The organism is Kitasatospora sp. NPDC094016 (assembly GCF_040304045.1).
In the GTDB taxonomy this organism is placed as follows: Bacteria; Actinomycetota; Actinomycetes; order Streptomycetales; family Streptomycetaceae; genus Kitasatospora.
Map to the genome: position 1 here is coordinate 1 of NZ_JBEOUK010000039.1, position 57,671 is coordinate 57,671.

35 protein-coding genes (1 of these 35 running past the window's edge) are annotated in these 57,671 nt (G+C 72.9%); 21 read left to right on the plus strand and 14 right to left on the minus strand.

All coding sequences use genetic code 11. The features are described 5' to 3' along the window. Positions 1-378 (plus strand): amidohydrolase family protein (locus ABT015_RS28580; protein ID WP_350884054.1); only part of this gene is annotated, 378 nt, incomplete at its 5' end. Positions 379-447: 69 nt separating this feature from the next. On the opposite strand, the gene ABT015_RS28585 is transcribed toward ABT015_RS28580, so the two are convergent. Continuing rightward, complete coding sequence (locus tag ABT015_RS28585) at positions 448-1,092, minus strand: MarR family winged helix-turn-helix transcriptional regulator (RefSeq protein ID WP_350884056.1); 645 nt, start codon at positions 1,090-1,092, stop codon at positions 448-450. A gap of 685 nt (positions 1,093-1,777) precedes the next feature. Between ABT015_RS28585 and ABT015_RS28590 the strand changes: the two genes are divergently transcribed. Genes ABT015_RS28590 through ABT015_RS28610 form a run of 5 tightly spaced genes read left to right on the plus strand, consistent with a single transcriptional unit; the run spans position 1,778 to position 25,212 of the window. After that, positions 1,778-2,719: a LysR family transcriptional regulator gene (locus ABT015_RS28590; RefSeq protein WP_350884058.1), complete on the plus strand. Its 942-nt coding sequence runs from the start codon at positions 1,778-1,780 to the stop codon at positions 2,717-2,719. A 52-nt stretch (positions 2,720-2,771) separates the two neighbouring features. Further along, on the plus strand, positions 2,772-3,617 hold the full coding sequence (locus ABT015_RS28595; RefSeq protein WP_350884060.1) for an ACP S-malonyltransferase: 846 nt from the start codon (positions 2,772-2,774) through the stop codon (positions 3,615-3,617). Between the two features lie 3 nt (positions 3,618-3,620). Beyond that, positions 3,621-3,872 carry a phosphopantetheine-binding protein gene (locus tag ABT015_RS28600; protein ID WP_350884062.1) on the plus strand — a complete coding sequence of 84 codons (252 nt, stop codon included), beginning with the start codon at positions 3,621-3,623 and terminating at the stop codon, positions 3,870-3,872. An 11-nt stretch (positions 3,873-3,883) separates the two neighbouring features. Beyond that, positions 3,884-5,878: an asparagine synthase (glutamine-hydrolyzing) gene (gene asnB / locus ABT015_RS28605; protein ID WP_350884064.1), complete on the plus strand. Its 1,995-nt coding sequence runs from the start codon at positions 3,884-3,886 to the stop codon at positions 5,876-5,878. Beyond that, a complete protein-coding gene (locus ABT015_RS28610; protein ID WP_350884066.1) occupies positions 5,875-25,212 on the plus strand; it encodes an SDR family NAD(P)-dependent oxidoreductase in 19,338 nt (6,445 codons plus the stop codon). Before asnB ends, ABT015_RS28610 begins: the two co-directional genes overlap by 4 nt. A 91-nt stretch (positions 25,213-25,303) precedes the next feature. Here the strand turns inward: ABT015_RS28610 and ABT015_RS28615 are convergent, their stop codons facing one another. Then, the gene (locus ABT015_RS28615; RefSeq protein WP_350884068.1) at positions 25,304-26,392 is read right to left on the minus strand and encodes an NADH:flavin oxidoreductase; all 1,089 of its coding nucleotides are present in this window, start codon (positions 26,390-26,392) and stop codon (positions 25,304-25,306) included. 354 nt (positions 26,393-26,746) lie between these two features. Between ABT015_RS28615 and ABT015_RS28620 the strand changes: the two genes are divergently transcribed. The 4 genes from ABT015_RS28620 to ABT015_RS28635 all read left to right on the plus strand — a co-directional run bounded on the left by ABT015_RS28620 (position 26,747) and on the right by ABT015_RS28635 (position 32,847). Next, the gene (locus ABT015_RS28620) at positions 26,747-27,523 is read left to right on the plus strand and encodes an SDR family oxidoreductase (RefSeq protein ID WP_350884070.1); all 777 of its coding nucleotides are present in this window, start codon (positions 26,747-26,749) and stop codon (positions 27,521-27,523) included. Between the two features lie 30 nt (positions 27,524-27,553). After that, entirely contained in the window at positions 27,554-28,750 is a 1,197-nt protein-coding gene (locus ABT015_RS28625) for a cytochrome P450 (protein WP_350884072.1), read from the plus strand. Positions 28,751-28,910: 160 nt separating this feature from the next. Further along, entirely contained in the window at positions 28,911-32,396 is a 3,486-nt protein-coding gene (gene car, locus ABT015_RS28630) for a carboxylic acid reductase (RefSeq protein WP_350884074.1), read from the plus strand. Between the two features lie 79 nt (positions 32,397-32,475). After that, positions 32,476-32,847 (plus strand): nuclear transport factor 2 family protein, encoded by a 372-nt coding sequence (locus ABT015_RS28635; RefSeq protein WP_350884076.1) that lies wholly within the window; start codon positions 32,476-32,478, stop codon positions 32,845-32,847. Positions 32,848-32,873: 26 nt separating this feature from the next. Here ABT015_RS28635 and ABT015_RS28640 read toward each other — a convergent pair whose 3' ends face one another. From ABT015_RS28640 to ABT015_RS28655, 5 genes are all read right to left on the minus strand, one after another. Further along, complete coding sequence (locus ABT015_RS28640; RefSeq protein ID WP_350884078.1) at positions 32,874-33,578, minus strand: hypothetical protein; 705 nt, start codon at positions 33,576-33,578, stop codon at positions 32,874-32,876. Then, on the minus strand, positions 33,542-35,212 hold the full coding sequence (locus ABT015_RS28645; protein ID WP_350884080.1) for a Na+/H+ antiporter: 1,671 nt from the start codon (positions 35,210-35,212) through the stop codon (positions 33,542-33,544). Before ABT015_RS28645 ends, ABT015_RS28640 begins: the two co-directional genes overlap by 37 nt. Before the next feature lie 150 nt (positions 35,213-35,362). Then, positions 35,363-35,785 (minus strand): DUF8730 family Cys-rich protein, encoded by a 423-nt coding sequence (locus ABT015_RS38025; RefSeq protein WP_502897416.1) that lies wholly within the window; start codon positions 35,783-35,785, stop codon positions 35,363-35,365. Positions 35,786-35,953: 168 nt separating this feature from the next. After that, positions 35,954-37,033, minus strand: a complete 1,080-nt coding sequence (locus tag ABT015_RS28650) for a helix-turn-helix transcriptional regulator (RefSeq protein ID WP_350884082.1) — start codon at positions 37,031-37,033, stop codon at positions 35,954-35,956. Between the two features lie 136 nt (positions 37,034-37,169). Next, entirely contained in the window at positions 37,170-38,495 is a 1,326-nt protein-coding gene (locus ABT015_RS28655; RefSeq protein ID WP_350884084.1) for a radical SAM protein, read from the minus strand. A gap of 372 nt (positions 38,496-38,867) precedes the next feature. Here ABT015_RS28655 and ABT015_RS28660 point away from each other — a divergent pair, with 372 nt between their 5' ends. Next, positions 38,868-40,016, plus strand: coding sequence for a family 2 encapsulin nanocompartment cargo protein terpene cyclase (locus ABT015_RS28660; RefSeq protein ID WP_502897419.1), 1,149 nt, complete (start codon positions 38,868-38,870; stop codon positions 40,014-40,016). A gap of 55 nt (positions 40,017-40,071) precedes the next feature. Next, on the plus strand, positions 40,072-40,956 hold the full coding sequence (locus ABT015_RS28665; RefSeq protein ID WP_350884086.1) for a geranyl diphosphate 2-C-methyltransferase: 885 nt from the start codon (positions 40,072-40,074) through the stop codon (positions 40,954-40,956). Between the two features lie 75 nt (positions 40,957-41,031). On the opposite strand, the gene ABT015_RS28670 is transcribed toward ABT015_RS28665, so the two are convergent. Beyond that, positions 41,032-41,685, minus strand: coding sequence for a dihydrofolate reductase family protein (locus ABT015_RS28670; protein ID WP_350884088.1), 654 nt, complete (start codon positions 41,683-41,685; stop codon positions 41,032-41,034). A gap of 210 nt (positions 41,686-41,895) precedes the next feature. Between ABT015_RS28670 and ABT015_RS28675 the strand changes: the two genes are divergently transcribed. From ABT015_RS28675 to ABT015_RS28690, 4 genes are all read left to right on the plus strand, one after another. Continuing rightward, on the plus strand, positions 41,896-42,975 hold the full coding sequence (locus ABT015_RS28675) for a phosphatidylinositol-specific phospholipase C domain-containing protein (protein WP_350884090.1): 1,080 nt from the start codon (positions 41,896-41,898) through the stop codon (positions 42,973-42,975). Between the two features lie 247 nt (positions 42,976-43,222). Continuing rightward, positions 43,223-43,555 carry a ribonuclease gene (locus ABT015_RS28680; protein WP_350884154.1) on the plus strand — a complete coding sequence of 111 codons (333 nt, stop codon included), beginning with the start codon at positions 43,223-43,225 and terminating at the stop codon, positions 43,553-43,555. A 193-nt stretch (positions 43,556-43,748) separates the two neighbouring features. Beyond that, entirely contained in the window at positions 43,749-45,107 is a 1,359-nt protein-coding gene (locus tag ABT015_RS28685; RefSeq protein ID WP_350884092.1) for an MFS transporter, read from the plus strand. Positions 45,108-45,165: 58 nt separating this feature from the next. Continuing rightward, positions 45,166-46,014, plus strand: coding sequence for an SAM-dependent methyltransferase (locus ABT015_RS28690; RefSeq protein ID WP_350884095.1), 849 nt, complete (start codon positions 45,166-45,168; stop codon positions 46,012-46,014). Between the two features lie 69 nt (positions 46,015-46,083). Here the strand turns inward: ABT015_RS28690 and ABT015_RS28695 are convergent, their stop codons facing one another. After that, positions 46,084-47,253, minus strand: a complete 1,170-nt coding sequence (locus tag ABT015_RS28695) for a CapA family protein (protein WP_350884097.1) — start codon at positions 47,251-47,253, stop codon at positions 46,084-46,086. A 271-nt stretch (positions 47,254-47,524) separates the two neighbouring features. Between ABT015_RS28695 and ABT015_RS28700 the strand changes: the two genes are divergently transcribed. Next, on the plus strand, positions 47,525-48,163 hold the full coding sequence (locus ABT015_RS28700; protein WP_350884099.1) for a DUF4360 domain-containing protein: 639 nt from the start codon (positions 47,525-47,527) through the stop codon (positions 48,161-48,163). A 218-nt stretch (positions 48,164-48,381) separates the two neighbouring features. Here ABT015_RS28700 and ABT015_RS28705 read toward each other — a convergent pair whose 3' ends face one another. From ABT015_RS28705 to ABT015_RS28725, 5 genes are all read right to left on the minus strand, one after another. Then, entirely contained in the window at positions 48,382-49,866 is a 1,485-nt protein-coding gene (locus tag ABT015_RS28705; protein WP_350884101.1) for a cytochrome P450 family protein, read from the minus strand. A 109-nt stretch (positions 49,867-49,975) separates the two neighbouring features. Then, the gene (locus ABT015_RS28710) at positions 49,976-50,593 is read right to left on the minus strand and encodes a GTP-binding protein (RefSeq protein ID WP_350884103.1); all 618 of its coding nucleotides are present in this window, start codon (positions 50,591-50,593) and stop codon (positions 49,976-49,978) included. Then, entirely contained in the window at positions 50,574-50,936 is a 363-nt protein-coding gene (locus ABT015_RS28715) for a DUF742 domain-containing protein (protein WP_063345928.1), read from the minus strand. The genes ABT015_RS28710 and ABT015_RS28715 overlap by 20 nt, the downstream gene beginning before the upstream one ends. A gap of 132 nt (positions 50,937-51,068) precedes the next feature. Further along, on the minus strand, positions 51,069-51,455 hold the full coding sequence (locus ABT015_RS28720; RefSeq protein ID WP_208869028.1) for a roadblock/LC7 domain-containing protein: 387 nt from the start codon (positions 51,453-51,455) through the stop codon (positions 51,069-51,071). 17 nt (positions 51,456-51,472) lie between these two features. Then, positions 51,473-53,104, minus strand: coding sequence for an ATP-binding protein (locus tag ABT015_RS28725; RefSeq protein WP_350884106.1), 1,632 nt, complete (start codon positions 53,102-53,104; stop codon positions 51,473-51,475). Between the two features lie 410 nt (positions 53,105-53,514). On the opposite strand from ABT015_RS28725, the gene ABT015_RS28730 reads away from it, so the two are divergent. The 4 genes from ABT015_RS28730 to ABT015_RS28745 all read left to right on the plus strand — a co-directional run. Next, positions 53,515-54,210, plus strand: coding sequence for a Crp/Fnr family transcriptional regulator (locus ABT015_RS28730; protein ID WP_350884108.1), 696 nt, complete (start codon positions 53,515-53,517; stop codon positions 54,208-54,210). Positions 54,211-54,373: 163 nt separating this feature from the next. Beyond that, complete coding sequence (locus ABT015_RS28735) at positions 54,374-55,387, plus strand: hypothetical protein (protein WP_350884110.1); 1,014 nt, start codon at positions 54,374-54,376, stop codon at positions 55,385-55,387. After that, positions 55,384-57,633 carry a hypothetical protein gene (locus ABT015_RS28740; protein WP_350884112.1) on the plus strand — a complete coding sequence of 750 codons (2,250 nt, stop codon included), beginning with the start codon at positions 55,384-55,386 and terminating at the stop codon, positions 57,631-57,633. Before ABT015_RS28735 ends, ABT015_RS28740 begins: the two co-directional genes overlap by 4 nt. Beyond that, positions 57,630-57,671, plus strand: the 5' end (the start) of a protein-coding gene (locus ABT015_RS28745) for a hypothetical protein (protein ID WP_350884114.1). Its footprint extends 918 nt past the window's final position; 42 of the gene's 960 nt are visible here — the first part of the coding sequence; it begins with the start codon at positions 57,630-57,632; its stop codon lies beyond the right edge, outside the window. The genes ABT015_RS28740 and ABT015_RS28745 overlap by 4 nt, the downstream gene beginning before the upstream one ends.

The following is a 57,671-nucleotide window of genomic DNA, read 5'->3' on the forward strand; positions in this document are numbered from 1 at the left end:
GTCGCCCTGATCACCGACGCGATGGGCGCGGCCGGCATGGGCGACGGCCTCTACCCGCTCGGCCCGCTCCAGGTCGAGGTCAAGGACGGCGTCGCGATGCTCCCGGACGGCAGCTCCATCGCCGGCTCCACCCTCACCCTGGACGTCGCGTTCAAGCGCTCGCTCACCGTCAACGGCCTGACGCTGAACCAGACCGTCGAGTCGCTGTCCGCCACCCCGGCCCGCCTGCTGGGCCTCGCCGACTCGATCGGCTCGCTGGAGACGGGCAAGCGGGCCGACCTGGTCGTGCTCGACTCCGAGGGCTACGACCTGGTCGCCGTCATGCGCCGCGGCCGCTGGATCGCCGGAGCGCCGCCGCTGGCGCCCCGGGTCGGTTGACCGGCCGGGGTGGTGAGGCCCGAAGTCCACGTGTCGTCGACCGAGTCGAGTCGCCGGTGGCGGCGCCGCTCACAGCTCCGTGGGGTAGCCGCTCCGGGGAGGCTTGGCGTTGGCGAGCTGTCGCCGGGGCGCCCGCGGCGGGCGGGACGGGGACTCGCGGGACGGCGAACGCGGCGGAGTCCAGGCCGGGGCGGTGGCGGGGGTCTCCGGTTCGGCGGGCCGGCCGCGCAGGGCCTGGGCCTCGACGGCTTCGGAGAGACATCTCAGGGCGGTCCGGACCTGTGCGCTCTGTTCCTCGCTGAGGGCCCCGAGGACCTGCTGCTCGATGGCCAGGCGCTTGGGCATGACGTCGTCGACGGCGGCCGCGCCCGCGTCGGTGATGTAGACCAGCGCCGCGCGCCGGTCCGCGGGGTTGACCGTCCGGACCACGAGGGCGCGCCGTTCCAGCTTGGCCAGCGCCTTGCTCAGCGCGGCCGGCGACCGCCCCATCGAGGCGGCGAGGCGGCGTGCGATCGTCGGCTCGGTCGAGTGGCGGAGGTGGTAGAGGACGTCGAACTCCGAGGAGCTGACGGCCGCTGCTTCGAACACCGGTTCCAGGAGGAACTCCAGCATCGCGTGGGCGTGTCGGAGGCCGCCGATGATCTCCATCGACGAGAGGTCGAGGTCAGGACGGCTCTGTACCCACAGCTGCCATACCGCCTGAGTTTCATCCATTCGTGCACATGCTCCAACTTGTTAACCGGTAACCTTTCAGTTACCGTATGACACGTGGCCCGCTTCCAGCTGGGCAACCTGGGCACGCTCATCGGAGGCTTGTCCGCTTTTGTGCTCTCTGTATAGTTGATCTGCTCATGTCACATGAACCTGGACTGCGACAATCCGACCGATAGCTTCCCGTCTCCGACGGAGCTGAGGAAAGTGTCACCATGGTCATCACACATGTCCCCGCCGCCCCGTTCCCTGGAACGCTTCCGGGATTGGGGAACCTCCGGCAGATAATACTGGACCGGAATGGCTTGGTGTCTAGCCGTTTGCGCGCGTCGGCGTCAAGGAGATCGGACCGGCAGCTTGCCGAGCCCGTATCGCCCGGCGGTGCGACGAGAAAATCGAGTTGACACTGCGGCGGGTATGAACTCGCCCTGCTGTCCGAACACTTCGAACGGCCCGAAGCGGAACGCGCCGGCGTGACCGGCTCCGCACGGGCGGCCCGCCGCGGTCGCCACGGGCCACCTTCACCCTGCGTGCCGAGGCCGGTCACCGCGCCCCGGCTCGCCTTTCACGGAGCCGCCGCGGGCTGACCGCCCGTGGCTCGTCACCGAATTCAGAATTTCTCCGGCGGTCGCACCGCCGACCCCGAAAATCCGCATGGCCAGATTCCGGGAAAAGGATTCCGCGCGCTATGACCGATCGCTTGGGATTCAGTCTCACTCAATTGCGTTACTTCGTCGTCTCCGCAGAGATCGGCAACATCTCGGAGGCGGCGGAGAAGCTGTGCGCCTCGCAGTCGACGGTCTCGTCGGCGATCATGCGGCTGGAACGTCAGCTCGGTGTTCAGCTGTTACTCCGTCACCACGCCCGTGGGGTCTCCCTGACGCCGAGCGGTCGCCATCTGCTGCGGGAGGCGCGCGCGTTGCTGGGGCAGGCCAGAAGCCTCAAGGCGCAGGGCGACGCCCTGGCGGGTGACACCGCCGGCCGGCTCGACGTCGGGTTCTTCTTCCCGATCGCCCCGTTCCTGCTGCCGCTGGTCCACCGTCTGGCCCGGGAGCGGCACGGGGCGCTGGAACTGAACCTCCACGAGGAGTCCGCCGACCGGTTGCTGGAGTTCCTCCGGGACGGCCGGTGCGAACTGGCGGTGACGTACGACTTCCTGGCGGGCGACGCCAGGTTCCACCCGCTGGTCGATCTGCCGGTGCACGCCCTGCTGGCGGATGACGACCCGTCGGGCCTGGCCGGTCCGCTCACCCTGGACGAGCTGGCCGGCCGGCCGCTGGTCGCCCTGAACGTCCCGAGCGTGCTCCGCCACGCCGAGCGGATGTTCTCCCGCGCGGGCGTCCGCATGCCGCGGGTGGTGACGACGACGAGCATCGAGACGCTGCGCGGCCTGGTGGCCGCCGGTGCCGGGTTCGCCTTGATGTATCAACGCGGCCTGACCGCGACGACGTTGGACGGCGGCAGGGTCCGCGAGGTCGAGCTGGTCGGAGACCTGCCGCCCGCGACCCTGGGCGCGGCCGTGATGCCCGAGCTGGCCATGAGCAGCCGCGGCAGGGCCTTCCTGGACGTACTCGGATCCGCGGTCGCGGTCGGGGCGGGCCGGGGGCGGGTCGGGGCGGCTCGGGCGTAGATCAGTGCAGGTCAGTGCAGGTCAGCAGGTAGTCATGGGTTGAGGGAGTGTCGTGCTGGCAGTCATCTTCGCTGGTCAGGGAAGTCAGGAAAAGGGAATGGGGGCAGAGGTCTTCGAACGGTACCCGGGGCTGGTCCAGTACGCCTCGGACGTGCTGGGGTACGACCTGGTCTCCTTGTGCACGGAGGATCCGGACGGCCTGCTGGGCCGCACGGAGTACACCCAGCCGGCGCTGTTCGTCGTCAACGCGCTGCGGACCTTCGAGCGGGTCCACCGCGGGGACCGGGAGGCGGACGTCTACCTGGGGCACAGCCTCGGCGAGTACAACGCGCTGCTCGCGGCCGGGTCCTTCGCCTTCGAGACGGGGCTGCGGCTGGTCGCCAAGCGCGGCGAGCTGATGGCGGCGGCCTCCGAGGGCGGCATGACCGCCGTCATGAACACACCGCCCGCGCGACTGCTGGAGCTCCTCGCGGAGGACGGCGTCGACGGCGTCGACATCGCCGGCCTCAACACCGGCTCGCAGGTGGTCATCGCGGGCACCCCGCCGGTCCTGGAGGCGGCGCACGCCTGCCTGGAGCGCCGGGAGATCCGCTTCGTACGGCTCAAGGTGAGCGCGCCCTTCCACTCCCGGTACATGGAGTCGGCCAGGGTGCGGTTCGCCGAGTTCCTGACGGAGTTCGAGTTCGCCGACCCCGACACCCCCGTCATCTCCAACGTCACGGGCCGGCCGTACGAGCCGGGACAGGTGACGCACATGCTCACGGAGCAGTTGGTCGCCCCGGTGCGCTGGACCGACAGCGTCCGCGGGCTGCTCGACGGCGACGCCGGGCTGGAATTCACCGAAATCGGGGGCCTGGCCCTCACTCACATGGTGTTCAAAATCAGGGCTGGAGTCTGACACATGGCAACCACGACGGACACGATCCGGTTGTACCTGGAAGACCGTTTCCTCTTCGAGTTCGACGACGTGATCACCCCGGACACCGACCTGTTCAAGGCGGGGGTCATCGACTCGTTCGGCTACGTCAGGATGATGAAGTTCCTGGAGTCCGAGTTCTCCGTCGAGATCTCCCCGGAGGACATCCTCGTGAACGTCTTCGTCTCGCTCACCGCGATCGACGAATTCGTCACCAAGAAGATCTCCGCGAAGTAGAAGGACGGATCATGTGCGGGCTGGCTGGTTTCCTCTCGACCTCGCTGCACCCCGGTGCCACCGCCGAGGTCATCACCTCGATGCTGTCGAACATCCACCACCGCGGGCCGGACGAGGCGGGCTACTACCTCGATGACGGCATGGCCATGGGGACGGTGCGGCTGGCCATCGTCGACCTCGCCGGTGGCTCGCAACCCATGTCCGACCCCTCCGGGCGCTACTGGATCTGCTTCAACGGCGAGATCTACAACCACATCGAACTCCGCGCGGAACTGGAGCGCCTCGGCCGCCCGTTCCGCACCGACCACTCCGACACCGAGGTCGTGCTCCAGGCCTGGATCCAGTGGGGGTCGGACTGCTTCACCCGGTTCAACGGCGCCTTCGCGGTCGCCATCAGGGACGCGGCGACCGGTGACCTGGTCCTGGCCCGCGACCGCTACGGCAAGCGCCCGCTGTTCTACGCCGACGCGGGCGGGGACTTCCTGTTCGCGTCCGAGATGAAGGCGTTCCGCGCCTTCCCCGGCTTCCGCTTCGAGTTCGACCCGAGGGAGCTGGCCACCACCTACGCCGCGTGGACGCCGCTGCCCGACCGCACGCCCTTCCGGGGCGTGCGCCAGCTGCCGATGGGCTCCGTGCTGACCATCAGCGGGGGCCGCCGCTCGCTGCGCCCCTACGAGGACCTCGACTTCGACGTGCCCGGCTTCGACGGCACCGAGGCCGAGGCGATCGACATGCTCCGGCAGACCCTGCGCACCAGCGTGGACCTGCGGCTGCGCTCCGACGTCGAGGTCGGCGTCTACCTCAGCGGCGGCCTGGACTCCTCGATCGTGACGAGGCTGGCCACCCAGCTCTCCCCGTACGAGGTCCGCACCTTCTCGGTGGCGTTCCAGGACAAGTCCTTCGACGAGTCCGACAGCCAACGCCTGGTCGCCGAGCACCTGGGCACCCTGCACACCGCCGTCCCGATCACCAGCGAGGACATCACCGAGCACTTCCCGGCCGCCGTGTACCACGCGGAGGTTCCGACCTTCCGCACCTCGTTCGTGCCGATGTTCCTGCTGTCCCGGCACGTCCGCGACGCCGGGATCAAGACCATCCTCAGCGGCGAGGGCGCCGACGAGGCCTTCCTCGGCTACTCGCTGTTCCGCGAGACCCTGCTGCGCGCGCGGTGGAACGAGCTGACCGACGGCGAGCGCCGCACCCGGCTGGCCGGCCTGCACCCGGAGCTGGAGCACTTCGGCTCCGCCCACCAGGCCCATCTGCTCGGCCTGTACCAGCAGTTCTCGGTGGAACGGCTGCCGGGCCTGTTCTCCCACGAGATGCGGTACCAGAACGGGAGGTTCGCGGCCCGGCTGCTCGCCGACCGGATGGACCCGTTCGCCGACCTGCTCGACCTCGTCGCCGGGACACCCGGCTACCCGGACATGCCCGCGATGCACAAGGCGCAGTGGCTGGAGTACAAGACGCTGCTGCCCGGATTCCTGCTGTCCACCCAGGGGGAGCGGGCCGCGCTGGCGCACAGCGTGGAGAACCGCTGCCCGTTCCTCGACCCCGCGGTGGTGCGCGCGGCCGCTTCGGTGAACCTGCGCTACGACGACGGCCAGGTCGAGAAGGCCATCCTGAAGAAGGCGTTCCGCGCCGAGCTCCCGGAGTGGACCACCAGCCGCCCCAAGCAGCCCTACCGCGCGCCGGGCAGCGCCGCCTTCAAGGACAGCCGCCCGGACTACCTGGAACTGCTGCTGTCCGACCGCGAGTTGGCCGGGATCGGCTGCCTGGACGCGAAGTTCGCCCGGCGCCTGGTCGACAAGGTCATGACCTCGCCGGTGGAGGAGGTCAGCACCAAGGAGGACCAGACGTTCCTCTACCTGCTGACGACCGCGGTGCTCCACCAGCAGTTCGTGCGGGACGGCGGTACGGCGCCGGCCGGAGCGTCGGGCGCCGCGCTGAACCTGCGGACGACCGTGGACAACCGCCGTGCCGTGCAGCGAGTGGGGGAGAGCCGATGAGCACCGACGACATCGCGATCATCGGTCTGGCCCTGCGGTTCCCCGGCTCCGACACCCTGGTCGAACTGTTCGACCACCTCGCGGCCGGGCGCTCGCTGATCACCGAGGTGCCCGCCGAACGCTGGTCCAAGGAACGCTACTTCGGCGATCCGCGCAGCGGCGAGGAGAAGACGTACAGCGTCTGGGCCGGGTTCGTCGAGGACGCCGACCGCTTCGACGCCGCCTTCTTCAACATCTCCCCGCGCGAGGCGGAGACGATGGACCCGCAGCAGCGGTTCGCGCTGGAACTGGCCTGGAAGGCCATCGAGGACGCGGGCTACCGGGCGGGCGAGCTCGCGGGCAGCCGCACGGGCGTCTTCATGGGCCTGTGCCACGGCGACTACGCCGAGCTGATCGAACGCGACGACGTGCCGACCGACGCCTACTTCCCCACCGGCACGGCCTACTCGATCGTCGCCAACCGGCTGTCCTACTACTTCGACTTCCACGGCCCCAGCATCGCCAACGACACCGCCTGCTCCAGCTCCCTGGTCTCGCTCTACGAGGCCGTCGCCGCCCTGAACAACGGCGACTGCGACCTGGCGCTGGCCGGCGGCGTGAACCTGTGCTGGTCGCCGAAGCTGTTCGTGGCGTTCAGCAAGGCGAGCATGCTCTCGCCCACCGGCCGCTCGCACGCCTTCGACCAGGACGCGGACGGCTTCGTCCGGGGCGAGGGCGGCGCCGTCCTGCTGCTCAAGCCGCTGGCCAGGGCGCTGGCGGACGGCGACCCCGTGCACGCGGTGATCAAGGGCGTCGGCACCAACCACGGCGGCAAGACCAACTCGCTGACCGTCACCAACCCCGTCGCCCAGGCCGCGCTGATCGAGGACGTCTACACCCGCGCGGGTGTGACGCCCGAGACGGTGAGCTACATCGAGGCCCACGGGCCCGGTACGCCGGTCGGCGACCCGATCGAGATCGTCGGCCTCAAGCGCGCCTTCCAGAGCCTGCACGACGCCCACGGGACGTCACCGCGGCCGGACAGCACCGGCATCGGCTCCATCAAGACCAACATCGGCCACCTGGAATCGGCCGCGGGCGTGGCCGGCGTGGTCAAGGTGATCGGCGCGATGGCCGCCGGGGTCCTCCCGGCGACGGTCAACTTCCGGACCAGGAACCAGCTGATCGACCTGGACGACAGCCCGTTCTACATCGTCGGCGACACCCGGCCGTGGCCGGGCGGCGACGGGGTGCCGCGCCGGGCGGGCGTCAGCTCGTTCGGGTTCGGCGGGACGAACGCCCACGTCCTGCTGGAGGAGCCCGCCGGCGGGCCGGTCGACCGCGCCACCGAGCCCGCAGGGCCGTACGCCGTCCCGCTGTCGGCGAAGAACCTGGAGCGGCTGCGGGTGCTCGCGAGCGGCCTGCGGGACCACCTGCTGGCGCCGGAGACCGCGCTGCGGCCGCGCCAGTCGCTGGCCGACATCGCCCACACGCTCCAGGTCGGCCGCGAAGCGATGCGGGTCAGGACCGTGCTCCTGGTCTCGGACCGGGAACAGCTCGCGGCCGCGCTGGAGGCCGTCGCGGACGGCGAGGTGCGCAACCCCGCCGGAGCCGGGGCCGAACCGGTCGCGGCGGCGCAGGACTGGGCGAACGGGGGCGGCGCCGACTGGCCCGGGCATCCCGGGGCGCGTCGCGTGCGGCTGCCGACCTACCCGTTCGCCCGGGACCGGCACTGGTACGTCACGCCGCCCGCCGAGGCGCCCGGCGCCGCGCTCCTGCACCCGCTCGTCCACCGCAACACCTCCGACCTGGCGCAGCAGCGCTACACCTCCACGTTCACCGGGGCCGAGCCCTTCCTGGCCTCGCACCTGGTCCGCGGCCGGCGGGTGCTGCCCGCGGTCGCGTACCTGGAGATGGCGAGGGCCGCGGTGGAGCGCGCGGCGGCCCGGGAGGGCGCCGTCCGGCTGCGCGACCTCGCGTGGCTGCGGCCGATCGTCGTCGGCGAACCGGTCGACGTCGACCTCGCGCTGACGCCGCGCGCGGACGCGATCGCGTTCGAGTTCCGGCAGGGTGAGACGCTCCACAGCACCGGCACCGCCGAACTGGTCACCCTGCCGGACCCGTCACCGCTGGACCTGGACGCCCTGCGCGCCGCCTGCCGCACCACCCGCAGCACCGACGAGGTCTACGCCGCCTTCCGCGCCCAGGGCCTGGAGTACGGCCCGGCCATGCGCGCGCTGCGCGGGCTCCGGCTGGGCCGCGACGAGGCGATCGCCCGCATCCGGACCACCGGCGCCGACGGCTGCGTGCTGCCGCCGAGCGTCCTGGACGCCGCCTTCCAGACCTCCGTGGTCCTGACGGGCGCGGCCGCCGGCCCGACCCTGCCCTTCACCCTCGACGAACTCCAGGTGTACCGGCCCTGCCCGGCCGAGACCTGGGCCTGGGTGCGCCGCAGCGCGGGCGCCGGGGCGCTCACCACCTTCGACATCGACCTGTGCGACGGCGACGGCGTGATCAGCGCCAGCCTGCGGGGGCTCGCCCAGCGCACCACCGACGCGGGCCCGCGCGTCGTCACGGCGACCACCCGGTGGACCGACCGGCCGCTGGACGCGGACGGCGGCGCCACCCGCACCGCGCACCCCCTGACCCTGCCGGAGATCACCCGGGCGAGCCCGGCCGACGGCGTCGACGCCGCGACCGAGCAAATGTTCGCCGAGGTCCAGCAGCTGCTCGCGTCCTCTCCCAAGGCCGGACACCGCTTCGTGGCCCTGGTCGACGCCCGGGTGCCGGCCCACTTCCACGCACCCCTGGCGGGCCTGTTCCGCACCGCCGCCCTGGAGAACCCGCTCGTCTCGGGCCGGGTCGTCCGGGTCGCCGGCCTGGACGCGGCCTCCGCCGAGCAGCTCGCGCGGATCGTGCGGGAGGAGTGCGCCGACGACTCCGCCGACACCGAGGTCCGCTACACCGCCGACGGCACCCGGCAGGTGCTGGAGCCCGTCGAGACGCGGCTGGACGCCGGACCGCAGGTTCCCGCGCTGCGGGCCGGCGGCGTCTACTGGATCACCGGCGGCCTGGGCGGCATCGGCCGCCACCTCGCCCGCTACCTGGGCCGCGCGGGGGCGACGGTCGTCCTGAGCGGCCGCTCCCCGGCGGGCCCGGTGGACGCCCTGCGCGCGGAAGGGGTCGACGCGCACTACCTGCCGGTCGACGTCGCCGACGCCGCGGGCGTGCGCGCCGCGGTCGACACGATCGTGCGCGAGCACGGGTCGCTCGACGGCGTCGTGCACGCGGCCGGTGTGCTGCGCGACCAGTACCTGCTGCGCAAGGACCTCGCCGACGTCCGCCTGGTGACGGCGCCGAAGGTCCGCGGCACGCTCAACCTCGACGCCGCCACCCGCCACCTCGACCTGGAGTTCTTCGCGCTCTTCTCCTCGGTCGCCGGCGTCTACGGCAGCCCGGGGCAGTCCGACTACTCGGCGGCCAACGCCTTCCTGGACGCCTTCGCCCGGCACCGCCGGACGCTGGTCGACGCGGGCGAGCGCGGCGGCCGGACCGTCGCGATCAGCTGGCCGCTGTGGGCCGACGGCGGCATGACGCTGGACGAGGTCACCCGCGACTCCCTGCGCCGCGAGCGCGGCTGGGAGGACCTGCCCACCGAGGACGGGCTGCGTGCGTTCGGCCGGGCCCTGCTCGCCGACGCCCCCGCGCACCTCGTCGTCGCCTACGGCGCCAAGGCCACCCTGGCCGCACGACGCCGGGCGGCACCGGCCCCCGCGGCACCGGCCACCGTCTCGTCCGCCGCCGCCACGCCGTCAGGCGGCGCGGGCGAGGGCGACCTGCTGCGGCGCACCGAGGAACTGCTCAGGGGGGTCGTCGCCGAGGTCCTGCGGCACGCCCCGGAGCACATCGAGTCGACCACCAACCTCATCGAGTACGGCATCGACTCGCTGAGCATCCTCGGGGTGACCGCCCAACTGGAGAAGGTGTTCGGGCCGCTGTCCAAGACGATCTTCTTCGAGTACCTGAACATCGCCGAGGTGGCCGCGCACTTCGTGGAGACCCGGCGGGCTCAGCTGGAGGTGCTGCTGGGGGAGACCGGTCCTGCCGAAACCCCGGAAACCCCGGAAGCGGTGGAGAGCCTGGAAGCCCTGGAAGCCCCGGTCGTTCAGCCCGAGGCCCCTGCGGTCCAGCCCGAGGCCCCGGCCGCCCCCGCCGTCACCGAGGTCCGCGAACCCGCGCGCGACGACCGGCACGACATCGCGATCATCGGAGTGTCCGGCCGCTACCCCGGCGCCGACACGATGGACGAGCTGTGGGAGCTGTTGGAGAACGGCCGGCACACCTTCGAGGAGGTCCCCGCGGAGCGCTGGGGCCACGAGGCCATCCACGACAGCGACCGCTCCGTCCGCGGCAAGAGCGTGATCCGGACCGGGACCTTCCTCCGCGACCTCGACAAGTTCGACCCCCGCTACTTCCGCATCTCCAAGCGCGAGGCCGAGCAGATGTCCCCGGAGGTGCGGCTGTTCCTCCAGTCGGGCGTGGAGGCGCTGGAGGACGCCGGCTACTCGCGGCAGACCATCCAGCGCCGCTACCAGGGCGACGTCGGCGTGCTCGTGGGGACCATGAGCAACCACTACAACCTGTACGGCTTCCAGAACAGCCTGACCAGGGGCGCGCCGCAGAGCGGCAGTTACACCGGGACGCTGCCCAACATGCTGTCCTACTTCTACGGCCTGACCGGGCCGTCGATCTTCCTGGACACCATGTGCTCCGCCTCGTCGACGTGCGTGCACCAGGCCGTGCAGATGCTGCGGGCCGGCGAGTGCCGGATGGTCGTCGCGGGCGGCGTCAACCTGATGCTGCACCCGTACAACCTGATCACCTCCTCGGAGGAGCACTTCACCACCGGCACCTCCGACGTGATCCGCAGCTTCGGCCACGGAGTGGACGGCACCATCCTCGGCGAAGGCGTCGGCGCGGTCGTCCTGAAGCCGCTGGTCGACGCCGAGCGCGACGGCGACCACGTGTACGCCGTGATCAAGGGCACCGCCCTGTCCAACGCCGGGACGCGCAACGGCTTCACCGTGCCGAACCCGGGCATGCAGGCGCACGCGATCCAGAAGGCGATCGAGGACGCCGGTGTCGACCCGAGGACGATCGGCTACGTCGAGGGGCACGGGTCGGGCACCGCGCTGGGCGACCCGATCGAGGTCCGCGCCCTGACGTCGGCGTTCCGCAAGTACACCGCGGACCGCCAGTTCTGCGCCCTCGGGTCCGTCAAGGCCAACATGGGGCACCTGCTCGCGGCGGCCGGCATGATCGGCCTGGCCAAGGTGCTGCTCCAACTTCGGCACGGCAAGCTGGCGCCGTCCCTGCACAGCACGGAGCTCAACCCCGACATCGACTTCGCCGACACGCCCTTCCAGGTGCAGCAGACGCTCGCCGACTGGCGGCCGATGGTCACCGAGGTGGACGGCCGCCGGATCACCCACCCCCGGCGGGCCGGCATCACCTCGATCGGCGCCGGCGGTATGAACTCGCACATCATCCTTGAGGAGTACCCCGAACGGCCGGTGCGCCAGGAGCCCTTCGGCGAGCAGCTGTTCGTGTTCTCGGCGATGAACGAGGCCGCGCTCGGGCGCTACCTGGCCGTCTTCCGCGACCACCTCGCCGGGGCGCGGGAGGCCGACCTCCCCGACATCGCGTACACCCTGCGGGTCGGAAAGAACGAACTGCCGCACCGCTGGGCGTTCGTGGCGGGGGACAAGCAGTCCGCGCTGGCGGCCGTCGACGGCTACCTGGCCGGGCGGCGGGAGCTGCCCGCGCACGAACTCGCCACGACCTGGGCCGGCGGCAGGACCGTCGACTGGGACCGGCTGCCCACGGCACGGCGGGTGTCGCTGCCCGCCTACCCGTTCGAGAAGGTGCGCTGCTGGATCGAGCAGACCGACGGCGCGCCGTCCGTCCTGGCCCCGCTGGCACTGCGCGAGCGGCTGCACCCCTTCCTGGGGCGCAACGAATCCGACGTCCGGGGCCTGCGCTACGTCCTGGACGTCCACCTCACCGATTTGCTCGACTACGGCTACCGGCTGGCCAAGGCGCCGACCATCGTGCCCACCTTCGTGGTGGACCTCGCGTTGGCCGCCGCGAAGGTCAGCGGGTTCGCCGCCGAGGCGTCGGTCCACGACCTGCGCGTCCTGCGGCCGATCGACTGGTCCACGACCACGCGGCTCGTCACGGAGTTCGCCGACGGCCACGGCACCGTCCGGACCGGGGACGGGACGGCGGCGGTCGAGTTCACCGTGCGGGGGACGGCCACGGCGCCGTCCGGCCGGGTCGAGCCGACCGGACTGCGGGAGGTCCTCACCCGGGAGCAGTTCCTGGCCGAACTGGCCGAGGGCGGGCTGGACTACAAGCCGGCCTCGTGCGCGGTCGAGGGCGTGTTCCGCGCGCCGGACGGCCGGACGGTGCTGAGCATCGGCAGTCCCGCGTTCCAGCAGGACCACGTCCGGCGCAACGTCACCGTCGAGCCGTTCGTGCTCGCGGCGATCGCCCAGGGCGTGCAGTGGGAGGCCAAGCGCGCCGGGGCGCCGGACTGGACCCTGGTCGCGCTCAACCAGATCGGGGAGATCCGGGTGCGGGCCGGTGCGCCGGTCACGCACGTGGTCCTCGGCGACGACCGGATCCTGCTGCTCGGCGGCGCGGGCGAGGTCGTCGGGGAGCTGGCCGGGGTGCGGCGCGGTACCGCAGGGGTGGCGCCGGGCGATCGTCCGGCGCCGCAGGCCCGCCCGGTGCGGGAGCGGGAGCCGGTCATACCGGCTGAGCAGGATCTACCGGTGGTATCGGCGGTGTCGGGTGTCGTGGACGTCCTGCGCGCCATCGCCGCCGAGATCCTCAAGTTCGAGCCGGAGGAGCTCGACCCCGGCACCGGACTGGACGCGTTCGGCTTCGACTCCATCTCGCTGGTGACCTTCGCGAAGGAGATCCACGAGCGGTTCGGGGTCGTGGTCAGCCCGGCGGTGTTCTTCGACGTCAGCACCCTGGAGGCGCTGGGCGCCCACCTGGTCGACGAGCACGGTGCCACGGCGAAGGCCGAGGTCGAAGCCGAGGCCGAGGCCGAGGCCGAGGTCAAGATCAAGATCAAGGCCGAACCCCAGTCCCAGCCGCAGCCGGAGCCCCAGCCCCAGCCGGAGCCGGTTCGCACCGGGCCCGACCCGCGCGGGCCGGTCGCCGTCATCGGCGCGGCCGGGCGCTTCCCGGGCGCCCGCGACCTGGACGAGTACTGGGCGAACCTGCTGGCGGGCAAGGACTCCGTCGCCGCGTTCCCGCTGCACCGCTACGACGACGAGCAGCGCAAGGTCATCGAGGCCCAGGACTTCCCCCAACGGATCGGAGCCCTGGACGACGTCGACGCCTTCGACGCCGGCTTCTTCCGCATCCTGCCGCGCGAGGCCGAACTGATGGACCCGCAGCACCGCCTCGTCCTGGAGACGGTCTGGCAGGCGCTGGAGGACAGCGCGTACCGGCCCGCCGACCTGCCGACCAACACGGGCGTGTTCATCGGCGTCACCGGCAACGACTACGCGACGCTGCTCGCCACGCTCGGCGTGCGACCGGACGCCTTCACCTCGACCGGCACCACGCACTCGATCCTGGCCAACCGCATCTCGTACCTGCTCGACGTGCGCGGCCCGAGCGAACCGATCGACACGGCCTGCTCCAGCTCGCTGGTGGCGGTGCACCGCGCGATCGAGGCGATCCGCTCCGGCACCTGCGACCTGGCCGTCGCGGGCGGGGTCAACGTGCTGCTCAGCACGGACACCTTCGTCAGCGCGCACCGGGCGGGCATGCTCAGCCCGGACGGGCTCTGCAAGACCTTCGACGCGGGCGCGAACGGCTACGTCCGGGGCGAGGGCGTCGGGGTGGTGGTGCTCAAGTCGCTGGCGGCGGCGGAGCGCGACGGTGACGCGATCCTCGGGGTGATCCGGGGCAGCGCGTACAACCACGGCGGCCGGGCCAACTCGCTGACCGCACCGAACGCCGACGCCCAGGCCGAACTGGTGACGGCCGCCGTCGGCGACCTCGACCCGGACACCATCGGCTACATCGAGACCCACGGCACCGGCACGGCCCTCGGCGATCCGGTGGAGGTCCGCGCGCTGCGCACCGCGTTCCGCCGGCTGGGCCGCAGCGACGACGGGGCGTGCGGCCTCGGCTCGGTCAAGACCAACATCGGCCACCTGGAGTCGGCCGCGGGCATCGCCGGGCTGCTGAAGGTGCTGCTCGCGCTCAAGCACGGCGTGCTGCCCGCGACTCAGCACCTCCAGGAGGTCAACCCGTACATCGAACTGGCCGGCGGCCCGTTCCACATCGTGCGGGACAACGAGGCCTGGCCGCGCCCCCGCAGCGGTGCCGGCGGCCCCGCGCCGAGGCGTGCCGGGGTGAGCAGCTTCGGGTTCGGCGGCGTCAACGCCCATGTGGTCGTCGAGGAGTACGTGCGCGGTGACCGGGACGGGGAGGGCGACGGCGGGCCGGTCGCGGTGCCGCTGTCGGCCCGCACCGCCCGGCAGCTGACCGACCGGGCCCGGGGCCTGCTCGCCTACCTGGAGTCCCCGGAGTCGGAGCAGGTGTCGTTGCGGTCCGTCGCGTGGAGTCTCCAGGTCGGCCGCGAGGAGATGGCGGAACGGGCCGGCTGGGTCGTCTCGTCCCGTGCCGAACTCGTCGACGCGCTCAGGGCGTTCGTCACCACCGGCGAGCGCGGAGCCGAGCCGGAGCCGATCGGGCGGTGGGTCGGCGGGGGCACCGTCGACTGGCGTTCGCTGCTCGGCGACGGCACGCCCCGGCGTGCGCACCTGCCCGGATACCCGTTCGCCCGGAACCGCTTCTGGGCCCCCGGCACCCGGCAGGAGAGCGGCACGACCCTGCTGACCTCCCGCTGGACGCCGACGCCCGCCGCCGCGACCGCCCGGTACGACCGGCGCGTCGTCGTGCTGTGCGGGGTCGACGGGGACGTGCCCGAGGCGATCCGCCTCGACACGGCCAAGCAGCGGCCGGAGAGCCGGTTCCGCGACCTGTCGTGGCAACTGCTGGAGACCGTCCGCGGCCTCGACGCCCGGGACGGCACCACGCTCGTCCAGGTCGTCACGGCGGACCTCGCCCTCGCGGGCCTGCTGCGGACCGTCACCAAGGAGAACCCGCGGATCGTCGGTCAGGTCATCGGCATCGACGGCGTCCAGGGCGCCCAAGGCACCGACCTGGCCGCCGTCGTCGCGGACAACGCCCGCGCCGCCGACGACCTGGTGCTCCACCGCGACGGTGTCCGGCACACGCGCAGCTGGGCCCCGGCCCAACTCCCGGGTACGGGTGCGGGTGCGGGTACGGCCTCCGGCAAGCCCTGGCGGGACGGCGGCGTCTACCTGATCACCGGCGGGGCCGGCGGGATCGGTGCCTCGACGGCCCGGCGCATCGCCGCCGACGTCCGGCGGCCGACCGTCGTGCTGGCCGGCCGCTCGCCGCAGGACGGCCGGATCGACCGCCTGCTCGCAGAGTTGCGGCAGGCCGGCGCCGACGCGCGGTACGTGCGCGCCGACGTCTCCCGCTGGGAGGAGGTGCGGCACCTGGTCGCCGAGGCGGGCGCCGTCACCGGCATCGTGCACGCCGCCGGCGTGGTGCGGGACTCGCTGATCGCGGACAAGACCGCCGAGCAGTGGGACGAGGTCCTCGCGACCAAGGCGGACGCTCTCGTGCACCTCGACCGGGCCACCGGGCACTGCCCGCTGGAGTTCGTGCTGACCTTCTCCTCGGGCGCCGCGATCACCGGCAACCCGGGGCAGTCCGACTACGCGACCGCCAACGCCTTCCTCGACGAGTTCGCCGCCCTGCGCAACGCGCGGGTCGCCGAGGGGCTGCGCCGCGGGCGCACCCTGTCCATCGCCTGGCCGCTGTGGGAGGACGGCGGCATGCAGGTCGGCGAGCGGACCCGGGCCTACCTGTGGGAGGACCGGGGGCTGGCGCCGATGCCCACGGAAGCCGGGCTCACGGCGCTGGTCGACGCCTGGAACACGGGGGCGGACCAGGTGTGGGTGCACCACGGCGACCCGGCGCGGGTGCCGACCGGAACGCCCACCCCGGCCGCCGCGCCGGCGACTCCCGCGCCCGCGACTCCCGTGCCGACGACTCCCGTCCGTGGCGCCGACCCGAACGTCCTCGGCCACCTCCTCGCCCTGTTCGCCGAGGTCAGCGGGCTCGCCCCGGGCGCGGTCGACCCCGACCGCCCGCTGGTCGACATCGGCCTGGACTCGGTGATGGTCATCCAGCTCAACCGGGAGCTGGTGCGGACCTACCCCGAGGTCTCCTCGACGATCTTCTACGAGCACCCGACCCTGCGGGCCGCGGCCGGTCAACTCGCCGGCCTCCGGCGGGAACCGGTGCACCAACGGACGGTCACGGCCGACCGTTCGGTGGCGGGCGACCAGCCGGCGGCGGCCGCCGGACAGCGGGCCACCGGCGCTCGGCCGAGCGCCGTCCCCGACCAGCCGGCTCCCGGCTCCGACGACCCGATCGCGGTGATCGGGCTGAGCGGCCGCTACCCGGGCGCCGCCGACCTGGAGGAGTTCTGGGAGAACCTCACGGCGGGTCGCGACTGCGTCCGCGAGGTGGACCGCTGGCCGCTGGACGGCTTCTTCGAGCCGGACCGCAACACGGCCGTCGCCACCGGCCGCAGCTACAGCAAGTGGGGCGGCTTCCTGGACGACTTCGCCGCGTTCGATCCCCGGTTCTTCGGCATCGCCCCGCGCGACGCCTACGCCATGGACCCGCAGGAGCGGCTGTTCGTGCAGGCGGCGTGGGAGGTGCTGGAGGACGCCGGGTACACGAGGGCGCGCCTCGCCGAGCGCCACGCCCACGGGGTCGGGGTGTTCGCGGGCGTCACCAAGGTCGGCCACGCCCGGCACGAGGTGGGCCGGCTGCCCTCGGGCGAACTCGTGGTGCCCGGCCTGTCGTTCGCCTCGCTGAGCGCCCGCGCCTCCTACCTGCTCGACCTGCGCGGGCCGAGCCTGACGATCGACACCATGTGCTCGGCGTCGCTGACCGCGATCCACGAGGCGTGTGAACAACTCCGGCGCGGCGCCTGCGAGGTGGCGATCGCCGGTGGCGTGAACCTCTACGCGCACCCGCTGGACTACGTCGAGCTGTGCCGCTCCGGGATGCTCTCGCCCGACCAGCACTGCCGCAGCTTCGGCACCGGCGGCCACGGGTTCGTGCCCGGCGAGGGCGTCGGGTGCGTGCTGCTCAAGCCGCTGTCCCGCGCGGTGGCCGACGGGGACCGCGTGCTCGCGGTGATCCGGGGCTCCAGCGTCAACCACGGCGGCCGTTCCACCGGCTACACCGTGCCGAGCCCGGTCGCCCAGGCCGACGTCGTCCGGCGGGCGCTGGATCAGGCCGGGGTCTCCGCCCGGCAGGTCGGCTACGTCGAGGCGCACGGCACCGGCACCGAACTGGGCGACCCGATCGAGATCACGGGCCTGACCAAGGCCTTCGAACAGGACACCGCGGAGCGGCAGTTCTGCGCGATCGGCTCGGTGAAGTCCGGCATCGGCCACCTGGAGGCCGCGGCCGGGGTGGCCGGCCTGACGAAGGTCCTGCTCCAGCTCAAGCACCGGCAGCTCGTACCGAGCCTGCACGCCGAACAGCTCAACCCGAACATCAGCTTCGAACGGACCCCGTTCCGGGTCCAGCGCGAACTGAGCCCGTGGCACTGCGACGGCCCGCGCATCGCGGCGGTGTCCTCCTTCGGTGCCGGCGGCTCGAACGCGCACGTGATCGTCGAGGAGTATTCCGTGCAGCCCACCGACGGCGCGATCAACGGCGCCGAACAAGCCCGACACGTCGAACAATCCGCACACGTCGTCGTCCTCTCCGCGAGGACTCCCGACCAGCTCACCGCGTCCGTCGACCGGCTGGCCGGGTTCCTCGACCGCAACCCGGACACCGCCCTCGCCGACCTGGCCTTCACGCTCCAGGTCGGGCGGGAGGCGATGGCCGAGCGCTACGCGGTCGCCGTCTCGTCGACGGCGGAGCTGAGGGCCGCCCTGCGGGCCGGCCGGGGGCACCGGGGCACCGCCGGGGAATCCGGCGGACTGCTCGCCGAGATCACCGGTGACGACGACCTCCAGGAACTGCTGGTCCGGCAGTGGATCGCGGCCGGCAAGCTGTCCAAGCTGGCGGCGCTGTGGGCGGCCGGCGCCGAGGTGGACTGGGAGCGCCTGCACCAGGGCGCGCCGCGCCGGGTGGTGTCGCTGCCGACGTACCCGTTCGCCAAGGAGCGGTTCTGGATCGGCGACCTGACCCGGCAGACGCCGGCGCCCGCGCTCGCCGCCGTGCCCGAGCCCGTGCCCGCGCCCGTGGCCGAGTCCGTGCCAGTCGCCGCGCCGATCATCCAACCCCCGGTCGTGCACAGGGAATTGGACGAGATCGTGCCCGCCGTGGTGCGGGAGAAGATCGCCCGCGCGCTGGCCATGGAGGTCGAGGAAGTCGCGGGCGGGCTGGCGTTCGCCGACTACGGCCTGGACTCGATCCTGGCGATCCGCGTGGTGGACCAGCTCAACGGCGCACTGACGCTGGACCTGCCGACCAGCGTGGTCTTCGACTTCAGCACGGCCGACCGGCTGGCCGAGCACCTGCTCGCCGAGTACCGGGGCGTCATCGTTTACACGGAGGGCGCGACGGAGCCGGCGGACGCACGGGAGAGCGCCCCGCCGCCGGTCGTCCAGCCCGTACGACCCCTGGCGACCGGGCAGCCGCACAGCGGCACCGGGAACGTGGAGCGCGGACCGATCGCGGTGGTCGGCATGAGCGGCCGGTTCGCCGGCGCCGACTCGCTGGACGAACTCTGGACGCACCTGGCCGACGGCGACGACCTGGTCACCGAGGCGACCCGGTTCGACCTCGACGGCCTGAGCGCCTGCACCCGGGGCGGCTTCCTCGACCGCATCGACGAGTTCGACGCGATGTTCTTCAACATCTCCGGCACCGAGGCCGCGGTGATGGACCCGCAGCAGCGGCTGCTGCTCGAAGAGTCCTGGAAGGCGCTGGAGGACGCCGGCTACGCGGGCCAAATGGGCCGGGCGCGCTGCGGCGTCTACGTCGGGGCGTGGGCCGGCGACTACCAGGGGCTGCTGGATCCGGAGGCGCCGGCGCAGACCCTGTGGGGCAACATGACCTCGGTCATCCCGAGCCGGGTGTCGTACTTCCTCGACCTCAAGGGCCAGGCGATCGCCGTCGACACGTCGTGCTCCAGCTCGCTGGTGGCGATCGACCTGGCGTGCAAGGACCTGTGGTCCGGCGAGACCTCGATGGCGCTGGCGGGCGGGGTGTTCCTCCAGTCCACGCCGCGGCTGTACCGGCTCGCGGGCCGCGCCGGGATGCTGTCGCCGACCGGCCGCTGCCACACCTTCGACCACCGCGCCGACGGCTTCGTGCCCGGCGAGGGCGTCGGGGTCGTGGTGCTCAAGCGGCTCGCGGACGCGCTGGCCGACGGCGACCACATCCACGGCGTGATCAAGGCCAGCGGAGTCAACCAGGACGGCGCCACCAACGGGATCACCGCGCCGAGTTCGGTGTCCCAGGAGAGCCTGCTCGGCGAGGTGTACGAGCGGTTCGGCGTCGACGTGGACCGGATCGGACTCGTCGAGGCGCACGGCACCGGCACCAAGCTCGGCGACCCGATCGAGTTCCAGGCGCTGAACCGGGCGTTCCGCGCCCGCACCGACCGGGCGGAGTACTGCGCGGTCGGCTCGCTGAAGACCAACATCGGCCACACCCAGTTCGCGGCGGGCATCGCGGGCGTGCTGAAGGTGCTGCTGGCGATCAAGCACCGGAAGATCCCCGCCTCGCTGCACTTCGAGACCGCCAACGAGGCGATCCCGCTGGCGGGAAGCCCGTTCTACCTGAGCACCCGCACCCACGACTGGGAGAGCCCCGCCGGGGTGCCGCGCTGCGGGGTGGTGAGCTCCTTCGGTGCCAGCGGCACCAACGCGCACCTGGTGATCGAGGAGGCCCCGGCGGCCGCGAGCACCGCTGCACGCACCGCCGCCGCGCCGCGGACGGACCACGTGGTGGTCCTCTCGGCGCGGACGGAGGAACAACTCCTCGAACAGCGGCGCCGGTTGGCGCTCCACGTTCGCGCCCACGCGTCGATCGACCTCGGCGACCTCGCCTACACCCTGGCCGTCGGCCGGGAGCGCTTCGCCCACCGCTTCGCCTGCGTGGTCCGCGACCGCGACGAGCTGATCCAGGTGCTGGACGGCACCGTCCCGGCCCGGCTGCCCGACGACGACCGGGCGCCGGCCGAGGGCCGACGGATCCCGCTGCCGACCTACCCGTTCGCCCGCGACCGCCACTGGGCCCCGACCGGCGACAGCGGCACCAGCACCAGCACCAGCACCGGCACCGGCACCGGTACCGGAAACGGCGACAACGTCACGCTGACCCGCACGGACGGCCTGCTGCGCGACCACGTGGTGCAGGGCCGTCACCTCCTGCCCGCGGTCGCCTACCTCGAACTCGCCCGCAAGGCGCTGGGCGCCACCCGGGTGCGGATGCGCAACGTCACGTGGGTGCAGCCGCTGGAGGTCTCGGACACCCCGGTCGACGTCCGGGTCGAGGTGCGCGCGAGCGAGCAGGGCGGGCACCGGTTCGAGATCGGCACCGGCTCCACCGTGTGCTGCGAGGGCGCCATCGCGCCGTCCGACGCCCCGCGCCCGGCACCGGTCGACCTCGCCGCGCTGCGCGCGGACTGCCGGGAGACCGTGTCCGGCGAGCGGATCCACGAGGCCCTGGTGGCGATGGGCATCGACCACGGCCCGAGCCTGCGGGCGATCCGGCAGGCGCACGTCGGCTCCGGCCTCGTCCTCGCCGAACTGGTCCTGCCCGACTCTGCGGAGCCCGGACCCCTGGCGGCCGCGATGCTGGACTCGGCGATCCAGGCGGCCGTCGCGCCGCACCTCACCGGCATGCGGGACACCGCCGTGCCGTTCGCCCTGGACCGGCTCGACCTGTTCGCCCCGTGCCGGTCGGCGATGTGGGCCGTGGTGCGCGGCGGCGCGGCCGGGCCGCTCGACAAGCTCGACATCGACCTGGTCGACACCGACGGCGCGGTCTGCGTGCGGCTGACCGGCTACACCTCGCGCCGCACCGTCCGGAGCGAGCCCGCGCTGTACGCGCCCGTCTGGGACCCGACCACCGCGACCGACGCGCCCGTGCCCGCCCGCACCGACCGGGTCCTGGTCGTCGGCGGACCGGCACCGCTCGACGGCGCCCTGACCTGGCCGCTGCCGCCGTCCGCCGCCGTCGAGGAGGTGACCGCCGCGCTGCGCGACCTCGGACCGGTCGACCACCTGGTCTGGACGGCGCCCGAGCCCAAGCTCGACCCCGTCGACGCCGCCGGGTACACGGCCGCCCAGAACGACGGCGTCGTCGCCGCGTTCCGCCTGATCAAGGCGCTGATCGGAGCCGGGTACGACGCCCGGCCGCTGGGGATCACGCTGGTCACCACCCGCGCGCTCGCCACCCACGCCGACGACCCCGTCCAGCCGGCGCACGCCGGGCTGCACGGCCTGTTCGGCTCCCTGGGGCGCGAGTACGAGCAGTGGACCGTCCGGCGCGTCGACCTCGACGGCCCCGACTGGCCCGCCGACCTCACCGCCCTGCCCGCCCGCTCGCCCGAGGACGCCTGGGTCCGACGGGCCGGCCAGTGGCTGGCCCGGCACTGGGCGCCGTGCGAGACGCCCGCGCGACCGGTCTACCGCGAGGGCGGCGTCTACGTGGTGATCGGCGGCGCCGGAGGCCTGGGCACCGCCTGGACCCAGCACGTGGTGCGGCAGTACGGCGCGCACGTCACCTGGATCGGCCGCAGCGCACCCGACGCGGCCATCGAGGAACGGCTCCGCTCCGTCCAGGGGCGCGGCACCGTCCGCTACCTCAGCGCCGACGCCGGGGACCCGGCCGCGCTGCGCCGGGCCGTCGGCGAGGTCAAGGAGCGCCACCCGCGGATCGACGGGGTCGTGCAGGCCGCGCTCGTCCTGCGGGACAGCACCTTCGCCCGGATGGACGAGGCCACCCTGCGCGCGGGGCTGGCGGCCAAGGTCGACGTCACGACGGCGATGGCCGAGGTCTTCGACGGCGAGCACCTGGACTTCGCCGTGCTGCTGTCGTCGATGCAGTCCTTCACGACGGCGGCCGGCCAGGGCAACTACGCGGCCGGCTGCACCTTCAGCGACGCCTACGCCCACGCGCTCGGACAGCACTGGGACACCCCCGTCAGGGTCATGAACTGGGGGTGGTGGGGCAACCTCGGGAGCGTCACGTCCGAGTTCTACCGGGAGCGGCTGAGCCGGGTCGGCCTGGTGTCGATCGAGCCGCGCGAGGGGCTCGCCGCCCTGGACGCCCTGCTCGGCGGGGACCAGCGGCAGCTGGCCTTCGTGAAGACCAACCAGCACAACACCCTGGCGAACTTCGACCGCGCCACCCAGGTCACCGTGCACGGCCGGACGCCCTCCCGGGTGCGCGGCGAGCTGCTGCTCGCGCCGGAGAGCGTGGACGGCCTGATGGACGAGGTCGTGCGGTGGCGCCGGACCGAGCGTGACCCGTGGCTGGCGAAGGTCCTGGCGGCCCAGCTGGCGACCGTCGACCACGCCGCGATCCTGCCGGTGTACGCCGACTGGCTGGAGCACGCTCGGCGGGCCACCGTGTCGGCCGGGCCGACGGAGGGCTCGTCCACGGCGGGCGTGCTCGCGGAGGCCGTGCTCGCGCAGTGGGACCGGCAGTGCGAGTCCTGGTCGGCCGACGCCGACCGCAAGGCCGAACTGCGGCTCGCCTCCGCGATGCTCCGGGCGCTGCCGGACATCGTGACCGGCCGGACCAGGCCCACCGACGTCATGTTCCCGCGCGGTTCGGTGGAGCTGGTGGAGGGCTGCTACCGCGACAACCACGTCGCGGACGTGTTCAACCGCGCCATGGCCGGCGCCGCCGTCGCCGTCGTGTCGGAGCGGCTGCGCCGCGAACCGGGCGCGCGGCTGCGGATCCTGGAGATCGGCGCCGGCACCGGCGGCACCAGCGCCGGGATGTTCGCCGCGCTCAAGCCGTACCAGGAGAGCATCGAGACGTACGTCTACACGGACCTCTCCAAGGCCTTCCTCAACCACGCCCGTGCCACCTACGGGCCGGGCGTGCCCTACCTGGACTGCCGACTGCTCAACATCGAACGGCCGCTGGCCGGGCAGGACGTCGGCGAGGGCGGGTTCGACCTGGTGATCGCCGCCAACGTGCTGCACGCGACCAAGGACACCCGCAACACCCTGCGCAACGCCAAGGCCGCGATGCGGGCCGGCGGGTGGCTGCTGCTGAACGAGCTGTCGGCCTTCGACCTGTTCAGCCACGTCACCTTCGGGCTGCTGGAAGGCTGGTGGCTGTTCGACGACCGCTCGCTGCGGATCCCGGGCTCGCCGGCGCTTTCGCCGGAGAACTGGCGGGACGTGCTGGCGGGGGAGGGCTTCGGGACGGTGGTGTTCCCGCTGCCGCAGGCGCTGCCGCTGGGGCAGCAGGTCATCGCGGCGGAGAGCGACGGGGTGGCCCGGCAGGCGGTCGGGACCAAGCCGAAGGGCGTCACCCGGCCGGCGCCGGCGGCGGCTGCCGCGACACCCGTCGTGGCGCCTGCCGTCGCGGCGCCTGCCGCGGTGCCGACCGCGGTGCCGACGCCCAGGCCGGAGCCCGCGCCCGCCCCGGCGGCCGTGAGCCCCGCCCCGGCTCCCTCCGCCGCACCGGCGTCGCGCTCCGACCTGTCCGCACTCATCCTCGACAAGGCCGCGGCCGTGCTCGGCATCCCGGCCGAGCGGATCGACACCGCGGCCCCGCTCACCCACTACGGCCTGGACTCGATCCTGGTCCTCCAGCTCACCAACGCCCTGCGCGAGGAGTTCGGTGACGACGTCCCGGCCACCCTGCTCTTCGACGTCGAGACCGTCGACGGCCTGTGCGCCCACTTCGCCGGCGCAGGGGCCGCCGCGACGGCCACGGCGGATGCCCAGGCCGGTCCGGCGGGCGAGCGGTGGAACCTCTCGTGCGGCCAGCTGACCATGTACCGCGACCAGCAGCGCTCGCCGGAGTCGACCGCCTACAACCTCCCGCTGCTCTTCGAGATCCACGGTGAGCTGGACGAAGCCGCCCTGGAGCGGGCGATCCGCGCCCAGAGCGGCATCCACCCGGTGCTGAGCGCCGTCTTCGGCGAGCGGGACGGCATGCCGTTCATGGACATCGACCCGGGCCGGGCGCCGTCCTTCGAACGGGTCGACCTCACGGCCACCAAGCGCGCCGCCCAACTGGCGGGGCTGCGGGACCTGGTGAACCTCCCGTTCGACCTGGCGACGGGCCCGCTGGTCCGCGCGCACCTGGTCTCCCTCGCCGGGCGGCGGCGCCTGCTGCTGATCACCGCGCACCACATCCTGTTGGACGGCACGTCCACGGCGGTCCTGATCCGCACGCTCAAGGAGGCCTACCAGGGCCGGGGGAGCCTGAGCCGCGCCGGCTACGGCGACTTCGTCGCCTGGGAGGAGGCGCTGCTCGCCGGCCCGCGGGCACGGCAGCACCGGGACTACTGGCTGCGGGAGCTGGCAGGTCATCGACCGGCGCTCGCGCTGCCCTACGACCGGCCGTACGACCCCAAGCGGATGCCCCGGGTGGACGTGGCGACGGTCAAGCTGCCGCCGCCGCTGGCCGCCGCCCTGGCCGACGCGGCGCGCGAGCACCGGGTCAGCGTCGCCACCGTGCTGTTCGCGACGTACGTGCGGTTCCTGCACCGGCTGACCGGGCAGGACGACCTGGTCCTCGGCATGACGGCGGCCGCCCGCTACGAGGAGCGGTTCCAGGACGTCGTCGGCCAGTTCGCGAACTGCCTGCCGATCCGATGCACGGGCGTCGGCGGCTTCCCCGAGCTGCTGAAGTCCCTGCAGCGCAAGGTGGTCGGCGGCATCGAGCACGGCGGCTACCCGCTGCTGGAGATCGCCCGGGCCGTGGGCGCGGACTACGAACCGCTGGTCCTGACCAACTTCCTGTTCCAGAACTTCGACGGCGCCGACCTGCTGACCAACGCGGCCCCGGCCGCGCCCGGCGAGTTGGACCTGCGACTGTTCGACGACCTGCCCTACGCCGGGGAGTACGTCCTGTCCGCCGAGTCCTACCGGGACGGCGAGGGGTTCAAGGTCTTCCTCAAGTACGACGCGAACGTCTTCGACGAGGCCACCGCGCGGCGCATGACGGAGGAGTGGTACGCGGTCATCCGCAAGGAGCTGGGCCTGCGGTAGTCCGTTCCACGGACCGCCCCGAAACCCGGAAGCCGGGCCGCGACCTCGGTCGCGGCCCGGCTTCCGGGCGCCCGTTCGCCGAACGGCGCTGTCAGGCCAGGCCGGTGAGCACCGCCGGGTCGTACGGGACGGTCCGGGAGAGGTCGCCGCGCAGCGCCCTGGCGGCCCAGTCCGGGTTGGCCAGCAGGGTGCGGCCGACGGCGACGAGGTCGAACTCGTCGCGCTTGAGGCGGGCCAGCAGTTCGTCGATGCCGGTCACGCCGGCCCGGCTGGTGTAGCCCTGGGCGAACTCGCCCTCGCCGTACTGCTGGTCCAGGCCGACCGAGCCGACCGTCACGGCGGCCTTGCCGGTGAGCTTGCGCGCCCAGCCGGACAGGTTGAGGTCGCTGCCGTCGAACTCGGGCTGCCAGTAGCGCCGGGTGGAGCCGTGGAACGCGTCGACCCCGGCCTCGGCCAGCGGGGTCAGCAGCTGCTCCAGCTCGGCCGGGCTCTCCGCGATGCGGGCCCCGTAGTTGCCGACCTTCCACTGGGAGAACCGGAAGAAGACCGGGAAGCCCGGGCTGACGGCCGCGCGGACGGCCCGCACGATCTCGGCGCCGAAGCGGGCGCGGGAGGCCGGTGTGCCACCGTAGCGGTCGGTGCGCCGGTTGGTGCCGCTCCACAGGAAGTCGTCGATCAGGTAGCCGTGCGCGCCGTGCAGTTCGACGCCGTCGAACCCGAGCCGCTCCGCGGTCGCCGCGGCCTCGGCGAAGGCGGCGACCGTGTCGTCGACGTCCCGCTGGGTCATCGCCCGCCCGGCAGGGGCGCCGTCCAGGCCGATCCCGGACGGCCCTTCGGCGGGCGGCTCCGTCCCGGTGCGCACGACCCCGGTGTGCCACAGCTGGGGGATGATCCGGCCGCCGGCCTCGTGCACCCGCCGCACCACGCGGGCCCAGCCGGCCAGCGCCTGTTCGCCGTGGAAGTGGGGCACGTGGTCGTACGCGCGGGCGGCGGCGCGGTCGACGTAGGTGCCCTCGGTGATGATCAGTCCGACCTGGTGGGCCGCCCGGCGGGCGTAGTACTCGGCCACCTCCTCGCCCGGCACGCCGCCGGGGGACTGCATCCTGGTCATCGGGGCCATCACGATGCGGTTGGGGACCGTCAGATCACCCACGACGAACGGCTCGTCCAAGCTGGACATGCTTTCTCCCGAGTTCTCGGCACTCATGGTGTGAACATTCCGTGTGCGCCTTCTCCGCCGCTCCGGCGAATCACCACCGGGCCGTGCGGAAAATGGTGTGGTCGGCCGCACATAGGTAACGCACGATTATCGACCCTGTTGATCGCGGCGTCCAGCGGGTGTTCTCGTCCGCGCTGCATTGCCTCAGGCGATCCACCGCATCGACACAATCATGTTGACCGTGTCCGGGAGATCACGGATAGTGGTGCAGGTGGTTCCGCGTCGCCTTCTGGGTCGCAACTGGAGAATTGATTCCCTTGCCGACCAGTGCCGCGGAAATGAATTTCCCAGGAACGAAAGGTGGCGGAACCCAGGGTGAGCGAGAGTCGCCTTACCGCGCAGATTTCCCACGACTTGGACGGCAAGCGGGCCGTCGTCACCGGCGGCAGCCGGGGCATCGGCGCCGCGATCGTGCAGCACCTGCTCGACGCCGGCGCCACCGTCGTCACCTCCGCCCGCAACCCCACCGAACACACCCCGTCCGCGGCCAAGTTCATCCAGGCCGACCTCAGCTCGCAGACCGGGGTGCGGGCGTTCGCCGACGCCGCGCTGGACTCCCTCGGCGGGGTGGACATCGTGGTCAACAACGCGGGCGGCTGCCGGGCCTTCCAGACCGCGCTGGAAATCGAGAACGACTGGCAGTACACGGTCGACATCAATTTCCTGGCCGCCGTCCGGCTCAATGCCGCACTCGTGCCGGCCATGCGCGCGGCCGGCGGCGGGGTCATCGTGCACCTCTCCTCCATCGCGACCATTTCCTCCTACCCGATGATCCTGCACTACGCCGCCGCGAAATCCGCGCTGGAGGTTTACAGCAAGGGCCTCGCGGTCGAGTTGGCGCCGGACGGAATCCGGGTCGTCGCGATCTCCCCGGGAAACGTGATGACTCCTGGGGCGGATGAGGCGCGCGACAAGATCGTCGACTATCTCGGCCTGGAATCGGAGGGGGACTGGGCCGACGAGGTCCCGCTCGGGCGGATCGGCCGGACCGAGGACATCGCCGAGGCCGTCGGCTTCCTGGTCTCCCGGCGCGCCTCGTGGATCACCGGCAGCAACCTCGTCATCGACGGCGGCAAGAGCGCGTCCCTGTGACCGCCCGCCAGGACTGGAAGGACTGACACGATGACCGCGACAGAAGAAGGACCGCGGGCCTATCCGTTCGGTCCGGCCGAGCAGCTCGACGTGGACCCGAAGCTGGCCGAGGCCTGCGGCGAGCAGCCGGTGCTGCGGGTGAGCCTGCCCTACGGCGGCGACGCCTGGCTGGTCAGCCGCCACGCCGACGTCAGGACGGTGCTGGCGGACCCCCGGTTCAGCCGGGCCGCCGCGGCCGGCGAGGACGTGCCCCGCATCGTCTCGGCCGGCCTGCCCCGCACCTCGATGCTGAGCATGGACCCGCCGGAGCACAGCCGGCTGCGGCGCAGGGTCGCCAACCCCTTCACCGTGCGCCGGGTCGAGGCGATGCGTCCGCGCGCCCAGCAGATCGTCGACGAACTGCTCGACACCATGATCGCCGAAGGCTCGCCCGCGGACCTGACCCAGATGCTGACCTGGCCGCTGCCGATCACGATGATCTGCGAACTGCTCGGCGTGCCCGTCGAGGACCGCGACCGGTTCAACGCCTGGGTGGACGGCCTGCTGATGCTCTCCGACCCGGCCCGCTCCGCACGGGACCGCGGGCACCTCAACGACTACCTCGGCGGCCTGGTCGCCGAGCGCCGCGTCGAGCCCACCAGCGACCTGCTCGGCGAACTGGTCGCCGTGGAGGACGAGGAGAACCGGCTCACCGAGGAGGAGCTGGTCAGCCTCGGGGTCAGCCTGCTGTCCGCCGGCCAGGAGGCCACCGCCAACCAGATCGGCAACTTCGTCTACACGCTGCTGACCAGGCCCGAGCTGTGGCACGAGCTCGTCGCCGATCCCGGCCTGATCCCCGACGCGGTCGAGGAGCTCTCCCGGATCATCCCGATCAGCGCCACCGCCGGCTTCACCCGGATCGCCACCGAGGACGTGGAACTGGGCGGGCAGACCGTCCGCGCCGGCGACGCGGTGGTCACCGAGTTCTCGCTCGCGAACCGGGATCCGGAGGTGTTCGACCGCCCAGAGGAGATCGACTTCCACCGGGGGAACATCCCGCACGTCACCTTCGGGCACGGCATCCACCACTGCCTCGGCGCGGCGCTGGCCAGGATGGAACTGCGCGTCGTCCTGGACTCCCTGGTGCGCCGCCTGCCCGGCCTGCACCTCGCCGTGCCGGCCGACCAGGTGACCTGGCGGACGGAACGGCTCATCCGCGGAGCGGACGCGCTGCCGGTCGCCTGGTGAGACGCCCGCCGGCCGGAACGACCGCCGGGCCCGACGGGCCCGGCGACCGCTCCGGCCGGCCCCGGTTCGCACGTCGACAACAGCCGGACATCGACATCAGCCGCACGCCGGACAACAGCCGGACGCCGGACAACAGCCGGACGCTACGGGAGGGCTCAGCATGGCCGAACCACTGGAGGCGATCACCGCGGCCGTGCGTGATCCGGGCAAGGGACTCGCCGAGGCCATGGCCGTCATCATGGAGGGCTACGGCGACCGGCCCGCCCTCGGCGAACGCGCGCGGGAGCCCGTGACCGGGCGCCTGCTGCCCCGCTTCGAGACCGTCAGCTACCGCGAACTGTGGGCCCGGGTACGCGCCGTCGCCACCGAGTGGCACCACCACCCGGACCACCCGCTGAGCGCCGGCGACCGGCTCTGCATCCTGGGCTTCACCAGCACCGACTACGCCACGCTCGACCTCGCGTGCCTCCACTCGGGCGTGGTGGTCGTGCCGTTGCAGTCCAGCGCCCCGCTGTCCCAGCTGGCGCCGATCGTCGCGGAGACCGAACCGCGCGCCCTCGCGGCGAGCATCGAGCGGCTGGACACCGCCGTCGAAGCCGTCCTCGGGGCGCCCTCGATCCGGCGCGTGATCGTGTTCGACTACCACCCCGACATCGCCGAGCAGCGCGACGCCTTCGAATCCGCCCGGCGGCGCCTGGCCGGGGCCGGCCGCCCGGTGGCCGTCGACCCGCTGGCCGCCGTGGTCGACGCCGGCGCCGGTCTGCCGCCCGCGCCCCTGTTCGTCGCCGCCCCGGGTGACGACCCGTTGGCGCTGCTCATCTACACCTCCGGCAGCACCGGGACCCCGAAGGGGGCGGTGTACCCCCAGCGGCTGGTCCGCACCGCGTGGAACGGCTTCAGCTACGGCGCGGAGGACACACCCCCGGTCAGCGTCCACTACATGCCGCAGAGCCACCTCGCCGGCCACTGGGCACTGATGGGCTCGCTCTCCCGGGGCGGCGTCGGCCACTTCACCGCCAGGAGCGACCTGTCCACCCTGCTCGACGACATCGCGCTGGTCCGCCCCACCGAGCTGACCATGGTCCCGCGCATCTGCGACCTGCTCTTCCAGCGGTACCGCAGCGAACTGGACCGGCGCTCCGGCGAACCCGGCGACGTCGACACGGCGGTCAAGACCGACCTGCGGGAGAACCTCCTGGGCGGGCGCGTCACCAAGGCCTTCTGCGGCACCGCCCCGCTCTCCGCCGAGGTGGCGGCCTTCGTCGAGTCCTGCCTGGGCTTCCACCTGTACACCGGCTACGGCTCCACCGAGGCCGGAGGAGTGCTGCTCGACTCGGTGGTGCAGCGCCCGCCGGTCATCGACTACAAGCTGGTCGACGTCCCGGAACTCGGCTACTTCCGGACCGACTCGCCGCACCCGCGCGGGGAACTGCTGCTCAAGACCGCCACCGCCATCCCCGGCTACTACAAGCGGCCCGAACTCAACGCCGAGCTCTTCGACGCGGACGGCTACTACCGGACCGGCGACATCATGGCCGAGACCGGACCGGACCGGCTGGTCTACGTCGGCCGCACCAAGGACGTCCTGAAGCTCTCCCAGGGCGAGTTCGTGGCCGTCTCCCGCCTGGAGACCGCCTTCGTCGCCAGCCCGCTGATCCGGCAGATCTTCGTGTACGGCAACAGCGAGCGCGCTTACCCGCTCGCCGTGGTCGTCCCCGCCCCGGACGCGCTGGCCAGGGCCGGCGGGGACGCCGAGTCGCTCAAACCGCTGCTCGTCGAGTCGCTCCAGCGGATCGCCAGGGAGGCCGAGCTCAACTCCTACGAGATCCCGCGCGACGTCCTGATCGAGACCGAACCCTTCAGCGCCGCGAACGGCCTGCTCGCCGACAGCCACAAACCGCTGCGCCCCCGGCTCCGTGAGCGCTACGGCGAGGCCCTGGAACGGCTCTACGCCGAACTCGCCGACGGGCAGGAGCTCCGGCTGCGCGAGTTGCGCCGGGCCGGGCCGGACCGGCCGGTGCTGGACACGGTCGGCCGGGCCGCCCAGGCGCTGCTGGGCTGCGCGGGCGCCGAGCCGAGCGCCGACGCGCACTTCACCGATCTGGGCGGGGACTCGCTGTCCGCGCTGTCCTTCGCCGCCCTCATGACGGAGATCTTCCAGGTCGAGGTCCCGGTCGGGGTGGTGATCAGCCCGGCCAACGACCTGGCGCGGGTGGCGGGTTACATCGAGGAGCGGCGCCGCTCGGGCGCCGCGCGGCCCACCGTCGCCTCCGTCCACGGCGAGCACGCCACCGAGGCCCGCGCCGGCGACCTCACCCTGGACAGGTTCCTCGACGCGGCGACGCTCGCCGCCGCCCCGACGCTGCCCCGCCCCGACGGCGCCGTCCGCACCGTCCTGCTCACCGGGGCCACCGGCTACCTCGGCCGCTTCCTGTGCCTGGAGTGGCTGGAACGCCTGGCTCCTGCGGGCGGCAGGCTGGTCTGCGTCGTCCGCGGCGCCGACGCGGCCGTCGCGGCGAAGCGGCTGGAGGCCGCCTTCGACAGTGGCGACGACGAACTGCTCAGGCGGTACCGGGAGTTGGCCGACGGGACGCTGGAGGTGCTGGCGGGTGACATCGGCGAGCAGCGGCTCGGCCTGGCCGAGGACGCCTGGCAGCGGCTGGCCGACACCGTGGACCTGATCGTCCACCCGGCCGCCCTGGTCAACCACGTGCTGCCCTACGAGCAACTGTTCGGGCCCAACGTCGTCGGCACGGCCGAACTGATCCGGCTGGCGCTCACCACCCGGCTCAAGCCCGTCACCTACGTGTCCACCGTCGCCGTGGTGGCCGGCGCCCCGGCCGCGGCCCTGGACGAGGACGGCGACATCCGCGTCACCAGCCCGGTGCGCCACCTCGCCAGGGGCACCGGCAACGGCGCGCACGGATCCGAGCACGAGTACGGTCACGAGTACGGGCACGACGACGCGCACGGGTACGACGGGTACGCGCACGGGTACGCGACCAGCAAATGGGCCGGCGAGGTGCTGCTCCGCGAGGCCCACGACCTGTGCGCACTGCCGGTCGTCACCCTGCGGTCGGACATGATCCTCGCGCACGGCAGCTACCGGGGGCAGCTGAACGTGCCCGACGTGTTCACCCGCCTGCTGCTCAGCCTGCTCACCACCGGCATCGCCCCGGGCTCCTTCTACCGGGGCGGCGGGCGCGCCCACTACGACGGCCTGCCGGTCGACTTCACCGCCGAGGCCGTCACCGCGCTGGGCGCGCGGGCCACCGAGGGCTACCGGACCTTCAACGCGCTGAACCCGCACGACGACGGCGTCTGCCTGGACACCTTCGTCGACTGGCTCGTCGAGGCCGGCCACCCGATCCGGCGGATCGACGACTACGACGACTGGCTCGCCCGGATCACCACCGCGCTGCGCGCCCTGCCGGAGAAGCAGCGCCAGCACTCGCTGCTGCCCCTGCTGCGCGCCTTCGCGCGGCCCGGGGAAGGCGTCCCCGGCTCGGCGATCCCCGCCGACGGGTTCCGGTCCGCCGTACGGGCCGCCAAGGTCGGCCCCGACCAGGACATCCCGCACCTGTCGGCGGCCCTCGTCCACAAGTACGTCACCGACCTGCGCCACCTCGGCCTGCTTCCGCACTGACCGCACCACCGCGACACCGCACCACCGCGACACCGCGACACCATCCCCGCATTCGACCCGACGGACACAGGAGTTCGGCATGGCACAGAGCATCGGCGAGACGGTCATCTCGGGTCTGCGGCGGCTGGAGGAGAACGACTTCGCCGGCTTCCGGGCGCTGTGCACCGAGAAGGCCACGGTCTGGCAGAACGACGGCAACGACGAGCAGCCGATCGACGAGCGGCTCGTGCACTTCAGGGCCTTCGCCGCCACTGTCGAGTCGCTGCGGTTCGAGGTCCTCCGCCAGTTCGAGAAGCCGGACGAGGTGCTCCAGCAGCACGTCATCCACCTGCTGTCGGCCGAGGGGGTCGTCCAGGAGGTCCCGACCGTCGTCTACTTCCGGTTCGAGGGCGGCCTGATCGACCGGATCGAGGAGTTCCTCTACACCGTGCCGCAGGCCGGCACGGCCTGACCGCCCGCCTTCCCGGACCCGAACCGTCAGGCGGGCGCTGCGGCGCGGGACTCCCGGAGGCTGCGGCGGGCGGCGGCGGTGACGAGCAGGACCCAGAGCAGGCCGAGGCCGCCCAGGGCGTAGACGCCGCCGCGGAGGAAGGAGAAGTCCAGGTCGGTGCCGGCCGGCGGGGCCCAGCCCTCGGGGTCGACGAGGACGGTGGTGGTGGTGCCGGCGGAGGACGGCCCGGAGCAGCCCGAGCCCTGGAACCTGGGGTGCGGCAGCGGCTTCCCGTCCGCGCGGCGGATCGCGCAGGACCAGCTGATCCGGCCGCTGCGGTCCTTCGAGCTGTGGGCCTCGGTGACGACCACCTCGGTCCGCTCCCCGCGATGCGCGAGCACCTCCGCCCGGATGGTGGTGGGCGGCAGGGCCAGCAGCAGGACCCCCAGCAGGACGCCGGGCCAGAGTACCCAGCCGGCCGTCCGGACCACCATCAGTCCGCCCAGCGAGGCGATGAGCACCAGCACGGCGAGGATCGTGAACAGGGCGGAGTGGTCCGGGTCCACGGCGAGCGCCATCAGGCCGACGAGCAGCAGCGGGGTGAGCACCGCGACCAGGACGGCCGCCCGGCGGACGGTGCGGGGCGCGAGCGGCCTGTCCTTCCGGGGTTTCCGCTTGGCGCTCTTCGGCCGCTGGGCAGCGGCGGCCGCCGCGCTCAGTGGTCTCTTCTGCTTCTTCCTGCCCTGTGCCACGTGGCCCCCGTTCGGTGCTGCGTCGGACTGCTCGCGACAGTCTGATCTGCGGTGCGGGGGTGCGGAAGACCGGGGGTCGCGAGCCCGTCACGGCCGCCGAGTCCGGCCTGCTCCAGGTCGAGGTCGCGCTGGAGGCGGCGCAGGGTGGTGTCGCTGATGAGGTGTTCCTCGTAGAGGCGGTGCAGCCGGACGTTCTGCACGGTGATGACCTCGTGCCGGAGTTGACGGTAGGCGGCGTCGGCGGTGGTGCCGTCGGGGGTCTCGGGGGTGCGGTCGAGGCGGGCGGCGAGGCCGCGCCGGACCCGGTCGATCGCGGTGTCGGGCATGACCTCCAGGGCGGCGAGGTGGTCGACGTGGTCGAGGGCGGCGCGGTTGAGGGCGTCGCGGGCGTCGTCCTCCTCGCGGGCGGTGTGCTCGGGCTCCAGGGCGAGCCCGGAGCGGTGGACCACGGCGGCGAGGGTCAAGCCCTGCACGACCAGGGTGAGGACGACCACCGCCGTGGTCAGCACCAGGACGAGCGGGCGCCCGGGGATCCGGTCGCCGTCCGCGGTGAGCAGCGGGATGGACAGGGCCGCCGCCAGCGGCATGACGCCCCGGGTGCCGGCCCAGGTGACGACCCCGGCGACCCGCCAGGACAGCCGGCCGCGGGCGGGCCTGACCCCGCGGGTCAGCGGTAGCGTCCACAGCACGCGGACGGCGATCAGCACGGCCGCCAGCGCGAGCGCCTGGAGCGGCCACCAGCCGGTGCCGGCCGGCAGGTCCCGGACCAGGGTGGGCAGTTGCAGGCCGACGATGCTGAAAATGACGCTCTCCAGCAGGAACACCACCACCGCGGAGACGGCGTGCAACTGGAGCCGGATGCGGGCGTCGGTGAGGCGGTGGCCGGAGCGGCCGAGCAGGACGCCGGCGACCACGACCGAGGTCACCCCGGAGGTGTGCGCGGACTCCGCGAGCACGTACGCCGCGTACGGGGTGACCAGGGCTATCACCGTCTCCAGGACGGGGTCGGCGGTGCGGCGCCGGATCAGCCACACCAGGCCGGCCACGGCGGCGCCGACCAGGCTGCCGCCCCCGCCGAGCAGCAGGAGCTCGCCGCCCGCCGCCGGCAGGTCCACCGTGCCGCCCACGGCCACGGCGACGCCGACGGCGACCTTGAACAGCACCAGCGAGGTGGCGTCGTTGAACAGGCTCTCGGCCTGCACCAGCACCTGGACGCGCCCCGGCAGCGCCAGCCGGCGGCCGAGCGCGGTGACGGCCACCGGGTCGGTGCTGGACAGGACGGCCCCCAGCACGAACGCCATCGCGGGCGGGAGCCCGGCGACGGCGACGGCGACGAAGCCCACGGCGGCGGCGGAGGCGAAGACCAGGCCGAAGGAGAGGATCGTCACCGGGCGCCACACCGTGCGCAGATCACGCAACGACAGTTCCTCGGCGGAGGAGTAGAGCAGGGGCGGGAGCACCACCAGGGCGATGGCCTGCGGCGGTACGTGCAGCGCGGGCACACCCGGGACCATCGCGACCGCGAGGCCTACCAGGACCAGCAGGGAGGGCGCGGGCACCCGCAACCGCCGGGCGAAGGTGGCCACGCTCGTGGCCAGAACCACCAGAACCAGAACGATCCCCACGGCGTGCATCTGCGGAAACGACCCATCACGACGATCGGGGTCGCCGCCGCCCGAGCGCTGCAGTCGTCCCCCGAGCCGACCAGACTTCCCGGCACACCGCCAATCATCTTATCGGGCCGTTTGCGCGGGACGGCAGGGTGTCCGGCCGGTCATGCCCCCTCAGCGGCGTCCGAGCAGCCTCGCCAGGAAGCCGCCGCCCTTGCCCTTCGTCCGGCCGCAGGCGCAGCGGCCGGACTCGGGCACCCCGGCGAGCACCTGGTCGACGTGCATGCCGCACCCCGCATAGCCTGCCTTGCCGCACGTCCGGCAGGTGGTTCGTCGACACATCGCGCTGCTCCTCACGTCGCACCCCCGGATGGGGTGGCCAGTCCCGTCAGGATACCCCACCCGGTATTTTTGGACGCGTGCCCCGGGGCTGGCTCCCCGGACCCGTCGTGCCGGGCCGGACAGCCCCGGCCGGGCGCTGGCGGTCGGCGGTGCGGTGTCGGCGTGTGCGGGCGCGGCGCCGAGGCCGAGCCCGGTCACCGCGACCAGTGCGGCGACTCCTGAGGTGAAGGCGGTGCGCCTGGTGCGCGAGCTCATGAGGGTGCTCCTCCGCTGGACGATGAAGGCACTGCGATTCACGTCATGTCATGTGCATGGCGTAAATCCCCCGTGGGGAAATCTTCACGTTCGCGGCGGGCCCCCGGCCATCCCGGATTCCTGGGGGCGCGGGGCGGCGCGCGCGCCAGGGGCGCGCGGGGCCTCGGGTCAGCAGCGCCCCCCGCCGAGCATGATCCGCGCGATCAGCTCCTGCCGGCTGCCCACCCCGGTCTTGGTGAACACCGACTTCAGGTGGTCCTGCACGGTGTACGGCGTCATCGCGAGCAGCCGGGCCACGTCCCGGGTGTCGCTGCCGCGCACCAGCAGCAGCGCCACCTCCTGCTCGCGGGCGGTCAGCCCGTAGGCGGCCAGGTAGAGCGGCATCACCTCGGCCGGCGAGGCGGGTGCGGCCACCACCGTCACCTCGTCCGCCGCCGCGTCGCCGCGCAGCGCCGATCCGTGCAGCAGGTACCAGCGGTCGTCCCGGGTGCGGACCCGTACCGGCGTCCGCGGCGCGGCCAGCCCGTGCGCCGCCCGGCGGGCGTGCTCGGCGGCCATCGCCACGGAGGTCGGGATGCTGAGCGAGGTGGGGGTGGGGTCGGCCAGCCGGTCGAGCAGGTCCTCGGCCGGGCCGGACATCGCCCGCAGCCGGTTGCGCCGGTCGAGCATCAGGACGGCCGGCCCCGCGTCCTCCTGGTCCGGCGCGCCGGCCGGTATGTGGCACGCCCGCAGCGCGTTGCCCAGGTGGCGGGCGGCGGCGCCGGCGAGCTCGCGCTGGTGCCCCAGGTAGGGGCCGCGGTCCGGGGCCCGCATGAACGCCGCGCACCCCCACATCCCGCCCGTCGCGTCGAACACCGCCCGCAGTTCGTCGCCGAACCCGGCCGGCGCTATCTGCTCCCGGAACCGCACGCTCTCCTGCGGGCGCCCCTTGGTCGCCCGGCTCAGCGTCTCGGCCTGCGCCCCGCTGTGCCGGATCTTCGGGAAGGTCGCCAGGTCGTCCTCCCAGACCTCCAGCCTGACGGCGTGCTCGTACGCCGTCAGGCTGAGGTCCTCGCTCTGCACCGAGTTCACCAGACCGGTCGCCGGATCGGCCGTGTGCCAGCACACCGCGTCGAACTCCAGCACCGGGCGCAGCAGTTCGTCCGCCCGCCGGAACACCTCCGGCGCCGTCAACCCCTCCCCGGCGAGCTCCCGCATCCCCTCGATCGCCGACCGCGCCGCCACCCCACGAGCCCCACGTAGTCCCATGGCGGGAAGCTAACACGCTGTTCGTACCCCCACCTACGCGCCGATCGGCGGGGTCCGCCTCCTCCTCGCGGTGGTCCGACGGCCCCCCGGCGTCATCCTGACGGCCAGTCAAGACGGCCGGGGGCTACGCAGGGGCTCAGCCGGGCAGCGAGTCCATGAAGGAGCTGACCGAGAAGACGGCCTTGCCGGGGCCGGCCGGGCCGTAGCCGGGCGGGGAGGAGAGGCCGAACTCCTCCAGGGTGGCGCGGTAGGCCTGGAGCAGGCGGATGTGGTACTCCAGCGGGGCGCCCTGGGGGTTGGCCTTGCCGAGCGGAGTGGTGGGTTCGGGGCACCAGGTGGTGAAGCGGGGCACCACGCCGCGGGACATGAAGAAGCGCAGGCCCTCCCGGGTGGAGGCGATGGCCTCGTCGACGGTGGTGAAGCCGAAGGGCTGCGCCATCTCGACCCCGGCGACGAAGTTGGGGATCACGTTCTCCGGGCCGAACACCTCGGTGGAGTCGAGGATGCGCCGGTGCCACTCGTCGCGGCCGACGTAGCGCTCCTTGCCGGGGCAGTACAGCTCGAACAGGCGCTTGTCCCAGACCTCGAAGTTGGGGTGGTAGATCCGCACGCCGTAGTCGTGGAAGCGCTGGACGTCCTCGCGCGGCAGGGCCTGGGCGACGACCTTGCCGATCCAGCGCCCGGGGAAGCGCTCCTCGATGGCCTTGGCGTACTGGCCGTAGAAGTCGGCCTCGTCCCGGCCGCCGACCTGCGAGGTGATGGCGCCACCGGTGAGGGTGTAGGCCCGGGAGGCGCGGGTGGTGTCGTGGCGGTCGATGATCTCCAGCGCCTCCAGCACCTCCTCGACCGGCTTGACCCCGGTGTAGGGGCGGCCGGCGGCCTTGTGCTGGCGCCAGTTGTGGTTGATGTCGCAGTACTGGCACTCCTCCTTGGCGCCGAAGTACTGGCAGACCCGGAAGACCGTCAGGTAGATCAGGTAGCCCCACTGGATGGTCGGGGCGACCTCCATCACCGACTTCCCGTTGGCCAGGGTGTGCCGGTAGTAGTCGGGCATCGGGGGCAGGCCCACGTCGGCGATCCGCGCGCCGTCGAGGTAGAGGCCGAGCGTGCCGTCCTCCCCGGCGCCGACCCGGTACGGCGAGTCCGGGTTGACGCGCACCGACACCACGGTGCGGCGCAGCCCGTACGGGCCGCCGGTGAGCACGACCTCCTCCGGCGGGCGGTTGAGCGCGGCCGCGCCGAGTTCGGGCAGGGTGCGGTGGTCGAAGGAGAAGATGAAGTACGACTTCGGCTTGACCTCGCCGCTCCCGTCGGCGCCGGTGCTGCCGCTGAGGGCGGACTCGTCGAAGGCCATGCCGCCGCGCAGCAGGTCCTCCTTGATCACGGCCTCCCGGGGCACGTCGGGGAAGCGCTCCATGAGGTCCTCGACCAGTGCGGTGCGGCTGCGGCCCTGGGTCTCCATGTGCTGGTACGTCCTTCCTGGCCCCGTTCCGTCACGGGGTCGTGGCCATTCTTCTCCCCCTTACGCGGGCGGGCACGGCGGACCAATGCATGAGGAGGGGGCGTTTCAAACGTCATACGGGCCCACGTTCACCTGATCGGGTGTAGAAGATCGTTCGGAGCGTTTCCGAACCGGTCCCCGCGCCTACGGTTGTGAACCGAGCGAGACGGGGGCGCGTTCCAAGACCGCCCGCGCCGTCGGCCAGATGACGAGCCGTCCTGTCTCGCGATCCTTCATCAGAGTCAGAGGAGGCTCCATGCCCCTGTGCACCAGAGCGGGGACACCCTTCGAGCGCACCGCCGCCGCGGCGGTGGGGTCGTGAGCTCCTCGGCGATGGAGCGGATCCTGCGCGGGCCGAGCGGCCTGGGCACCGCGGGCCTGAACCTGGCGCCGAGCCTCCCCGCACCGAGCACGCCCGCACTCGACACCTCCGTGCCCGGCGTCCCCGCGTCCGACAGCCCCTCGCCGGGCGGTGCCAAGCCGGGCGGTGCCAAGCCGAAGCCCGGCGACGCCATCCCGGGGCTCTACCACCACCCGGTGGCCGAGCCCGACCCGGTGCGGGTGGAGGAGCTGAGCCTCAGGATCAAGACCTGGGCGCTGGACGAGGTCGAGCTGTACCCGCCGGACTGGGAGAAGCAGTTCGACGGCTTCTCGACCGGCCGCTACATGGTGGCCTGCCACCCCGACGCGCCCAGCGTCGACCACCTGATGCTCGCCGCCCGCCTGATGGTCGCCGAGAACGCGGTCGACGACTGCTACTGCGAGGAGCACGGTGGCTCACCGGTCGGCCTCGGCGGGCGCCTGCTGCTGGCGCACACCGCGCTCGACCCGCTGCACACCACCCCGGAGTACCACCCGGAGTGGGAGGCCTCGCTGCACGAGGACGCGCCCCGCCGGGCGTACCGCTCCGCGATGGAGTACTTCACCCGGGCCTCCACGCCCTCCCAGGCGGACCGGTTCCGGCACGACATGGCCCGGCTGCACCTCGGGTACCTCGCCGAGGCGTCGTGGGCCGAGACCGAGCACGTCCCGCAGGTGTGGGAGTACCTGGCGATGCGCCAGTTCAACAACTTCCGCCCCTGCCCGACGATCACGGACACCGTCGGCGGCTACGAGCTGCCCGCCGAACTGCACGCGCTGCCCGCCATGCAGCGCGTGATCGCCCTGGCCGGCAACGCGACCACCATCGTCAACGACCTGTACTCGTACACCAAGGAGCTGTCCATCCCCGGACTGCACCTGAACCTGCCCGTGGTGATCGCCGAACGCGAGGACTGCTCGCACCGGGACGGCTACCTTAAGGCGGTCGAGGTCCACAACGACCTGATGCACGCCTTCGAGGCCGAGGCGGCCGCGCTGGCCGCGGCCTGCCCCGTCCCGACCCTCGTCCGGTTCCTGCGCGGTGTGTCCGCGTGGGTCGACGGCAACCACTTCTGGCACCAGACCAACTCCTTCCGCTACACCCTGCCCGACTTCTGGTGACCACCGTTTCCGGCAGCCATCCCCCTTCCGTTGATCACCCGCTAGGAGCTGACGCATGTCCCTGACCGACGACATCACCACCCCCGCCGACAACGCCGCCATCCCCGGGCCGGCAACCCCCTACCAGGGCGACATCGCACGCTACTGGGACCACGAGGCACGGCCGGTCAACCTTCGCCTCGGCGACGTGGACGGCCTCTACCACCACCACTACGGCATCGGCGACGTCGACCAGGCCGCCATCGGCGACCCGGCCGACAGCGAGCGCGAGAAGAAGGTGATCACCGAGCTGCACCGCCTGGAGTCCGCGCAGGCCGAGCTGCTCCTCGACCACCTGGGCGCGGTTCCGGCCGACGCCACCCTGGTGGACGCCGGCTGCGGCCGCGGCGGCTCGATGGTGATGGCCCACCAGCGCTTCGGCTGCCGGGTCCAGGGCGTCACGCTCTCCGCCAAGCAGGCCGAGTTCGGCAACAACCGGGCCCGCGAGCTGGGCATCGGCGACTTCGTCCGCTCGCAGGTCTGCAACATGCTCGACATGCCGTTCGAGACCGGCCAGGTGGCGGGCTCGTGGAACAACGAGTCCAGCATGTACGTCGACCTGCACGACCTGTTCGCCGAGCACTCCCGGATCCTCGCCGTCGGCGGGCGGTACGTGACCGTCACCGGCTGCTGGAACCCCGCCTACGGGCAGCCGTCCAAGTGGGTCTCGCAGATCAACGCCCACTTCGAGTGCAACATCCACTCCCGCCGGGAGTACCTGCGGGCCATGGCCGACAACCGCCTGGTGCCGCAGGCCGTCATCGACCTGACTCCCGCCACCCTGCCCTACTGGGAGCTGCGCGCCACCTCCTCGCTGGTCACCGGCATCGAGGAGGCGTTCATCAACTCCTACAAGGACGGCTCCTTCCAGTACGTCCTGATCGCGGCCGACCGGGTCTGACCGGGTCTGACAGGTCTGACGGTCCGGGTGTGACGGTGGCCTCCCCGCGGGTGCGGGGAGGCCACCGTCTTCCGGCTACCGCCGGGTGAAGGTGAGGTGGGTGACGCCGCTCGGGCTGGTCACCGCCTCGGTGCGGAAGCGCTGTTCCAGGCCTTCGAGCCCGTCCCAGAGCCGCACGCCGCGGCCGAGGACGATCGGCACCACCACCACGTGCAGGTGGTCGATCAGGTCCGCCTCCAGGAAGGCCCGGACGGTGCTCGGGCCGCCGCCGATCCGGACGTCCTTCCCGTCGGCCGCCGCCTTGGCCTGGCGCAGCGCCTCCTCGGGCGCGGCGTCGAGGAAGTGGAAGGTGGTCCCGCCCGTCATCTCCAGCGTGGGGCGCGGGTGGTGGGTGAGGACGAAGACCGGGGTGCGGAACACCGGCTCCGGCCCCCACCAGCCCTTCCACTCGTGGTCCTGCCACGGGCCGCGCTGCGGGCCGAACTTGTTGCGCCCCATGATCTCCGCACCGATGCCGTCGCTCCAGGTGCGGGCCATCGCGTCGTCGACGCCGGTGTCACCGCCGGTGTCGCCGGCCCGGCCGTGCATCCGCCGGAAGGTCCGGGTCCGGAAGAACCAGCCGTGCAGCCGGTCGCCGGCGTGGCCGAACGGCGAGTCGAGGCTCTGCCCCTCGCCCGTTCCGTAGCCGTCGAGCGAGATCGAGAAGTTGTGGACGCGGACCAGGGACACGGAAGTTCCTCCGGTGCTCGGTGCTCGGTGCTCCGGCGCGGACCGGGCCGCGCCTGCTGGACGGCCCACGCTAACCCGGGCGGAAGCGGTACAGCCGTCACGCTATTGTCGTGTCTTCTTCACCCGAAGCTCGCCCTGGTGGGCGATGCTTCGTCCGACCGTCCGGGAGGGGCGGCCGGAGGCACATCCGCACCTGGGGGGACAGTACCTGTGACCGTACGCCGCACCGCCGCCGCCGTCCTGGCGGCCGGCCTGCTCGCCGCCGCCGCGGCCCTGATTCCGGCGACTGCCGACGCGGCGCAGGACGCGACCGCGAGCGGCCCGGCTGACCTGCCGTTCGGCTCGGCCACCACCGTCGGCCTGCACAACACCTACGACCCGGCCGCCTACCCGTACCTCGCCCAGGGTCTCGACACCGGCACCGGGATGATCGAGCTGGACATCTGGACGGACATCGTCACCAAGGAGTGGAAGGTCAGCCACTCCAACCCGCTCGGCAACTCCAACAACTGCACCGCCGCCAGCACCCCGGCGCAGCTCTACAGCGGCGGCGCCAACAAGAACCTGGAGAACTGCCTCGACGACGTCCGGGTCTGGCTCGGCGCCCACCCGGGCGCCGGCCCGCTGGTGGTCAAGCTGGAGCTGAAGGCGGGCTTCTCCGCCAACCTCGGCATGGGGCCGACGGAACTCGACGCGCTGATCGCCGCGCACCTGGGCCCGGCCGTGCTGCGCCCCGCCGACCTGCTCGCCAAGCCGGGCGGCGGCTCGTACGCCGGCGTCGACGAGGCGGTGCGGGCCGGCAACTGGCCGAGCCGCGCGGCGCTGGCCGGCAAGGTCCTGCTGTACGCGATCCCGGGGACGGTCGAGGAGAGCAACCCCTTCGACACCTTGCACACGGACGTCGAGTACGGCCGCCACCTGCGCGACCTCGCCGCCGCCGGCCGGATCGGCGACGCCCAGCTGTTCCCCGCCGTGCACGGCGCCAAGGCCGGCGACCCGCGCGCCGCGTACACGGGCGCGGACGCCGGGATCCGGCCCTGGTTCGTGGTCTTCGACGGCGACGCCGCCACGTACCTCAACGGCGTCGACACCGAGTGGTACGACCGTTCGCACTACCTGCTGGTCATGACGGACGCGCACAACGTGGCACCCGCCATCAGCGCCACCGACCCGACGGCGGACCAGGCCCGCGCCCGCACCGAGCAGTTGGCCCGGGCGCACGCCAGCATCGTCTCCAGCGACTGGCGCAAGCTGCCGGCCGTCCAGTCCCTGGCGCTGCCCCGGGGCTGACGTAGAGACGCCGGACGCGCCACCGGGGCGGTGAACGCCCCGGTGGGGCGCAGCCGTGTCCGGCCTCGGCTCTGTTCGGCTCGACTGCTGTCCAGGTCAAGTCGGGTGTGAGTACGTCGAGTTGACCAGAGATGAAGAGTTGGATCAGGGCTTTCGGCGGGCCGGGCCGGTCGCCATGCTGGTTGTCATGACCCGAACTCTACGCGCGTGGAAGTCCCGCGCCGCCGCCGTCGCCACCGTCGCCCTGATGACCCTCGCGCCCGTCGCGGTCGCCACCGAGGCGCACGCCGCGGTGAGCGGCTCGGTGTGCCTGTCCGCCCTGCCGTCGCAGGCGCGCACCACGCTCAACCTGATCGCCTCCGGCGGGCCGTTCCCGTACAGCCAGGACGGCGTGGTGTTCCAGAACAAGGAGCGCGTGCTGCCGGCCCAGTCCTCCGGCTACTACCACGAGTACACCGTGGTGACGCCCGGCTCGCCGACCCGCGGCACCCGCCGGATCGTCACCGGCCAGCGCACCCGCGAGGACTACTACACCGGCGACCACTACGTGACCTTCCGCCTCATCAACTTCGGCTGCTGACCGGCTGTCCACGCTCCAGGCCCCCGGCGCGAACCGGGGGCCCGCGAGTGCCGCGCCGCCGACGTGCCATCGAACCGGACCGTGAGGCCCACCGCTTCGTCCACCACCCCGGCCGGTGGCGCCGGGCAGCCGGGGGCGGCGGACCTCGCCGCGTCCGATACCGCGGCACCCCGATCGGTGCCATGCTGAGGCCATGACAGATCGGACCGGAACCACCCCGCCGTGCGAGGAGCCGCAAGCCGGCCGGCGGCGACGGGAGTTGGCCGCCGCCACGGTGGGCTCGGTGGTCGAGTCCTTCGACTGGAACATCTACGCCGTCCTCGCCCCGTACTTCGCGGCGGACCTCTTCGGGCACGGCAAGGGCGGGGTCAGCGGCCTGCTCGGGGCGTACGCGACCTTCGCGGTCGGGTTCGTCGCCCGGCCGGTCGGCTCGTACCTGATCGGGCGGCTCAGCGACACCCGGGGGCGGCGCTTCGCCCTGACCCTCGGCATGTCCGTGATCGCCGCCGCCAGCCTCGGCATCGCCGTGCTGCCGGACCAGCGGACGATCGGCGCCTGGGCGGCGGTGCTGGCCGTCGCCGCGCGGGTGGTGCAGGGGCTGGCCTTCGGCGGGGAGGCGCCCAGCGTCGCCGCGTACGTGACCGAGACGGCCCCGCCCCGGCACCGCTTCGCGTTCAGCTCGGTCTCCTACGGCGGGATCATCGTCGGCTCGCTGCTCTCCTACGGGGTGCTCGCGCTGCTGCTGCACACCCTCGGCAAGTCCGGTGTGACCGACGGCGGTTGGCGCTGGGCCTTCGTGGTCGCGGCGCTGCTCGGGCTGGCCGCCGTCTGGGTGCGCCGGGCGGCCCCGGAGAGTGCGGAGTTCCGTCGCGCCCGGGCGGAGTCGACGGGCGCGCGCCCGCCGTTCCTGCGGGTGCTGCGCGAGCACCGCTGGGCGGTGCTCACCGTCTTCCTCAACACCCTGGGCGGGACGGTCGGTTACTACTTCGCCCTGGTCTACCTGCCGCAGTACGCCGCCGCCTACGGGGTGGTCGACCGGGAGGTGGCGACCTCCTTCATGACCGTGGTGCTCGCGGTGGTGCTGGCCACCATGCTGCTCAGCGGCGCCGCCGCCGACCGGTTCGGCCTGCTGCCGGTGGCCCGGGCCGGGTTCGCGCTGCCGGTGCTGCTGGTCCCGGTGCTGCTGATCGGGCTGCGGCAGGGCTGGCTGCCGTTCCAGCTCGTCGCCGTGCTGCTGGGGATGCTGGTGGCGACGGTGCTCGGGACGCTCAACGTCTTCACCGGCCTGCTGTTCCCGACGGAGGTCCGCGCCCTCGGCCTGGGCGTGGTCAACGCGGCCACCATCGCCGTCTTCGGCGGTTCCTTCCCGTTGCTCGCCGAGTGGCTGAACGACCACCACCACCTCGGCCTGATCCCCGGCTACGTCACCCTCTGCACGCTGGGCCCCGCGCTCGGCCTCGTCACCGCCCTGCGGGTGCCGTCCTTCGCCGCCGCCGTGGGGGCTCCCGCGGTCAAGGCGCGCGGCGGTCGGGTACCGTCCCAAAGTGGCTGACGTTCGATCATGTCCTGTGGTTGAGTGGGACGGGAACGAACGTGCGGAAGGGCAAGACATGGAGAACAGCGGTCCGGACGGCTGGCTGACCGGGGTCCGGTTCGAGGAGGCGCCGCAGGTGGACCTGCGCACCGACCGCGCGCACCCGGCCCGGGTCTACGACTACCTGCTCGGCGGCAAGACCAACTTCCCGGTGGACCGCGAGGTCGGCGACCGCATCCTGGGGGAGTGGCCCGGCTCGCGCACCGCCACCGTCGCGGCCCGCGCGGTGATGCACCGGATGGTCCGCCGGCTGGTCGAGGTGCACGGCGTCCGCCAGTTCCTGGACGTCGGCACCGGCATCCCCACGACGCCCAACCTGCACGAGGTCGTCCAGGCCGTCGACCCGTCCTGCCGGGTGGTGTACGTCGACAACGACCCGATCGTGCTCGCCCACTCGCGCGCGCTGCTCACCAGCACCCCCGAGGGCCGCACCGCCTACGTCGAGGGCGACCTGCGCGAGCCGGAGAGATTCCTCGCCGATCCCGCGGTGGCCGCCACCCTGGACCTCGACCGGCCGATCGCGCTGACGCTGATCAACATCGTGCACTTCCTCTCCGACGAGGCCGCGCACCCGCCGGTCCGCGAGCTGGTCGACGCCCTGCCCTCCGGCAGCTTCCTCGCGCTGACCGCCGGCACCGCCGACTCGATTCCCGACCTGGTCGCGATCGGCTCCCGCCGCTACTCGGAGGCCGGCATCGAGAACCACCTGCGCCCCCGCGCGGGCGTCGAGCGCTTCTTCGCCGGGCTGGAACTGGACGACCCGGGCGTCGTGCTGATCAACCGCTGGCACCCGGAGCTGGACGAGGGCCCGGTGCTCGGCGACGACGAGGTGGCGGCCTACGCGGGGCTGGGCCGCAAGCCGTAACGGCCTCTCCGCTCAACTGCTCTACGGATTAACCGCTCTACGGCTTTACGGCTTCATGGCTTCACGGCTTCACGGCGCCATGGTGAGCCCCGCCGCGCCCGCGCCCCGGCTGAGCACCGCCGAGCGGATGTGCTCCAGGGCGCGGGCGTAGTCGGCGCGGCCGGGGGCGCGGCGGACGGCCTCTCGCAGGTCGAGCACCCGGTAGGGCGGGCCGAGGTCGGTGATCTGCGGGACGAACTCGGCGCGGCTCACCGTCCAGCGCAGCCCCGGAGCGGCGGGCGGGGTGACGGTGAAACGGGCGAGGGAACTCCAGTTGCCGCGCGGGTCCTCGGCGCCGTCGTAGGTGAACATGTGCCCGGCGAGCTGGTCGCCGAGGCCGTAGACCGTCCAGGTGTCGCCGACCTTCTCGTAGGCCTGCGGGATGTGGGCGTGGGTGCCGAGGATCAGGTCGATGTCGGGCTGTCCGGGAGCCGGTTCGACGGCCAACTCGCGGGCGAGGGTGAGCTGCTGCTCGTCCGGCGCGTCCTGCCACTCGGTGCCCCAGTGGACGCTGACCACCACGAGGTCGGCGCCGCCCGCCCGGGCGGCGCGTGCGTCGGCGAGGATCCGGTCCCGGTCGATCAGGTTGACCGCCCAGGGCCGGCCCTCGGGCAGCGCGATGTCATTGGTCCCGTAGGTGTAGGCGAGGTGGGCGACGGTGGCGCCGCCGGCCCGGAGCAGGGCGGGCCGGCCTGCCTCGTCGGCCCTCCGGGCGGAGCCGGTGTGGGCGAGGCCGACGGCGTCCATGGCGTCGAGGGTGCGTCGGATTCCGGCGGGGCCGTCGTCGAGGGTGTGGTTGGAGGCGGTGTCGCAGGAGGTGTAACCCGCGTCCTTGAGGGCCCGGGCGACCTGCGGCGGGGACTTGAAGGTCGGGTAGCCGGTGTACGGTCCGCCGTCGGCGCCGTAGACCGTCTCCATGTGGCAGATGGCCAGGTCGGCGCCGCTGACCAGGGGTCTGATGCCGGCGAGCATGGCGCTGAAGTCGTATCCGCTCCCGCCGGCGTCCTCCTCGGCCTGCTGGATGATCTCGGTGTGCGGCAGGACGTCCCCGGTGGCGACCAGGGTGAACGGTCGCGGTCCGGTCGCGGTGGGGGTCGCCGTGGCGGCGGGCGGCGGGGCGGTGTCCGGGGCGCCGCAGCCCGGGAGGGCGAGGAACAGGGCGAGGGCCGCGGTGGCGGTCCGGCGGTGGGGCAGCAACATCGTCGGCTCGTCTCACGATCGGAAGGTGTGACTGGCCATCCGACTATGCGAGGCCCCGTCGACGGACCGCCGGACCCACGCCCGCAGGTCACCCGGGAGGCGCGTCACCCCCTGTACGCGGGCACCCCGAGTGTGGTGACATAGCCATGTCAATTTCGGGGCCGCGCTCGAAGCGTCAAGGCGCTCGGAACGTCACCGCGCTCGGAACGTCACCGCACTCGGAACGTGACCGCGCCGGCCCCGGCTCCGTGGACGATCGAAGGGGAAGCCCATGCTGCTCCGTGTACTGGCCACGACCGGAATCGCCGCAACCCTGTTCGCCTCGCCGGCCCTCGGCGCCGGCGCGCTCCCGACGCCGCCGGATCGGATCGTCATCGACGTCGCGACCGTCAACGGCTCCGGCTGCCCGGCGGGTACGGCCGCCGTGGCCGTCTCCCCGGACAACACCGCCTTCACCGTGACCTACAGCAGCTACCTCGCCCAGGTGGGTGTCGGCTCGAAGCCGACCGACTTCCGGAAGAACTGTCAGCTCAACCTGCGGGTGCACGTCCCCCAGGGCTTCACCTACGCGATCGCCTCCGCCGACTACCGCGGCTACGCCCACCTGGAGAAGGGTGCGACCGGCACCCAGCAGGCCAGCTACTACTTCCAGGGCGACCCGGCGACCGCCCAGTTGAGCCACCACTTCAGCGGCCCCAAGGACGACAACTGGCAGGCGACCGACACCGTCGACGTCGCCGCCCTGGTCTTCGCCCCCTGCGGCGAGGAGCGCAACTTCAACATCAACACCGAACTGCGGGTCGGCGCCGGCAGCTCGGACCCGAACAGCACCACCAGCTTCATGACCATGGACTCGACGGACGGCAGCATCAACACCGTCTACCACCTCGCCTGGAAGCAGTGCCCCTGATCCCCGGCGCCTGACCCCCCCGGGCCCCGTGCCCGTACTCCCTGCGCCCGGCCCCGGCGGAGCCCCCGACCCCCGCCGGGGCCGACGCATGCCCGCCGCCGTGCCGGTGATGCGCGTGACGTACTACACCTTCGACGGCCCGCACGGGGACCTCACCCCGGTCGACACCTTCACCCTGTAGCGGCCCCCCCGCACCGACTGTCGTCAGAGGCGGGCCGTCAGCGCCGGAACAGGCCGGTCAACGTCCGCCACCAGCCGCGCCGTTGCGCCGGGATCCGTACGGCGGCCGGTGCCTCCGCCTCCTTCTCCGCCTCCTTCTCCGCTTTCTCCTCCACCGCCTCCGCTACCGCCGGCGTGGGTTCGGGAACGGTGACGGCCGCCGGGTCCGGGGCGTCGACCGGCTTGGAGTCGGGGTGCGGCTCGATCTCGCGCGGGGTGAACTCCACCGGCAGCTCCACCAGGTGCCGGGAGATCCAGGCGGAGGTCCAGGTCAGCTCCTCCTCCGGCACGGCGAGCCGAAGGTCCGGCAGGAGGGTCAGCAGGATGTCGATCCCGGCCTCGGCGACGGAGCGCCCGATGTCCTGGCCGGGGCACTCGTGCGGGCCGGCGCCGAAGGAGAGGTGGGAGCGGTTGCCGTACAGCGGGGTGGCCAGGTCGGGTCGGACGACCGGGTCGACGTTGCCGGCCGCGAGTCCGAGCAGCAGCAGGTCGCCGGCCCTGATCTGCTGCCCGCCCAGCTCGGTGTCGACGGTCGCCCAGCGGCCGGCCACCAGCGACATCGGCGGGGAGTCCCACAGCACCTGGTCCAGCGCCTCGCCCAGGGTCATCTGACCGCCGGACAGGTGGGCGCGGAACCGGGGGTCGGTGAGCACCATCTTCAGGGTGTCCGCGATCAGGTTGACGGTGGTCTCGTTCGCGGCGAGCAGCACCACCCGCAGGTGCTCCATCACCTCGTCGTCGGTCAGCCCGGCCGGGTGCTCCATCAGCCAGGTGACCAGGTCGCCGCCAGGGTCCTCGCGCTTGGCGGCCATCGTCCGGCGGAGGCTCGCCACCACGTACTCGTTGCTGGCGATGGCCGTCTCGGTGCCCTTCATGAGATCCCGGGCGGCGTTCACCAGCTGCGGTCCGTACTCGTCGGGCATGCCGAGCAACTGGGTCATGACGAGCATCGGCAGGTGCTCGGCGAACTGGGTGACCAGCTCGGCCCGGCCGGTCTGCCCGACCACCTGGACCAGCTCGGTGGTGAACCGCCGGACGTGGCGGCGCACGCCGCGCCGGTCGAAGCGGTTCAGACCGTCCAGCACGGCGCCGCGCAGCCGCCGGTGCTCCTCGCCGTCCGCGAACACGCACAGCGGCTGCCAGGCGATCACCGGCATCAGCGGGGAGTCCATCGGGACTTCGCCGTCGCGGAACGCCGACCAGAGGCGGGAGTCGCGGGAGAACAGGGACGGCGAGCGCATCGCGGTGATGTTCGCGCCGTGGCCGAGGATCAGCCAGGCCGGGAGGTCCCCGTGCAGCAGGACCGGGGCCACCTCGCCGTGTTCGGCGCGCAGCTTCTCGTACAGGCCCGCCGGGTCGGCCTCGGCCTCCGGCCCGTACAGGCGCCGGACGCCGCCGGGGCCGAACGGTTCGAGGGCGTGCCCGTGGGCCGGGCAGCCGGGCGGCGGGGTGGGGGCGGCGTCGTCGGGGAACGGGGTGCTCACGGGCTCTCCGGGGTCGGGTGGGGTCGGTGAGGCGGACGAGGGGTTCGGGCGGTCGGATGACGGGGCGCGCGGGCGGGCGCGCACGAGTGGCCGGTCAGCGGGCGGTCGGTCAGCGGGCGGTCGGGGCCGCGAGCTCGTACAGGTACCGCATCAGGGTCATCAGGGTGTCCCGGCTGGACTCGCGGCTGCGCGCGTCGCAGGCCACGATCGGCACCTCGGGCGGCAGGTCGAGGGCGGCTCGCAGCTCGTCGACCGGGTGCGCCGGAGCCTCCGGGAAGTCGTTGACGGCCACCACGAAGGGCACGCCGCGGTCCTCCAGCCGCCCGATCACCTCGAAGCTGACCTCCAGCCGGCGGGTGTCCACCAGCACCACCGCGCCCAGGGCGCCCTCGAACAGGCCGTTCCAGAGGAACCAGAACCTCTCCTGCCCGGGGGTGCCGAACACGTACAGCACGAGCCGGTCGCTGATGCTGATCCGGCCGAAGTCCATCGCCACCGTGGTGGAGGTCTTGCGTTCGACCCCGGTGGGGTCGTCCACGCCGACCCCGGCCTGGGTCATGGTCTCCTCGGTGGTCAGCGGGCGGATCTCGCTGACCGAGCCGACCAGCGTCGTCTTGCCGACGCCGAAGCCGCCCACGATCACCACCTTGACCGCCATCGCGACGGAGTCCGGCAGCAGGTCCGAGGCGGCCGGTCCGACCACCGTGTCAGAGCCTTTGAAGTCCATGGATCACCGCCTCCAACAGGGCACGGTCGGGAAGTTCCGCCTTGGGGACGGCGGCGCGGGCCTCGATCCGCCCGTCGTCGAGCAGGTCCGCCAGCAGCACGGTGACGACGCTGGTGGGCAGTTCGAGGTAGGCGGAGACCTCCGCCACCGAGAGCGGCGAGCGGCACAGCCGCAGGATGGCCGCGTGCTCGGGCTGCATGGTGGGCGTCGGCTCCGCGCGGGAGACGATCAGGGTGACCAGGTCGAAGACGCCCGGTCCGGCCGGGCCGCTGCGGCCTCGGGTGATCACGTACAGGCGGGCGGGGTCGGGGCCGTCCCACCCGTCCTGGTCGGCCGTCGTCATGTGCCCGCCTCGCTGTGCTCGTTCATGTGCCCGCTCCGCGATGCCGGGTCAGGCGGTCGCGGTCCAGGTTCCTGTCGCGGTCCCTGCCGCGGTCGGGACCGGGTCCGGGACCGGGCCGGCGCTCCGGCCGGTTCACGCGACCACCTCGGGGTTGCGCGGGGGAGTGGCCAGGTGCTCGCCGATCCGGGCGACCAGGTCGCGCATCTGCTGGCCCACCAGTCCGGCGTCGACCCCCTCGTCGGCGAGCACCGCGAGGTACGCGCGGGAGGCGGCCGCCATCAGGTAGAAGAAGCCGCCGTCCACCTCGATCACCACCAGCCGCATCGAGCCGTCGCCGTGCGGGAACTCCTGCCCCACCGCCGCGGCCAGGCTCTGCAGCCCGGCGCACGCGGCGGCGAGCCGGTCGGCGGTGTCCGGATCGGTGCCGTGCTGGGCGATCCGGAGGCCGTCGCCGGAGAGTACGACGATGTGGCGGATGTACGGCACGCTGTCCGCGAGGTCCTTGAGGATCCAGTCCATGTTGCTGCGGTGCGGAATCACTGCTCGCCTTTCCCTGCCGTCTCTTCATTGGTCTGACCGGCCGAACTCGCGGCCGGCCCATGGCCGTTGATCCCCTCGGTGAACGCTTCCAGCCAGAGGCCGGGCTGTACCGGCTCCTTGGCGTGACGCCCTCCCGTCCCCGGGGCGGGGCCCGCGGCGGGCCCCGAGGCCGGGTTGCCGTACTGTCCGGCGGTCCGGCCCGATCCGGGGTAGCCCGCCCGGGGGGTGGGCGGGCGCCGCCGCCGCTGCGGCAGGCCGTTCGCGGCGCGCTCGGTGACCACCACCTCGTCGTCCCCCGGGCCGGGCCCGCTCGGCGCCCACGGACCGGAAGCCCCGAAGGACGATCCGACGGACGGCCCCGTCATGCCGGTCGTCGCCGTCCGCGCCCCCCACGGCCGCGACGGAGCGGCCGACTTCGGGGGGTTCGCCGGGAGCGGCCGGGGGCCGGAGAACGCGCCGATCCCGTGCGCCCGCCCGGTCGGGGGCGCGGTGGTGACCAACTCCTGCGGCACCACCAGCACGACCCGGACGCCGCCGTAGGCGGAGCGGCGCAGCGAGATCTGGAAGCCGTACGCCTGGCACAGCCGGCCGACCACCGCGAAGCCCAGCCGGGGCGACTCGGTGAGGTCGTCCAGGTCCTTGGAGACCTGGGCCTCGCGCAGGCTGCGCTCGGCGCGGATCCGGGCCTCGTCGGTCAGGCCGAGGCCGCCGTCCTCGATCTCGATCGCTATGCCGCTCTGCACCTCGGCGGCGCTCAGGTGCACATGGGTGTGCGGCGGCGAGTAGCGGGTGGCGTTGTCGAGCAGTTCGGAGACGGCGTGGATCAGCGGCTCGACGGCCGGTCCGATCACCGACACCTGGGCCACCGGGTGCAGGTCCACCCGCTGGTACTCCAGGATGCGCGACATGCCGCCGCGCAGCACGCTGTAGAGCGCCACCGGCCTGGTCCACTGGCGGCCGGGGCGGGCGCCGGACAGGACGGCGATGCTGTCGGCGAGGCGGCCGGTCAGCGCGTTGCCGTGGTCCAGGCGCAGCAGGTCGTCGAAGACCGCCGGGTCGTTTCCGTGCCGGTCCTCCATCTCGCGCAGGTCCTTGGCCTGCCGGTGGATGATCGCCTGCACCCGGCGGGCGATGTTGACGAAGGCCCGCTCGGCGGAGTCGCGCCGGTTCACCTCGTCGTCGACGGCGACGATGATCCCGCGCACCACCGACTCCAGCGCGCCCCGGAACTTCGGCGCGGCCAGCGGATCGCGCACCTGGTACGACCGGGCCAGGCTGTCCATCGACGCGCCGTAGCGGACCCGGGCCACCAGCCTCGGCAGTTCCTCCTTGGCCAGCCGCACCGCCTCGGCCTCCTGGCCGGCCAGCCGCCGCTGCAACTCGCCGACCTGCCGGGCGTGCTGCTCCCGCAACGCGGCCAGCGCACGCCCCCGGCGGGCCGACTCGGCCGCCACCACGGCCACCAGCACGGTGCCCGTCGCCCCGCACCAGAGCACCTCCGCACGGACCCCGGCGGACACCACCGCCGCTGCGGCCGCCACGGCCGCCGCCATCACGGCGGTGGGCAGCAGCCACCCGAGCAGGGGCGCGGACGGCCGCCTGGCGGGCGATGATCCAGCTCGAAGCATTCTCGGCATCCTCAAACGATCGGAACAGTACGGGGACGGGCGACGGCCGGCGCCGGAGGCATGGTGATGCAGCATAGCCAAGTTCAGGACAATCCTGACGGAAGTTCAAGAATCCAGCTGTACAGCCGACTTGTCCTGCCGTGCCGGACATGCCGGACATCTCGCACGCCAGTCTCAGCCCCGGCCGGCCGCCGTCCCGCCACCAGGCTTCTCGCCCCGCCCCGCGCGCGCCGCCAACCCGCCCCGGATTCGCTCATGCGAAGGGTTTCTTCGCCAATTCCCCGTTCCGAAACACGAGTTCGTGCTACGGCACGCCCCTGCGCCGGCCCCGGACGGACGGCCCAAGGGAAATTCCGGCGGGAGACCGGATCCGTCTGCGCACCCGCCGTCGCGCCTCCTAAGGTCGGCGCATGAACGATCACGGCCGAACGGCGGACCCCCTGGGCCAGACCCTGTGCCGACTCATGGGTGAAGAGACCTGGAAGAGCATGCTGGCGGAGGCCTTCGAGCGCCGGCATCCGATCGGCGCCACCCTGCTGCGCCAGGCGGAGCCCGGAACGCATGTGCTCGCCCTGCTGAGCGGGGTGGCGAAGGTGACCCGACGGGAGCGCGCCGGGGACGTCAGACTGCTGGCGTTCCGCGGCCCCGGCGAACTGCTCGGCGAGGTCGCCGTGTTGGACGACGGCGTCCGTTCGGCGAGCGTCCAGGCGATCTCGGACTGCACGGTCGCGGTCCTCACCAAGGCCGCTTTCCTGCGGTTCGTCACGGACCGGGACCTGTTCCCGGTGATGGTCCGCTACGCCATGGGCAGGCTCCGGGAGTCGGACCTCGCCCGCAGCGGCGGCGACATCGCGGCCCGGCTGGCGGCCGCCCTGGCCGCGCTGGCCGACGTCTCCGCGGGCCCGGAAGGCCCGGCGGGGCCGCCGGGGCGGCGCACAGAACTCGCCCTGACCCGCGACGAACTGGCCCAGCACCTCGGGGTGTCCCGGAACACCGTCACCGCGGGTCTGGCCGAACTCGGCTCCCACCAGGTTCACGCCGGACGGAAGTCCATCGTCATCGGCGACCTGTCCGCCCTCCGGCGGGCGGCCCGCGGGGCGCCGTGACTGACGCGGCGCCGGCCCGCTCGGAGGGAGGCCCGCGCGACTGATGACACGTCAGTTCGTGTGACGGGCGTCACCGGGTTTCCGCACTGAGCGAGCACACCGCACGGCGCGCGCTCGCGAAGCTTGGGGCACACGGTCCGCACGGGAACCACAAGGAGCACAGATGTCGCAGTCCGACCAGCCGATGCCCGAGGCCAGCGCCCTGCCCTACAGCCGGAGCCGCCGACTGCCGCCGTACCGGGGCATCGTGGCCGTCGACGCCAAGGACTTCACCGGCTACCCGGCCATCGAGCACGGCATGATCAGCCAGGCCGTCCCGAAGGTCCTCCAGTGGTCCTTCGAGCGCGCCGGACTCGCCGAGGTCTGGCACGGACGCCGGTTCCCCGCCTCCACCGGCGACGGCTACGTCTTCGGCTTCGACCCGGCCTGGATGCCGTTCCTGATCCACCCGTGGCTGCACACCCTCCAGGAGGTGCTGACCGAGTTCAACGTGCACTCGGTCGGGACGGTACGGATCCGGCTGCGGGTCAGCCTCCACATCGGTCCGCTGCCCGACTCCGGCGGCGAGTTCGACGGCAACGGCACGCCCCGCAACGACACCCACCGCCTGCTCGACTCCCGCCCGGTGAAGGCCATGCTGGCCGCCTCCAACGAGAGCATCACCCAGGTCGCCGCCATCCTGTCCGACCGCTGCTACGACGACGCGGTGGCGGGTGGATTCACCGGCCGCCACCCCGACCACTTCATCGAGGTGCCGGCCACCGTCGAGGGCAAGCGGTTCGACCAGCGGGCCTGGCTGTACGTGCCCGCGCCCTCGGGGAACCTCTACGACCGCCGCATCCTGGGCGACGCCGTGGTCGCGGAGCACGAGCGGGCGCAGGCCGCGGCGGTGGAGCCGGCGGCCGGGCAGGCGGACGGCGGCCGGACGGGAGGCGGGCCTGTGAGCTACCAGGCCGACCGCGGAAACATCAACAACGGTACGGTGCACGGTAGCCAGCACGTCACCAACGTGGAGGGTGACCAGCAGGTCACCAAGGTGCGCGGCGACTACGCCGGGCGCGACCTCGTGCGCGGCGACTCCTTCGGGGGCGACTACGTGGCGGGCCACAAGGCCGGTGCGGTCCACGGCAACCAGGGCGACACCTTCCACGGCGACAAGAAGGACCGCCGCCGGTGAGCGCCGAGGACCAGTCCGCCGTCGACGGCGCATCCGGCGGCGGCCCGTCCGGCGACCGCCCCGGCGACCCGGCGCCCGACCGGGACGAGACCGCCTCCGGACATCCGGACCCGGACGACGCCGACGACTTCGCCGACCCCGACGACTTCGCCGACCCCGACCGGGAGTTCCTCAGCCGGCTCGGCCGCTGGGCGGCCCCCGGTGGGCCGCAGGTCATCTACGCGCCGAACGGCAACATCAACACCGGCGCGGTGCACGGGGGCCAGCGCGTCGAGAACACCGGCGCGACGTCCGCCCCGGGCGGCCCGCACGTGGAGGCGCACGAAGGCCCGATCTCCGCACTGGAGATCCTGGACGCGCGGGCCGGCTTCGCCCAGCCCGAGTGGTTCCCGTCGGCACTGGAGGAGTTGGACACCGGCCTGCTGTTCCTGGCGGGCGAGCCCGGCACCGGGCGCCGCACCGCGGCCCTCAACCTGCTGTCCCGGCACAGCGGGCACAGCATGAGGCTGCGCGCGCTCGACAGCGACGAGGACCTGTCCACCTGGCGCCCCCGCGACACCGAGGCCCGCGGGTACCTGGTGCACGGCCTGCTGCCCACCCTCCGGCTCGGCCCGGCGGTGGTCGCCAACCTCCGCCGCCTGCTGGCGGACGCGAAGGCGCGCATGGTGGTCATGCTGCCGCACGACCCGGACCTGCTCCGCCGCCTCGCCCGCGACCTGGACCTCACCCCGGTGCGCTGCGTGCCCCCGCCGCCCGGCGCGGTCTTCGAAACCCGTCTGAAGGCCGCGGTCCCCGACCCCGACCGGCGCCGGCACCTGCTGGAGCGGCTGCGGCCGGGGCTGGACGACCTCCTGGCGTCGGAACTGGTCCCCGCCCAGGTCGCCGAACTGGTCGCCGAGGTGGCCAGGGCCGGCGACGAGGGCCCCGACCTCTCCGATCTCCGCAGACGGCTCAGCTTCCTCGCCGAGAAGGAGGTTCCCGACCTGTTGAAGAAGCTGCACGACGACCCGGACGGACTCGCGTTCCTGCTGGCGACCAGCGTCTTCGAAGGACTCGACCACCGGATCGTCCGGGACGAGGCCGACCGGCTGCTCAAGCTGGCCGACGGCCGTCTCGATGCCGTCCTGCCGACGGGCGGTGACGACGGCCGGAGCGGTGCGGTGAGCCGGGAGGCCCCTCGCCCGAACCCGCGCTTCGTCTTCCGGCGGTCGCTGGACGAACTCCTGGCGACCGTCCGGGCCGAGTGCGCGCCCGGCGAGATCCGCGCGACCTCCCGCTACACCTACACGGTGGAACCGGTGCGCTTCACCCGGCACCGCCAGGCCGAGACGGTGCTGCGGCACGTCTGGCGGCAGTACGGCGAGCTGTCCGGGCTGCTGACCGAGTGGATGGACGCCGTCCCGGGTACGGACCCCGAACTGGCCGCGCCCCTGGGCCGGGTGATGGGACTGGCCGCAGGCTGGGGCGGCGGCCGGCGCGCCCTGCGCGACATCGTCAAGCTGGCCCGGTCCGACCGTCAGCGCAGCCGCCGCACCGCCGCGTTCGCGCTGGGCATCGCGGCGCAGGACCCGGTGCTGGCCGGAGAGGTCAAGTACCGCCTGAGGAACTGGAGCCACGAGGTCGGCTGGCAGGTGCGGTCCACGGTCGCCTACGCCTGCGGCGAGGAGTTCGGGACGTCGCGCCCGGAGCTCGCGCTGTCGTTGCTGCGGGGGTGCTACCGGGGGCGGGAGGAGGACGAGAGGGCGGTCGCCACAGCCGTCGACGCGGCGTTGTGGGAGCTCTTCGCCTCAGGTAACCAGCCGGTCGTCCTGCGCGAATTGATGGACTGGACGGACCGCCCGGGGCGCGGGGCCGAACTCGCGCTCCGGACCTTCCCCCGGCTGCTGTGGGACCGCGCCTGGTTCCAGGCCCAGTTGATCACCGTCGGCGAGTTCACCGACACCGTGATCACCTTCATCCGGCTCTCGCTCAACGACGACGACCTCTTCGGCGAGACCCGCAGCGCACTGCTCTCCTGGTGCGCCTCGGCGGTCTGGAACGAACCGCTGCGCGCCGCCGTGGAAACGCTGCTGACCGCGCTCGCCCAGGAGATGAGCCTCGGTGAAATGCGCCTGTTCGTCGAGATCGACGCTGACGACAACCCCGACCTGGCCGGACGGCACATCGCCCAGCACGCCCTGGACGCCTGGCGCCGGGGCGAACCGCGGCCGTACCGTCCCGCCCCCGCCGATGGAGGAGCCCGATGACCGCCGACAGCGACCCGCCCGTCTACGCCCGCGCCACC

Coding starts and splice junctions, on each gene's coding strand:
- ABT015_RS28585 (WP_350884056.1), bottom strand. CDS start 1,092: ATGGATGAAACTCAGGCGGTATGGCAGCTGTGGGTACAGAGCCGTCCT.
- ABT015_RS28590 (WP_350884058.1), top strand. CDS start 1,778: ATGACCGATCGCTTGGGATTCAGTCTCACTCAATTGCGTTACTTCGTC.
- ABT015_RS28600 (WP_350884062.1), top strand. CDS start 3,621: ATGGCAACCACGACGGACACGATCCGGTTGTACCTGGAAGACCGTTTC.
- asnB (WP_350884064.1), top strand. CDS start 3,884: ATGTGCGGGCTGGCTGGTTTCCTCTCGACCTCGCTGCACCCCGGTGCC.
- ABT015_RS28610 (WP_350884066.1), top strand. CDS start 5,875: ATGAGCACCGACGACATCGCGATCATCGGTCTGGCCCTGCGGTTCCCC.
- ABT015_RS28615 (WP_350884068.1), bottom strand. CDS start 26,392: ATGTCCAGCTTGGACGAGCCGTTCGTCGTGGGTGATCTGACGGTCCCC.
- ABT015_RS28625 (WP_350884072.1), top strand. CDS start 27,554: ATGACCGCGACAGAAGAAGGACCGCGGGCCTATCCGTTCGGTCCGGCC.
- car (WP_350884074.1), top strand. CDS start 28,911: ATGGCCGAACCACTGGAGGCGATCACCGCGGCCGTGCGTGATCCGGGC.
- ABT015_RS28635 (WP_350884076.1), top strand. CDS start 32,476: ATGGCACAGAGCATCGGCGAGACGGTCATCTCGGGTCTGCGGCGGCTG.
- ABT015_RS28645 (WP_350884080.1), bottom strand. CDS start 35,212: ATGCACGCCGTGGGGATCGTTCTGGTTCTGGTGGTTCTGGCCACGAGC.
- ABT015_RS38025 (WP_502897416.1), bottom strand. CDS start 35,785: ATGAGCTCGCGCACCAGGCGCACCGCCTTCACCTCAGGAGTCGCCGCA.
- ABT015_RS28650 (WP_350884082.1), bottom strand. CDS start 37,033: ATGGGACTACGTGGGGCTCGTGGGGTGGCGGCGCGGTCGGCGATCGAG.
- ABT015_RS28655 (WP_350884084.1), bottom strand. CDS start 38,495: ATGGAGACCCAGGGCCGCAGCCGCACCGCACTGGTCGAGGACCTCATG.
- ABT015_RS28660 (WP_502897419.1), top strand. CDS start 38,868: ATGGAGCGGATCCTGCGCGGGCCGAGCGGCCTGGGCACCGCGGGCCTG.
- ABT015_RS28665 (WP_350884086.1), top strand. CDS start 40,072: ATGTCCCTGACCGACGACATCACCACCCCCGCCGACAACGCCGCCATC.
- ABT015_RS28680 (WP_350884154.1), top strand. CDS start 43,223: ATGACCCTCGCGCCCGTCGCGGTCGCCACCGAGGCGCACGCCGCGGTG.
- ABT015_RS28685 (WP_350884092.1), top strand. CDS start 43,749: ATGACAGATCGGACCGGAACCACCCCGCCGTGCGAGGAGCCGCAAGCC.
- ABT015_RS28690 (WP_350884095.1), top strand. CDS start 45,166: ATGGAGAACAGCGGTCCGGACGGCTGGCTGACCGGGGTCCGGTTCGAG.
- ABT015_RS28695 (WP_350884097.1), bottom strand. CDS start 47,253: ATGTTGCTGCCCCACCGCCGGACCGCCACCGCGGCCCTCGCCCTGTTC.
- ABT015_RS28700 (WP_350884099.1), top strand. CDS start 47,525: ATGCTGCTCCGTGTACTGGCCACGACCGGAATCGCCGCAACCCTGTTC.
- ABT015_RS28710 (WP_350884103.1), bottom strand. CDS start 50,593: ATGGACTTCAAAGGCTCTGACACGGTGGTCGGACCGGCCGCCTCGGAC.
- ABT015_RS28715 (WP_063345928.1), bottom strand. CDS start 50,936: ATGACGACGGCCGACCAGGACGGGTGGGACGGCCCCGACCCCGCCCGC.
- ABT015_RS28720 (WP_208869028.1), bottom strand. CDS start 51,455: ATGGACTGGATCCTCAAGGACCTCGCGGACAGCGTGCCGTACATCCGC.
- ABT015_RS28725 (WP_350884106.1), bottom strand. CDS start 53,104: ATGCTTCGAGCTGGATCATCGCCCGCCAGGCGGCCGTCCGCGCCCCTG.
- ABT015_RS28730 (WP_350884108.1), top strand. CDS start 53,515: ATGAACGATCACGGCCGAACGGCGGACCCCCTGGGCCAGACCCTGTGC.
- ABT015_RS28735 (WP_350884110.1), top strand. CDS start 54,374: ATGTCGCAGTCCGACCAGCCGATGCCCGAGGCCAGCGCCCTGCCCTAC.